Source organism: Streptodolium elevatio (genome assembly GCF_040649515.1).
GTDB classification, from domain to species: domain Bacteria; phylum Actinomycetota; class Actinomycetes; order Streptomycetales; family Streptomycetaceae; genus Yinghuangia; species Yinghuangia elevatio.
This window is the reverse complement of the sequence record NZ_JBEZFP010000069.1, coordinates 1-46,398: the sequence shown is the minus strand read 5'-3', so window position 1 is coordinate 46,398 and position 46,398 is coordinate 1. Positions and strand designations below refer to the sequence as shown.

Here is a 46,398-nt window from a genome sequence, read left to right as displayed (position 1 = left end):
GTGTACGACGACACGTCGTACACCCGCCCCTCGCACGTTCTCCGGGCGTGTTCTCCAGCAGAGCCGACCCGCTGCGGACCGACCGACGAGGGTCGGCCGGACCGGGTCGGCCGCAGGGATCCTTCAGCCCATGCCGGGGGTGGCCGGGGCTATGTACATGTAGCCCTTCTCCTCCACCCGGGACTTGATGCGCCACTTGCCGTCGACGCGCACGAACGTGTCGAGGTACCAGAGTCCGCACAGCATCAGGCTCTGCTGACCGTCCTCGCCCGGCATGACCATCGGGTTGTGGCACATCGTGCGGCCGGTCGCGGTGTCGCCGTCGAGGGTGACCTCCGAGTTGCCGACCATGTGCTGGAACGCGGGGAAGTTCGGCATCACATCGGCGAGGAACTTCTTCGTCGACGCGAGGTCGCCCGTCGAGCCGCCCATCGCCGAGTAGTCGATGTGCGCGTCCGCCGTGAAGACGTCGTCGAGCAGGTCCCACTGGCGGGTGTCGACCGCGTGCGAGTAACGGACCATCAGGTCCTGGATTTCGAACCGGTCCGAGATCTCTTGCAGCGACAGCATGGTGCCTCCGGGTTGCGCTGGTCCATGAGCCCGGCGGGCACGGGACGGCCCGCCGCGACGCAATGTCACCCGGGTTCGGCCCAGGAAGCAAGGGGGGCCTTCGGGCGGGTTGCGCCGGGAGGGTGAATCCTCGGAGTTTTTGATTCCGACATTTCGGGCATTGATGAGCGGATCCGGAGTCGGTCCGGAGCGGGGCCCTGTGGGCCCGGGGTGGATCCGGGCGGAGCCGCCGGGTCGAGGTACGCGAGGGAGTCTGCGGTGTCTGCACGGACTTGGGCGGGACCACTGGGCCGATGCCGCCGCGCGGCCGCGGTGCTGGCCGCCGCGACGGTGCTCGCGGTCGGTGCGGCCGGCTGCTCGGACGACGGCGACGACAAGGGCAATGCCGCTGGGAACACTCCCGCGCAGGCGTCCTCCGAGACGACGCAGAAGGCCGGCCAACCGGCCGCCGAGGGCGGCGCGGACGACCTCCAGAGCGCGTACCGCAAGGTCGTGACCGACGTCCTGTCGTCGGTCGTGCAGATCACCACCCCGGACGGACTGGGCTCGGGCATCGTCTACGACGACAAGGGCAACATCGTCACCAACGCGCATGTCGTCGGCAACGCCACGGCGTTCCAGGTGACCCTGGCCACCGGGGCGCAGCCGCTGACCGCGAAGCTGGTGGCCTCGTACCCGCCCAACGACGTCGCGGTGATCCGCCTCGACAACCCGCCCGGCGACCTCAAGCCCGCCCAGTGGGGCGACTCGTCGAGGATCGACGTGGGCACCATCGTGCTAGCGATGGGCAACCCGCTCGGCCTGTCCGGCAGCGTGAGCCAGGGCATCGTGTCGGCGCTCAACCGCACCCAGAGCGAGGCCGCCGACTCCGGTTCGCCGGGCGCGACGATCCCCAACCTCATCCAGACGACCGCCGCCATCAACCCGGGCAACAGCGGCGGCGCACTGGTCGACCTGGAGGGCAAGGTCGTCGGCATCCCGACCCTGGCAGCGGCCACCGGCGCGGGCAACAGCCTCGCGCCGGGGATCGGGTTCGCGATCCCCTCCAACACCGCGAAGAACCTGGCCGACCAGATGATCAAGGACGGCAAGGTCACCGACTCCGACCGGGCCGCGCTCGGCATCACCGCGACCACCGTCGTGGGACGTGGTGGCGACGCGGCCGGCGTCGGCGTCGTCACCGTCGACCCGAACGGCGCGGCCGGCAGGGCCGGGATCCAGGCCGGCGACGTCATCACCGCGGTCAACGGCACCGATACCGCCAACCAGGCGGCGCTTGCCGAGGTGCTGGCCGGCCTCAAGCCCGGTGACACCGCCAAGGTGAGCCTGGTACGCGCGGGCGGCGGGGACGCGACGGTGGACGTCACACTGGGCGAACTGTCCTGAAAGCCGCGCGGCGTGGCTTGACGCCCCGGGCAACATCGCGGGACCGTCCGGTGCATGACGTTCCCTCAGCAGCCGGGACCGGATCGGGAGCAGTACCCGAACCAGCCTCCGGGGCAGTACCCCGGCTCGTACCCGGGGCAGTACCCGGGGCAGCCGGCCCAGCCGCCCGCGTACCCCGGGCAGCCGCCGGCGTGGGACCCGCAGGGGCCGACCGCGACCGGATGGCAGCCCCCGCCCGGGCAGCCGTACGGTGCGCCGCCCGGCCCGCCGCCCGCCCCCGCGGCGCCCGTCGATCTGCCCCTCGCGTCACGGCTGTTGCGGTTCCTCGCCCGCACAGTCGACTACGCCCTCATGACCGCACTCGTCGCGCCGCTCTGGTTCGTCGCCTACAACTACCTCCAGGGCGAGGCGGCCAACCTCCCCAACACGACGTTCGCGAAGACCTTCCGCGCGCTCCTGCTCGGTGACGCCGACAAGGCACAGCGCGCGCCGCTCGACGTCGTCGACGGGCTGTGGGACAAGACGAAGCTGATACTGCTGCTCCTGGTCCTCGCGCACCTGCTGGTGCCGACGATCTACGACTGGCTGATGCACGCCAGGTTCGGCCGGACCCTGGGCAAGATCGTCTTCGGGATGAAGGTCGTTCCGGCGCAAGGCGGTTCGGGCCGCCTGGGCATCGGGCGCTCGGCCCGCCGCACCTTCGTCGCGGTGCTGCTCCCGTGGGGCGCGCTCATGCTCATGTGGTACCAGATCATCCTGCGCGACTGGCAGTTGGTCACGGTCTTCGGCCTGCTCAGCCTCATCGGGTTCGTCGACCCGCTGGCCGTCCTGGGCCCGCGCCGCCGTACCCTGCACGACCGCTCGGCCGGGACCCTCGTGGTCAACGTCAAAGCGCTGTCCAGGGCCGCGGAGCTCGGCCGCGGCGCCGGAAGCGCGGTGCGGCAGGCGTACCAGGGCTCGGCGATCCCCGGGCAGGCGGCCCGCCTCGGCTCCGGCGCCGCACAGCAGACGCGGGACCTCCGCGACCGGATCCGCCGCCGGCGCGGTTGAGCGCGGTCAGTCCGTGACGGTGATGGCCCGGGTCGGACAGACCCGGGCCGCCTCCTCGACCTGCGCGCGCAGTTCCTCCGGCGGGTTCTCCTGGAGGATGTAGAGGAAGTTGTCCTCGCGCACCTCGAACACCTCGGGTGCCTCGGCCATGCACAGGGCGTTGCTCTTGCACTTGTCGAAGTCGACGTTGATCTTCATGCGGAACTCCGGTCCTCGACGGCGGCCCGTGGTGACGGGCCCATGCACACCTATCACGCACCGCCACCGGTAAGGCCAGACTTCGTCGGCGACCGGGACCGCCCGCGAGGCCCCCGGGTCCTCCGCAGCGCGCGGGGTGGGGACAACCCCACCGAGAACCGGGGCGGTCGCCGGATCGAGACGTGATCACGAACCGGACAGGCTGGTTCCACGGTCGGAAAGCCCGGCCGCGGAACAGGAGGACCCGCCATGGGCAGGCGCGCCACATCCGTCATCGAGGCCCGTGCGGCCGCCGCCACCTCGGCGGTCAGCCTCACCGGAGTCACCAAGGTGTACGGACGCGGTTCCGAGGCGGTGCACGCGCTGCGCGGCGTCGACGCCGACATACGCAGGGGCAGCTTCACCGCCGTCATGGGCCCCTCCGGTTCCGGCAAGAGCACGTTCCTGCACTGCGCCGCCGGCCTGGACCGCCCCACCGACGGCCGCGTCGAACTGGCCGGCACCGACATCGCGACGCTGTCCGAGACCAAGCTGACGAAGCTGCGCCGCACCCGCGTCGGATTCGTCTTCCAGGCGTTCAACCTGGTCGGCTCGCTGACCGCCGAGCAGAACGTCACGCTGCCGCTGCGCCTCGCGGGCGAGCGCCCCGACAAGAAGTGGGTACGCGAAGTCCTGGGCCGCGTGGGCCTCGCGGACCGCGCCAAGCACCGCCCCGCGCAGCTCTCCGGCGGCCAGCAGCAGCGCGTCGCCATCGCCCGCGCCCTGGTCACCCGTCCCGACGTGCTGTTCGCCGACGAGCCGACCGGCGCCCTCGACACCCGCACCGGGCGCGAAGTCCTCGCGCTGCTGCGTCAGGTCGTCGACGGCTACGGGCACACCGTGGTGATGGTCACGCACGACCCGGTCGCCGCGTCGTACGCCGACCGCGTGGTCTTCCTGGCCGACGGCCGCCTCGTCGACACCCTCGACGCGCCGACCGCCGAGGCCGTCGCCGACCGCATGATCCACATGGAGGGCTGACCAGTGCTCCGGCTCGCCCTCGGCACCCTGCGCACCCGACTGGCCGGGTTCACCGGTGCCTTCCTCGCCGTCGCGCTCGCCACGGTCCTGGTGACCGCCGCGGGCGTCATGCTCGAATCCGTCCTGCGCACCGACTCCCCGGTGGAGCGGCTGCGGGGCACCGACCTCGCGGTCGCGGCATCCGACCACCTCGCGCGCACCCAGCAGATGGCCAAGTCCTCGGACGAGTCGGAGACGGACCCGCTGCGCCAGACCTCGCGCATCCCCGCCGGGCTGGCCGGGCAGATCGGTGCCGTGCCGGGCGTACAGGCGGCGGTTGCGGACCGCAGCGTGCCGGTCGGGCTGCCGGGCGGGCTCGGTGCGGACGTCCACGGTTGGAGCAGCGCGCAGTTGACGCCGTACCGGCTCACCGACGGGCACGAGCCGCGCGCCGACGGCGAGGCCGTCGTCGACACCGCGACCGCCGCCGCGCTCGGCCTGCGGCCCGGCGCCCGGCTCGACCTCGGCACGCCGCAGGGGCCGCGTACCGTCACCGTCGCCGGGATCGCCGAAGGACAGGGCGCGCCTTCGGTGTTCCTGTCCGACGCGCAGGCCGCCGGCCTGAGCACGGTGCCCTCGCTCGCCGACTTCATCGGTGTCACGCTCGACCCGGGCGCGGACAAGAAGCAGGTCCGGGCTGTCCTCCGGGACATCGTCGCCGCCGCCGGACCGCAGTTCGGCGACCCCACGCGTGCGCAGCCCGAGGTCAAGGTGCTGAGCGGCGGTTCGCTCGCACGCCTGGAGGCACCCGCCCGGACTTCCATGCAGGAAGCGACACTTCCGGTGGTCAGCGTGTTCGCCGGAAGCGCCGCCTTCGCCGCGGTCTTCGTGATCGCCGGGACGTTCGGCTTCTCGGTACGCCAGCGCATCCGGGAGATCGGCCTGCTGCGCGCGGTCGGTGCGACGCCGGGGCAGATCCGCCGTATGGTCTCGGCCGAGGCGCTGCTCGTCGCGACCGTCGCGGCGCTGCTCGCGGTGCCGCTCGGGTACGCGTTCTCGAACGTGCTCGCCGACCTGTTCGACAGCGCCGACGCCCTGCCCGCCGGCTTCTCGGTGGTGAAGTCGTGGCTGCCGGGCGTCGTCGGACTCGGCAGCGCGGTGCTGGTGACCCAGGTCGCCGCCCTGGCCGCCGCGGGGCGCGCCGCGAAGGTGCGGCCCACCGAGGTCTTCGGCGCGACGGCCAAGCGGCGCATCCTCGTTCCGGTGCTGCGCTACACGCTCGGCGTCGCGGCGCTGGCGGGCGGTGTCGCGCTGGTCATCGTCTCCACGAACCTCGGCGGCGACGAAGGCGCCGGCGCGTCGATCGGGATCGTGTTCACGTTCATGGTGGCGGTGGCGCTCCTCGGACTGCCCATCGCCCGGCTGTCGGTCGCGGTCATCGGGCGGCTCATCGCACCGACCGGCGACGCCGCGGGCCGCCTCGCGCGCGCCAACGGCGCCGCGGAGCCCGGCCGGGTCGCGTCCATCGCGGTGCCCATCGCGCTCACGATCGCCTTCTCGTGCTCGATCCTGTTCATCGGCACGACCGTTGCCGACGAGACGATCTCGCAGAGCAAGGCGCGGACGACCGCGACATTTGTCGTGGACGGTTCCGACCGGGCCGGCATCGCGCAGTCCGCGGTCGACCGCATCCGCACGCTGCCCGGCGTACAGGCCGCCTCCGGCACCGTCGAGACGACCGTCATGGACGGGTCGCTGTCGGACGCCGTGGAGATGGACGCACGCGGGGTCGGGCCGGATACCGCGCAGGTGATGGAACTCGGCGTACGCGAGGGCAACTTGTCCGATCTGCGCGGCGCGGACACCGTTGCGCTCGGTTCCCGGCACGCGGAAGCCAAGGGGAAGCACGTCGGCGACAGCATCAAGTACTGGCTCGGCGACGGAACACCCATGCAGGCGCGCGTCGTCGCCGTCTTCGACAACGCGTTCGGATTCGGCGACTACCTGATGCCGCGCGACGTGGCCGCCGCACACAGCACGGTCGGCACGTTCGACAAGGTGTACGTGACGGCCGCGCCGGGCGCCGACAAGGCGGCACTCGCCGCCGCGCTGGAACGCGAGGGCCACGTCCTGGACCGCGACGCATACCTCGACGAGGTGTCGGACGACGCCAACGAAAGCGCGTGGGCCAACGCCCTGATCCTGGGCGCCATCGCGGTGTTCACCGCCCTCGGCGTGGTCAACACCATCGTCATGGCGACCCGCGCCCGGACCCGCGAACTGGCCGTGCTGCGCCTTGCGGGCACCACCCGCGGCCAGGTGATGGCCATGCTGCGCCGCGAACTCGCGGTCGCCGCAATCGTCGGCGTGGGACTGGGCACGGCCATCGCGTGGATCACACTCGGCGCCTTCGCCAACGGCGTCACCGGGTCGTTCGATCCCTCGATGCCGCCGACCATCTATGTGCCGCTCGTAGCCGTCGCGTTGGTGCTGGTGTTCGGTTCCGGGACGCTGTCCGCGCGGTCCGCGCTGCGCATGGACCCGGTCGACGCGGTCGGGGCCCGGGACTAGAGCCGGACCCGACAGCCGGGAACCGCGGGCGCTCTGACGACGTGTCATCGCCAGTGGGCAGGGTGAGAGGATGCCCCGGACGAGGAGGCGGGCGCTCGGGGCCGCCTCCGGCGAGTGAGTGCGCGGAGGCGGTATGGCAGCCGAAGCCGGTGCGGGGATACGGCCGCTCGGAGAAGCGGATCCGCGGGCGGTCGGGCCGTACCGGCTGATAGGCCGGCTCGGATCGGGTGGCATGGGCTCGGTGTACGCCGGGCTCGACCACTACGAACGGCGCGTCGCCATCAAGATCGTGCACGCGCAGTTCTCCGACGACCGCGAGTTCCGCGCCCGCTTCAGCCGCGAGGTCGCCCTGCTCCGCCGCGTGCAGGGCACCTGCACGACACCGGTGCTCGACGCCGATGTGGACGCCCCGCAACCGTGGTTCGCCTGCGAGTACGTGCCCGGCCCGACCCTCCAGGAACGCGTCGAGCGCCAAGGCCCGATGGCCGGCGACGAACTCTTCGCGCTGGCCGCCGGACTGGCCGAGGCCCTGGTCGCCCTGCACGGCGTCGGCATCGTGCACCGCGACCTCAAGCCGCAGAACGTCGTGTGCTCGCCGGCCGGACCGCGCGTGCTCGACCTGGGCATCGCCCGGTCGATGGAGGACAGCGGGCTCACCCGCACCGGCATGATGATCGGCTCGCCGGCGTGGATGAGCCCGGAGCGGTTCAAGGGACAGAACAGCACGCCGGCGGCCGACGTCTACGCCTGGGCGATGATGGTCGCGTACGCCTCGACCGGCGTCATACCCTTCGGCACCGGCGCCCCCGAAGTGGTCGCGCTGCGCGTGCTCCAGGACGACGCGGACACGGCCGGTGTCCCGAACGCGCTGCGCGGCATCGTGGACTGGAGCGCGGACAAGGACCCGCTGCGCAGGCCGTCCGCCCACCAGGTGCTGGAGACGGTCACCGGCACCTGGCGCGGCGCGCTCGGGGCGGGCGCACCGGCGGCCGACCCGGTCTCGGACGCCACGTCGCTGATCAACCTGCACTGGAAGGCCCCGGCCATCGAGGGGGGTTGGGCCTCCGACGGGGGCCCCGCGGCCCCACCGGCGCCGCCCGGTCCCCCCGCACCCGGCGCCTCCGCATCCGGCATCTCCGCACCTGGTACCGGCAGGCGCCGGGCCGGACGCCATGCGGCCGCTCCCGCACCGGAGCTCGGACAGGACTTTTCCCAAGGGCAGACTCAGGGGCCCGGTTTCGGGCAGCAGCCGGGCGGAATGGCGGACGGGGCCACCGTCCCCGCGCCGCTCCCGGTGCCGCCGCCGGGCGTCCCGCAACCGCGGGGGCCGGTCGGCTCGGTGCCGCCGCTCCCGCCGACTCCGCCGCCGATGCCCCCCGGCCCGGGTACGGCACCCGCCGGGTACGCGCCGTACGGCGACGCCGCCTTCGGCGCCGCTCCCGGGTACGCGTCCGGGACACCGCACAGGCCCGGGACCAACGAAAACGACACGGTCGTCGGCGACTCGCTGGCGGGCCTGTTCGCCGACGGCGGCGGAACCGGCGGAGCGTCCGGTCGGCGTCGCGGGCGTGGCGGCGCCGACGGTGACGGCGGCACGGGTGAGAGTGCGGGCAGCGTCTTCGCCCGGCACCGCAAGCCGCTGATCGCCGCGGCGGCGGTCGTGGCCGCCATCGTCGGCGTGGTCGCGGCGGTCGCCGCGATCGGCGGCGACGAAAAGGACAAGCCGCCCGCGCCGCCGGCGGCGAAACCGGACACCCCGCCGCCGGGCACTCTCGTCGGCCCGGGTGTGTTCGACCTGTCCGGACTCAAACTGACCATCCCCGCCGGATGGGACGCCCGGCCGAACGGCCCCGCCACGGTGTGCGTGGCTCCCTTGGAACTGCCCGTCGAGGTGCGCACCGACTGCCTGCGCGGCGGACTGCGCGTATGGGTCGGCGAGAGCCAGGACCGCAAGGTGGCCCTCGACGACCCGGCGGGCTGGACGCTGGGCGCGCCCGCGGCGTGGTGCCCTTCGCTCGCGCCGGGCGCCACGGGGCCGAAGCCGAAGACCACGGGCCGCAAGTTCCAGAAGCTCGGGGCGCTGACGTACGAGTACGCGCGCTACACCGTCCCTTGCACCGACGGCACGTCGATCGAGCCGCAGGTCTGGTGGCTGCCGCAGTCGAAGATCTCGTTCAGCACCGGCGGGCTGCCGAAGACCTACGACGCGGTCGTCAAGCAGCTGGTCACGACGATGGACAAGAAGAGCTACAAGGCTCCGTAGTCCGCGCAGGCGGCCTTCGGGCCGCGGCGGGCCGCCGGAAACCGGGTCAGGTGCCCCAGGACCGGTCCAGACGGGTCGGTGCCGGGTCAGAACACCGCGACGTCGGTGGTCGCCACGAACGGGTTGTCCGGTCCCGCCGGGAACGAACTCCAGCCCTGCGCCTCGTAGACGTTCATGAGCTCGTGCTCGGACTTCTCCTCGTCGGGCCACTCCGCGCGCACCACGACGTGCACCGACGGGTGCGGGTACTGCTCCCACCACTCCACTATGTGGCCGTCCAGGTCGACCGGCACCGGGTGGTGCTCGACGCGGTGCACGAGCATGTACGGACCGCCTGTCCACGGGCCGACGTACGCGCCGCCCAGCGGTATCGCGGAGATCGAGTCGCCGCCGCGCGGCAGCGCGGGCCCCGCGAAGTCGCCGGACAGCAGCGAACCCACGTACCCCGTCGGGGGCCGGTCCTCCGGGACGTCCTGATAGAAGTCCACCCGGAGTCGGTACCGGATCACGTGCTGCCCCTCTGGTTGCCGAGTCAGGAAGCCGGCACCCATACGGCCGGTTCCATGAGTCTCATACGTATACCAGCCGATAGGGGTTACGCCGAAGGGCTAAGGCATTTCTCCGTTTTCGCCCGCCTTGTTGCCCTCGGGGTCGGTGAACTCCTGCCAGGTTTTCCACAGGCTGGGGACAGTGCCCGAACCGTACGACCGCTCGGGCCAGTTCGCGGGCGGCAGTCCGATCGGGTTCGCCCCGACGTCGGCGCCGTACCAGAGATCGTGGCGGCGGCGCACGAAGTACCAGCGCCCGCCGCGCCGCTCGTACACGTCGCGGTAGAGGATCGCCTGGTGGATCCAGCGCGGACCCTCCTGGATCTCGCCCTTGCAGTAGACGTGGCCGGTCGCGTGGTCCTCGTCCAGCAGGTCGATGACGTGCGTGCCCACGTTGAGGATGGTCACCCCGAGCGGACGCAACTGGTCGGCGAAGGACGCACGCAGGGCCTCCCGCCCGGAAGTGTCGCGCGTGACGCGGACGTCGTCGACGAACAACGCGCACAACCCGTCGAGGTCCCTGCTGTCGACGGCGAGTGCGTAGCGCGCGGCCAACTGGCGGATCTCCTCGTACGCCAGGAGCCTGCCCACGTCCCGCATCGCGCCCTCGTCCATGCCGTCTCCGCTCCGTGTCCCGGTGGGCTGATCTTGATGATCCGTCAGTTCCTTGATACCCGATAAGGGCAAGGAAAGTATCCGCGGGTGTGTGCCGGGGGCATGTGCGGATGTATGCGCGGTCTTACGCGCGGAAGAGGGTGGCGTCGATGAGCGGGAGCCTGGACGGACGGGTCGCGGTGGTGGCCGGCGCGGGCGAGGGGATCGGGCTGTCCACCGCGCTGGCCCTCGCGGGCGAGGGAGCCGACCTCGTGCTCGGCGCGCGACGCGCCGAACCGCTGCGCGAACTCGCCGACCGGGTCGCGGCGCAGACCGGCCGCAAGGTGCTCGCCGTACCGACCGACATCGCCGACCGCGACGCGTGCCACGCGCTCGTCGGCGCGGCCGCGGACGGGCTCGGGCGGGTGGACGTCGTGGTCAACGTCGCCACCTACAACCCGTCCGGCCGCGTGGAGGACCTGGACCGTGACGAGTACCGGCGGGCGTTCGACGTCAACGTGCTGGGCGTTCTGGAGGTGAGCCGGGCCGCGCTGCCGCACATGCGGGCGGTGGGCGGCGGGTCGATCGTGCAGATCAGCACGGAGGCGCCGCGCATGAAGCTGCCGTACATGGCGGCGTACGCGTCGACCAAGATGGCCATGGAGATCGCCTCGGCCACCATGGCGCGCGAAGTGGGCCGCGACAACATCCGGGTCAACGTCGTGGTCGCGGGCTACACCGACAACGCGAAGCTCGCCAAGTACCTGGAGGAGGTCGCGGAACGCCGCGGCCTGACGGCGGACGAGGTCCGCACGGAGTTCGCGTCGAGCGCCGCGCTGCGGCGCATCACGCAGCCGGAGGACATCGCCGAGGCCGTGCTCTTCCTCGCGTCGCCGCGCTCGCGCGGCATGACGGGCACCGTCACGCACGTGACCTCGGGAGTCGTACTGGAGCCGTGAGGCGCCCGCGCGCGTATGGCCGCGCGCTTCCCGGGCATCTACCCCTAAAGGGTGTGGATGCGAAGTGGGAGGGGGCGGCCGGTGGGGCGGAACCGACTCTCGGAACGGGCGGGCGACGCCGCGGCGCTGACCTTCGTGTTCTTCGCGATGACGATAGTCGCCGTGATGGTCGCGGCGTTCGCCGTGATCGCGCATTCGTGGCTGTGGGTCGTCGCGCTGGTGTTCGCCGCGCTCTTCCTGCTCGCCTGCGGCTGGAGCGCGCTGGAGGTCGTCATCGCGCGGCAGATGGACCGTGAGCGGCGCGAACGGGCGCGTGGGGACTACGCGGTACGCCCGATCGACCGGCGCTGACGCAGCCGCGTCGGCGCCGGGCCGGATTCGGGTCCGGGTCGGGTCCGGGTCGGATGTGCTCGGTCGGGGCCGGGCGTCGGCCCCGAGTCAGCGCCGGGTCAGGCCGCGCTCGCGCAGGAAGCCGCCGATCTCGGCGTTCTGCTCGGCGCTGAAGATCCGGTGCGGCACCATGATCGCCTGCGCCGGATTGAACTCGAAGATCCACTGCTCGTCCACCGACCGCAGCTTGCGGAAGGTGCTCCACGGGATCTCCGCGCGATTGGCCCCTATCGCCGACCGGTACACCTCGTCGGTCAACGTCACCTCGCACACGTCGCTGTGCATGTGCCGGTTCTGCCGGGCCGCCTGCAGCGGCGCCCACAGGCGCAGGCCCAGCATCGCCGCACCGAAGGCCAGGAAGATGAAGGGCCAGAAGGCGACCCCGCCGTCCAGCGCGCCCATCAGCAGCACCACCAGACCCGCCGCCAGCAGAATCGCGCCGCCCACGGTCAGACCGCGGAACAGGCCGCGGCGGAACGCGATGACCCCGTCGGCGATGTCGCGCTCGCTCGGGATGTAGTTGACGCTGATGTGCACGGGCATTCTCCAGTCGGGCCCACAGGCGGGCGCGGGCGGGGACCATAGTCCCACGCGCCCGGGTCTGCGGCGGACGGACCCGCGTTTGGTGCCGTGCGCGGTACGCGGGGGCGGTGCGGGCGGCGGTTCAGCCGCCCGTGGGCTCGCTTGCGGGGGCCGCCGAAGGCTTCGGTGGGACCGCGTCCACGGGGTTCGGTGCGGCGGGCTGTGAGTCCGCGGCCAGCGGCGGCCGGACGCTCCAGCCGGGCGGGACGACGGCGTGCGCGGCGCCCGCGTGGGGGACGGCGGCGTACGCGTGGGCGGGGGCGTACAGATGCGCGGCGTAGGGGTGCGCGGTGTAGGGATTTGCCGCGTACAGATGTGCCGGGTACAGCTGTGCCGAATAAGGGTGCGCCGAGTAAGGGTGCGCTGAATACGGATAGGCGCCGCCGTACTGATGCGCCGCGAACGCCGCCGCGGGCGCGGGGGCCGCATACGGGTTCGCCGCGTACGGCGGCCCGGCAGCTTGCGGGACCCCCGCCGGGCCGTACTGCGGCCACGCCGCCGCCTGCGTCCAGCCGTATGTGGGCATCGGCCCCCAGCGCGGCGTCGGCATCGTGCGCTCCGGCACCTCGCCGAGCGCGTGGCGCAGCTCCCACAACCGGTCGAGGAACACCCGTTCCTGCGGGGTGAACTCCTCCGCGGTGACGCCGCCCCGGACCGCGCTCCGCCGCAGCTCGGCCAACGCGGTGGCGTTCCAGTGGTATTGCCGTGCGGCGCGCTCGCCCGGTTTCCCGTACAGCGCGAGGGCGGCGCGGCGCTGGCGGTTGCGGTCGGCGACCGAGCCGAGCACGTACGGCTCGTTCCAGCTGAACCAGCCCGCCCCGACGTAGTGCGGCAGTTGGGTCCGGACCGCGTCCAGTTGCGCGCCGCGCAGCTTGTGGCCGGTCACGAACACGCCTGCGAGCAGCGGTGCCATGACCAGGAAGTAGACGGACAGCATGATCGCGGGCTCGTCGTCGACCGTGGTCTTCCACGCCGAGCCGTTCCACGCGGAGTGCAGGCCGACGGCCACCAGATAGCCGCCGAGGGCCACGAGAACCGCCCGCGAGCGGTTCCGCAGGAGCACCGCGATGCCGAGGGCGAGGCCGGTCGCGGCGGTGAACAGCGGGTGCGCGAACGGCGTGAGGATCGCCCGGCCCAGGAAGATCGCGGCGGTCTGCGCGGCGGCGTCGCCCTCGTCGCTGCCCTCGCCGAAGGCCCGGCCGAAGTACAGGACGTTCTCGGTGAACGCGAACCCCGCGGCCGTGGTGGCGGCGAGGACCAGTCCGTCCAGCGGGCCGCGGAACCACGGGCGGCGGAACAGCAGCAGGAGCAGGACCGCGGCGCCCTTGGCCAGTTCCTCGACGAACGGCGCGACGACGGTGAGCCCGAGCAGTTCGCCCTGGTACTCGCCGGAGCGGTCGACGATCGCGTCGATCGACCACGAGTTGGCGTACAGGGCCGCGAGTGCGCCCGCGCCCGCCCCCCACGACAGCGCGAAGGCCAGGTGCTGCCACGGCTGCGGTCGGGCCCGGGCGAGCAGCAGGAACGCGCCGACCACCAGCGGTACGGGGGCCGCCGCGAGCGGTATGCCGACCGCGAGGCCGTCGAGGCCGGTCACGTCGCTCATCTTGACCGCGGCGGTGATCCAGCATCCGGCGAACAGCAGGCCGAGCACCACGATCCGGTTGCGCGGCTTCGCGAGGAACGCCCGCAGCGCCCGCACCGTACCGCCGCCGGAGGGTCCGGCGGCGGTCAGCGCGTGATCGGGCGTGTCCATATGGTGTGACGATAGCCGGGACCGGCGACCGGTTCGTTTCCTTGGCCCAAAATGCGGCGTCCCGTGTCCGCGGGGCGCCGCGGGCGGTTCAGACGCGGCGGAAGATCAGGTCGGCGACCTCGTGACCCTTGGCGAGGCCCTGGCGCTCGAAGCGCGTCATCGGCCGCCGGTCCGGGCGCGGTACGTACCCGCCGCCCGGCCCCGCCGTGTTGGCGAGCGCGGGCTCGGCCTCGAGGACCTCCAGCATCCACGCCGCGTACGGCGCCCAGTCAGTCGCGCAGTGCAGCGTGCCGCCGGGGGCCAGGCGCGACGCCGCGAGAGCGGCGAAGCCGGGCCGGATCAGGCGGCGCTTGTGATGGCGCGACTTGGGCCACGGGTCCGGGAAGAACACCCGGATCCCGGCCAGCGAGTCCGCCGGGAGCATCTCGGTCAGCAGGACCACGGCGTCGCCCTCGGCGATGCGCACGTTGCCGAGCCCGCGTGCCTCGATCAGGTGCAGCAGATTGCCGATGCCGGGGGTGTGGATGTCGGTGGCGAGGATGTTGACGCCGGGTTCGGCCTCGGCCATCGCCGCCGTGGCCTCGCCCATGCCGAACCCGATCTCCAGGACCACCGGACCGCCGTTGCCGAACAGCGCCGCGGGGTCGCGCGGCTTGCCGTCCACGGGCAGGCCGTACGTCGGCCACAGCCGCTCTATCGCGTCCTGCTGCTGCGGGCTGAGCCGTCCTCGGCGCGGGTGGAACGTGCGGACGACCCCGACCGGCGGCCCGCCGAAGGGGTCGGGCGCCAAGGTGGACTCGGTGCCCGCGGGCGGCGACGCCGGCCGGTGCGCGGACGCGGAGACCGTGGCGGACGTCGTCGACGTGGCGGACGTGTCGGAAGGCGTGGCGGAGGACATGGGGAGAAGGCCGTCGGCTCGGGGGCATGGCACGCGGAGGCCGTGCCGGGAGACTCTTCGATGCTACGGGAGGCGTGGGCCCGATCCGGCCCTGCCCGGGGGCCGGTCAGCCCTGCTCGGACGGTCCCGGGCGCGGTTCGGCGGTGCGGCGCGCGTCTCGGGCGTCCCCGGTGCGTGCCTCGGTCCGTCGCCCGCGGGCCAGATAGTCCAGGGCGATCAGTTGGACGGCGTCCTGCGGGCTCTTGGTGCCGGACATCAGCATGAGTTCGATCGCGAGGTCGGCGTCGAGGGAGATGGTGACCTTGGCCATGGCCGCTCCTCGGGGTGGGCATGTCGGGTGGCGAGTCAGGGTGGCAAGTCAGGGTGGCAAGTCAGGGAGGCGAGTGAGGCGGTTCGGCGGAGGGCTTTGCGGTCCCTGCCGCTGTCCTCAGATGCCCGCGGCGAGGCGTTCCCGGACGCGGTCGGCGATCTCCTCGCCGATCGGCAGAGAGGCGGTGGCCGCCGGCGACGGGGCGTTCAGGACGTTCACGATGCGCTCGCCGCCGGTGAAGAGGAAGTCGTCGACGAGTTCGCCGTCGGGGCGTACCGCCTGCGCGCGCACCCCGGCCGGGGCGCGGACCAGGTCGTCCGCGGTGACGGCCGGCAGCATGCGCTGCACGGCGCGCGTGAAGGCGGGCTTGGCCAGGGAGCGCAGCATCTCGCCCGCGCCGTACCGCCAGTGCCGCCGGGCGATGTGCCACATGCCGGAGTAGCCGAGGGTCGCGGCGAGTTCGCGCGGGTCGGCCTGCGTCCACGCGTACCCCTCGCGGCGCAGCGCGAGCACCGCGTTGGGGCCGACGTGCACGTCTCCGTGGATGCCGCGGGTCAGGTGCACGCCGAGGAAGGGGAACGCCGGGTCGGGGACCGGGTAGACGAGGCCGCGGACCAGGCCGCGGCGGTGCGGTGCCAGCTCGTGGTACTCGCCGCGGAAGGGCACGATGCGGACCGGCGGCGGGGCGCCGCCCTCGGCTCGGGCGGCCATCGCGGCGATGCGGTCGCTGTACAGGCCCGCGCAGTTGACCACGACTCGGCCGCGCACCTCGCCGAGGCGCGTCTGCACGACGACCTCGCCCGGGTGCACCGCGAGCGAGGTGACTCCGGCGCCGGTACGCAGCGACACACCTTCGGCGTGCAGCAGGCCGACGAGTGTGCGGCAGACGTCGGTGTAGTCGACGATGCCGGTGGTCCCGACGTGCAGTCCGGCGATCGCGCGCACGTTCGGCTCGTATTCCCGGATCTGATCGGACGTCAGCTCGCGCACGGGTACACCGTTGGCCTCGCCGCGTTGGAAGAGCGTCTTCATGCGCCCGAGTTCGGACGGGTCGGTGGCGACCACGAGCTTGCCGGTGACCTCGTGCGCGATGCCGTGCTCGGCGCAGAACTCGACCATGCGGCGGGCGCCCTCGACGGCGAACCTGGCCTTGAGGCTGCCGGGCTTGTAGTAGAGCCCGGAGTGGATCACCCCGCTGTTGCGGCCGGTCTGGTGCACGGCCCAGGAGGTCTCCTTCTCCAGGATCGCGACGGTGGTGCCCGGGGCTCGTCGGACGAGGGCGTACGCCGTCGACAGCCCCACGATGCCGCCGCCGATGACGATCACGTCGTACCTGAGCATGCGCCCCTCCGCGTTCCCGGCCCGCCCCCCGGCGGCCTCCGATCGGCCCCCGGCCGACGCCCAGTATCGCGCGGCGCCGGTGCGGCCGGTCGCGGTACGGGCCGTCGCGGTGCGGCCCTTCGCCGTGGGTTCGGTGTCAGGCGGTGATGCCGATGGAGGTGCGCACCTGCTCGGAGAACTCCCGTACGACGGGCTCGCGGGCGTGCGCGGCCTGGAGTCCGGAGACGAGGTCGCGCACATAGGCGGTGTTGCGGGCGGAGTGCACGCGCTGGGCGACCGCGAGTGCGCGCATGCCGCCGCCGCACGCCGCGTCGATGTCCCCGGCGGCGAGGTCGGCATGGGCGCCGACGGCCAGGCGCAGGCCGTGCGAGCGGATGTACGCCTCGCTGCGCCCGGCCAGCGCGGCCGCCGTGAAGCGCCGGGTCTGCTCGGGCAGCCGGAGGTCCCGGTAGCACTCGGCGCCGTCCGCGCAGAGGCGGTCGTACGAGAAGAAGTCGATCCACTCGGGGTCGTCGTCACCGGTCCGGGCGCGTTCGAGGTGCCCCTCGGCGGCGTTGAGCGACCGCGCGCACGCCCCCGGATCGCCCGCGCGCGCGTGCGCCCGGGCCTCGACGAGGTGCAGGAAGCCGGTCACCTTGGCGGTGGCCACCCCGCGGTTGCGCTCCACGGCCGCCTGCGCGAGGTCGACGGCGGTGTGCGGGTGGCCGCGGTAGGTGGCCTGGAGGCTCATCGTGGCCAGGATGTATCCGCCGAGCGGTACGTCGGCCGCGGCGCGGGCGAGCCGCAGCGCCTGGATGTAGTAGCGCTGGGCTATCTCGTGCTGCCCGGTGTCGAACGCCATCCACCCGGCCAGCCGGGACAGTTCGGCGGTCGCGCCGAACAACTGGCGTCCCACCGAGTCCTGGTAGCTGCCGCGCAGCAGCGGCGTGGCCTCGACACGCAGGCATTCGGGCACCATGGACGCGCGCCAGTCCCCGCCGCCGTACTTGCTGTCCCAGCGCCTCGCCTCGGCCGCCGCCTCCCGGAGCTTGGCCACATCCGTCTGGCCGACCTTGCGGTCGGAGCCGCGGTGTTCGGCCAGTGCGTCCGCCGGGGTGATGAGCCAACGCGCGAGGGGGGTCGCGAAGGCGGTGACGGCGAATGTCCCGGTCAGGAATTCGCGGCGGTTCACGTGGTCGTGCCTCCACAGGTCGGTGGCCTTGACGACGGCTTCGGCAAGGTCGCGCGGGAAGGAGAGGCCCAGATCGGGATCGGACGGGCCGCTCTCGTCGAGACCGATCTCCTCCAACGGCACGGGGCGCCCGAGCCGTTCGGCGAGGACCGCCGCGATGAGGTGGGGGACGGGGCCTTGCGGGGTCATGCCCTTGCCGACCCAGCGGGCCACGGAGGTCTTGTCGTAGCGCAGGGTGAGGCCGCTGGCGGCACCTAGGTCGTTGACCCGGCGCGCGAGACCGGCGTTGCTCACGCCGGCGCGTACCAGAAGCGTGCCGAGAAGGTCGTTCGGCCCCCGAGGGGCCTGTTCGCGACCGGCCTGCTCCCGTGTGTTCGGCTCACGCGCGTTCGGCCGGTGCGTGCCCTGCTGGGGTGAGATCGGACCGGTGTCACCGTCCTGTGCCCCGTCGCGGACCGCGGCCGACCGGCTCGAACGCTTGCGCGTCGTGCCTGCGGACGGTGCGGCGGCGGACGGGGCGGCCGTGGCTCGCGCGGCCGGTCCCGTGGCGGACCCGGCGCCGGCGGATGCGGCGGATCGGGTTGCGGCGTCCGGGGGTTCGTGGGCGCGTACCTCGCGCGGACGGGGGAGTGGCCGGGGAAGACGGGAAGCCGTCACCGCGGGTCGGAGGGCGGCTTGCCCTGACCCGTCGCTCTTAGGACCACTGCGCATGGCTTGCCCCCAAAGGCGACTTCCGTCTACCTCAGGGTAACCGGAGGGGGTGGCGCGGGTAAGGGGAATGACGCTTTCGTACGAGCGCCGGTCAACGGGTGTACGAGAGGCGTCAAGACGGTACGCATCAGGTAGCTGATAGGCCGTCAAAATTCGCCACCAAAAGGTGGAAAAACCAACAAAAGAGCGACACTCGGGCGTGATGTTGTGCCGTGCGCCGGTACCGTGTGCCTGTGCGCCTGCCCATGCGCTCTGCACAGGGTTGCCTAACCTTGCTTGACTGTAAGGGCTTTGGTGCCGGCGATGCGTTGGCCGGTGCCGTGGAGGACCGCGGTACAGGGGGATCTGACATGCGCTGGTTCGCTGGGACGAGCGGCAGCCACTCGGCGCCGCGACCCGACCACTCGACGGTCGTCTGGGACGGCCCCGATCCCCTGTGGCTGGTGGGTGACTGGCCGCAGGACGAGGTGCGCACCGTCGCCCGGGGGCGGGACAAGATGGCCGTGCTGGGCGACTGCCGGGCCACCGACGCCGAGTTGGAGGTGGGGCTCGCGGTCGCGCGCGGCGGCGGGCTGCGGCATCTGACGTGCTGGCCGGGCAGCTACCACGTGGTCCTGCGGCTCGGGCGCCGCACGCTGGTGCTCGGCGACCTGGCCGGGTTGCGGCAGGTCTACCACGCGCCGTTCGAGGACGGCGTCGTGTACGCCTCCCTCGCCCTCCCGCTCGCCGACCTCACCAGCGCCCGCCTGGACCGCGACCTGCTCGCGGCGCGCGTGTTGTGCCCGGACGTCCCCGAACTGACCGCCGGCCGCTCGTTGTTCGCCGGCGTGCAGTGCGTCGGGCCGGGCCACACGCTTGAGCTGACCGGCTCCAAGGTCCGGCTGCGCCTGCACGAACAAGGCGCCGCACCCCTCGACTTCCCGGCCGCCGCCGCGGCGCTGCGCGAGGCGCTGACCGCCTCCGTGGACCGCCGTGTCGGGGCCGCCGCGAAGACGGGGACCGACCTGTCGGGCGGGCGCGACTCGACCGTCCTCTCGCTCCTGGCCGCGCGGGCCGCGCAGCACGAAGTCGTGGCCGTGACCTGGGCCGACCCGAGCGCGCGCGACGACGTCGAGTACGCCTCGCAGGTCGCCACCAAGTCGGCGCGCCTGCGGCACCTGCTTGTTCCCGCCGACGCGGACTGCCTGCCGTACACGCGGTTGATCGACGCCTTCGACGCGCCGCCGGTCCCCGACGACCCGGCCTCGTCGCTGGTCACGATCGCCCGCACGCTGCGGCACCTGGAGGCCGCCCGCGAGGCGGGCATCGACGTGCACCTGACCGGCTACGGCGGCGACGCGGTGCTCGGCACGCCGCTCGCTTACCTCGCCGACCTCGCGATGGACCGCCACCCCGTCGCCGCGATGCGGCACGCCCGCGCGTGGGCGCGGGTCGCGGGCGTGCGGCCGGGCGACCTGGCCGCGGCGGCCCGCCGCGTCGGGCGTACCGGCTTCGACCGGGCGCTGGTCGGGCTGGCCGAGGTGCTCGAAGCCGACGAACTCGGGATGTCCGCGGGGGGTATGGACGCCCTCGTCAACTGGGTCGCGCCCGGTCCCACACTTGTGTGGGCCGACCCGGACGCCCGGCGCGGCGTCGCGGCGGCGCTGCGCGCCCACGCCGAGCAGGCCGCCGCGGACACCGCGGAGCGCCGCGCCGACCCGTCCGTGCACCGCAGGCCCGGCGACCGTGCGTCGTGGGTCTCCGTGCGGCGCGCGGCGGACCGGCACCGGGTGATGCAGCAGATCGCGGACGGCAGCGGGGTCCGGATGCGGGCGCCGTACCTGGACAACGCCGTGGTCCGGGCCGGTCTCGCGCTGCCCGCGTGGGCGCGCGGACGCGGCGACGGGCCGCGCACGCTCCTGCACACCGCCGTCGAAGGCCTGGTGCCCCGCTCGGCGCTGTCGCGCACCGGCAAAGGCGACTACACGCGCTCGGAGATCCGGGGCCTGCGGCGCAACGCCGCGGACCTGCGGGACCTGTTCGCCTCGCCGCTGCTGGCCGAAGTCGGCATCCTCGACACCACCGCGGTACGCGCCGCGCTCGATCGGGCGACAAGGCCGGTGCTCGGCAAGGGCGCCGGCGGCGGCGACCCGAGCGAACTGCTGGGCGGATTCGCCGATGTCGTGGGTGCCGAGCTGTGGCTGCGCGGGGTCGCCGCGGGCCGGGCCACGCGTTGGGGCACGGGCACGGCCGCGACGGCGGGCAGCGTCATCGCCGCGGTCGCCTGACCGGCGGGGCGGGCGCGGGCCGTCACGTCCGCAACCGGCTTGCCCGGGACTCCAGGTAGCGCTGTTCGGCGATGCTCGCGGTGGCTTTGGCGGCACGGCGGTAGTGCTCGTACGCGCCTGCCGTGTCACCGGTCTTCTCCAGCAGATGCGCGCGTACGGAGAGCAGCCGGTGGTGGCCGGCCATGCGCGCGTCGTCGTCCAGCGTCGCCAGCAGGGCCAGTGCGGCTTCCGGCCCCTCGGTCTCGGCCAGGGCGATGGCGCGGTTGAGGGTCACCATCGGGTTCGGCGCGATCCGCTCCAGGATCAGGTAAAGGGCGTGCACCTGCCGCCAGTTGGTCTCCTCGGCCTTGGCCGCGTCCGCGTGCGTGGCCGCGATCGCGGCCTGCAGCTGGTACGGCCCGAGCGCCGGCCCGGCCAGCGACGTCCTGACCAACGCCGCGCCCTCGTCCAGCAGTTCGCGGTCCCAACGGGTGCGGTCCTGCTCGTCCAGCGGCACCAGGTCGCCGCCCGCGGTCGTACGCGTGTCCCGGCGGGCGTGCGTGATCAGCATCAGCGCGAGCAGCCCGGCCACCTCGGTGTCCTCGGGCAGTTGCGCGTGCACCATGCGGGTCAGCCGGATCGCCTCGCGCGCGAGGTCCACCCGGTGCAGCTCGTTGCCCGACGACGCGGTGTAGCCCTCGTTGAAGATCAGGTACAGCACGTGCAGGACGACGCGCAGGCGCTCCTCGCGCTCGGCGCCCTGCGGCAGCGCGAACGTGCTGCCCGCCGCCCTGACGCGCTGCTTGGCCCGGCTGATCCGGGCCGCCATCGTGGCCTCCGGCACCAGGAACGCCCGGGCGATCTCGGCCGTGGTCAGGCCGCCGACCGCCCGCAGCGTCAGGGCGGTCTGCGACGCCGCGGTCAGCGTCGGATGGCAGCACAGGAACAGCAGGACAAGCGTGTCGTCGGTGTCCGGGACGCTCCCGGGCACCACCTCGGCGGCCGTCGCCACCTCGCGCTCGCGCCGGGCGTGGTCGCTGCGCATCTGGTCGACGAGCCGCCGGGAGGCGACCGTGACCAGCCAGCCGCGGGGGTTGTCCGGCACGCCGTCGACCGGCCACTGCACCGCGGCGGCCAGGACGGCTTCCTGAGCGGCGTCCTCGCACCCCTCGAATTGGCCGTGCCGGCGTACGAGCAGGCCGAGGACCTGCGGCGTGAGCTCACGCAGCAGGTCCTCGATGTCCGGTTCTGTCACGCCTCCAATTGTCCGTCGGAGAACATGACCTGGCGCACCTCGATCCCCAGCCCCTTGATCGCGGCGTCCGGAATCTGCGCCGCGATCTCGATCGCGCGCGCCTTGTCCTCGACGTCGAGGAGGTAGAAGCCGCCCAGGTACTCCTTGGACTCCAGGAACGGGCCGTCGGTCACCACCGGCTGGCCGTTGCGCACCGACACCACGGCGGCCTGCGAGGGGTCGACGAGCGCCTGCGTGGTGAGCAGCTCGCCGGACTCCTTGAGCGCGGCCAGCAGTCTCCCGTGGCCCTCGCCGATGGCCGCTTTCTCCTCGTCGGTCAGCGCGTCCAACACCGCCGGGTTGATGTGCATGCTGATCAGGAACTGCATCTCACTGCTCCTCGTGGACCGCGGGCCCCCGGCCGGGGCCCTTCGCAAGGTGGTCGGAGCCGGCGCCGCCGTCTTGACATCCCCGGGCCCGCCGATTCCCGGAAGTCTTCCAACTTACGAGTTGGGAATGCGTGCCGCGAGCCCTGCTCGGAGCCGCACGGCTGCTCCCGCCGATCGGCCAGCGGGCCAGTTTGCCGGGAGAGCGCCGGAACTGGGTAGGAGCACGCGTACCGCGGCATTGCTTGTGGCCGGGCACCGTTCCGCGGTCATCTCTTGATCGAGTCTTGCCCCGGATCCGTCGCGCGCCTAGCATCCGACCAGAGAGTCGGAATTCCTACCCATGGGTTGACGATGGCGCCACGCAACAAGCTGATGCGCGACGAGATCCGCGGTACCGCGACGCGGCTGTTCGGCGTGCGCGGCATCGGCGCCGTCACGCTCCAGGAGATCGCGGACGAGCTCGGGGTCTCCAAGGCCGCGCTGTACCACTACTTCCCGAACAAGGAGGCGCTGGTCCGGGCGATCTTCGAGGACTGGGCGCGGGTCGGGTTCGACCGCATCTCGGCCGTCGTGGTGCTCGCCGAGCCGGCGTCCGTACGCCTGCGCCGGATGATCGAGCTCCACGTGCTCGGCCTCACCCGCGACCTCGACCTCTACCGGCTCGGGTTCCGCGACGAGGACCAGCTGCCGGACAGCGCCCGCGAAGTCTTCGACAAGTTCAAGCGCGACATCGACACCGCGGTACGCACCGTCATCCGCGAGGGCGTCGCCGACGGCGAGTTCATGGCGGTCGACCCGAAGATCGCCGGCTTCGCCGCGATCGGCATGTGCAACTGGATGTTCAAGTGGTACCGCCCCGACGGCGAGTACACCGCGGAGGAACTCGCGGCCATGCTCGCCCGGTTCGCCCTGGGCGGGCTGCTGCGCCGCGACCCCGCGCGCGCCGCCGACCAGGGCGGCGCGATCGACCGCGCGGCGCTCATCGCCGAGATGGCCGCCGACCTGCAGCGCGAGGTCGACACGCTGCGCGCGGCGGCGCTTCCGGCGCATGCGCCCCGGTCATCCGGGGCTTCCGAGCCGTGCGAGCCGTCGGCGCCCGACGAGCCGTCCGAGCCCGTCGAGCTGTCCGAGCTGTTTGAGCCGTCCGATTCCTCGGAGTCTTCCGAGTCACCCGAGCCCAGGCAGGGGGATCAGCCATGAGGGACCGTCATCTCGACGCCGAGCACATCGCGTTCCGGGAGAGCGTGCGGGAGTTCGTCCGCCGCGAGATCACGCCGTACCACGAGGAGTGGGAGAAGGCCGGGATCGTCGACCGCGAGCTGTGGCGCAAGGCCGGCAAGCAGGGCCTGCTGGGCATCGACGTGGACGAGGAGTACGGAGGCGGCGGCGTCCGGGACTTCCGCTACCTGGCCGCCATCTCCGAGGAGATCGTGCGCGCCGGGGCCAGCGGCGTCGGCTTCGGCCTGCACAACGAGGTCGTCGCGCCGTACCTGAACGACCTGGCCACCGACGAGCAGAAGGCCCGCTGGATGCCGGGCTTCTGCTCCGGCGAGCTGATCACCGCGATCGCCATGACCGAACCCGGTGCGGGCAGCGACCTGCAAGGCATCCGGACCACCGCGGTGCGCGACGGCGACGACTGGATCCTCAACGGCGCCAAGACGTTCATCACCAACGGCATCAACGCCGACCTGGTGGTCGTGGTCGCCAGGACCGACCCCGAGGCCAAGGCCAGCAAGGGCACCAGCCTGCTGATGGTCGAGCGCGGCATGGCCGGCTTCGAACGCGGCCGCAACCTCGACAAGATCGGCCTCAAGGCCCAGGACACCGCCGAACTCTTCTTCAACGACGTGCGCGTGCCCGGCAACAACCTCCTCGGCGAGGTCGACAAGGGCTTCTACCACCTGATGCACAACCTGCCGCAGGAGCGCCTGGGCATCGCGGTGGCCGCGGTGGCGGGCGCCGAGGCGGTGTTCGAGGGGACCGTGGAGTACTGCAAGACGCGCACCGCGTTCGGGCAGCCCATCGGGGGATTCCAGAACACCCGGTTCGAACTCGCCGAGATGGCCACGGAACTCGACATCGCCCGCACGTACCTCGACGACTGCATCATGCGGCACGTCGACGGCGAACTCGACGCCGTACAGGCCTCCAAGGCCAAGTGGTGGACCACCGACCTGCAGAAGCGCGTCGTCGACCGCTGCCTGCAACTGCACGGCGGCTACGGCTACATGATGGAGTACCCGGTCGCCAAGGCCTTTATCGACAGCCGGGTGCAGGCCATCTACGGCGGCACCAACGAGATCATGAAGGAGATCATCGGGCGCTCGCTCGGCGTGTGAGCCGGACGGTCCGAGTCGAGGGGTGCGGCCGTGGGTCTTCAAGGTTCGGGGCAGGTCGACGACGATGCCTACCGTTGGTTGGCATCCGGCGGCACGAGTACGGCGCGCCGACATCCGCGCCCCGTCCCCGCGGTCTCCGGCCGGGCAGGGAGGTGTCGGCGTGGAGCACGCGCGCAACCTGCTGGCGGCGCTGTGGCGGGCCGCCGACCACTGGCCCGAACGCATGGCCGCACACTGGCAGGACCCCGCAGGGCACGTGGAACGCTCGCTCACCTGGCGGGAGTTGGAGGACCGGGTGGTCGCCGTGGCGGCCGGGCTCATGGCCGGCGGCGTACTGCCGGGGGACCGGATCGGGGTCATGGTCAGACCGTGTGTCGAGTGGACCGTGCTCGACCTCGCGGTACTGGCCGCCGGTGCCGCCACGGTCCCGATGCCGCCCGGCCAGGGCGTCGCGGCGTGCCACCGCGCACTGCGGGGTACGGCACCGCGGATGGTCTTCGTCGAGAGCGGCGGCGACGCGATGACGGTGGCCCGGGCGACCGGTGGTGCGGCGGACCCGCCGCAGGAGATGTTCGTGCTGAGGGAAGGCGGTCTGCAGGTGCTCACCTCGTGGGCGGTGCCGCGCGACCGCGACGCGGTGCGCCCGTACGCCGAGCGCGTCACCACCACCACGGTCGCCCTGTTCGACCGCGGCGCGGCGGCCGAGACCCACGGCCCCGCGCGGCCCATGACGCACGGCGAGGTCGGCCGGGCCGCGGTACGGCTCGGCGCGCTCCTCGGCGTCTCGGGACCGGGGCGCACCCCCGGACCCGCGGTGACGGTCGGCCCGCTGCACCGGCTGCTCCCGCACCTCATGCAGTTCGCCGCGCTGGAGGCGGGCCGTTCGCTGGCCTTCTCCAGACGCGTGGCACGCCCGTACGCCGCGGCCGGCTAGACCGCCGTCCGGCCGCCGCGGGCACTCGACCGACCAGCACCGATCACGCGAGGGGATGGGCACTATGGCCTGGGACTTCTCCACCGAGCCGGAGTTCGAGGAGCAGTTGGAGTGGATGCGCGGATTCGTCCGCGACGAGATCTACCCGCTGGAGACACTCGAATTCGACGACGCCACACTGCGCGCGGTGCTGGCACCGCTGAAGGAGGAGGTCAAGGCCCGCGGCCTGTGGGCCGCCCACCTGCCCCCGGACCTGGGCGGGCAGGGCTTCGGCCAGGTCCGCCTGGGGCTCATGCACGAGATCCTCGGCCGCACGCCCTACGGACCGGTGGTGTTCGGCAACAACGCGCCCGACTCCGGCAACGCCGAACTGCTCGCGCACGGCATCGCCGCCTCGGGACGGGACCGGCACCGCAAGAAGTGGCTGGAACCGCTGCTCGACGGGCACATCCGCAGCGCCTTCTCGATGACCGAACGGGACACCGCGGGCTCCGACCCGACCCTGCTGGCCACCCGCGCGGTGCGGCACGGCGACGAGTGGGTCATCGACGGCCACAAGTGGTTCACGTCGAACGGCTCGGTCGCCGACATCCTGCTCGTCATGGTGGTCACCGACCCCGAGGCCAACCCGCACAGCCGCGCCTCGATGATCGTGGTGCCGGCCGACACCCCCGGCGTCGAGGTCGTGCGCGACGTGGCGACGCTGGAGGACCCGGGCCGGACCGACCGGTTCCACGGCTTCGGCGGCCACGCGGAGATCCGCTACCACTCGGTGCGGGTGCCGTACGAGAACCTCATCGGGAACGAGGGCGACGGCTTCAAGCTCGCCCAACTCCGGCTCGGCCCCGGCCGCATCCACCACTGCATGCGCTGGCTCGGACAGGCCGAGCGGGCCTTGGACATGCTGTGCGAGCGGGCGCTGTCGCGGTACGTGCACGGCTCGCTGCTCGCCGAGAAGCAGACCGTGCAGAACTGGATCGCGGACTCGTACGCGGGCATCCAGGCCGCCCGCCTGATGACCCTGCACGCCGCCTGGCGCATGGACCGCGACGGCGCGCCCGCGGCCCGCACCGACATCTCCGCCATCAAGTTCTTCGGCGCGCAGGTGCTCTACGACGTCATCGACCGCGCCGTCCAGATCCACGGCTCGCTCGGCTTCTCCACCGACCTGCCGCTGGAGCAGATGTACCGGTACGCGCGCGCCGCCCGCATCTACGACGGCCCCGACGAGGTCCACCGCGTCAGCGTCGCCCGGCAGGTGCTGCGCAACTACCGGCCCGCCGAGGTGCCGACCGAGCACGTGCCCACCCGGCGCGAGGAAGCCCGCAAGAAGTTCGCCGCCCTGCTCGACGCACCGGAGGCCCAGGCGTGACCGAACCGAGCACTGCGGCTCCGGCCGGCGTCGCCCCCGGCGAGGTCACCGCGTGGCTGTCCGAACGTGTGCCCTCGCTCGTGCCGCCGCTGGCCTTCACCCCGGTCGTGGGCGGGCACTCCAACCTCACGTACGTCGTCGAGGACCGGGCCGGCACGCGGTGGGTGCTGCGCCGGCCGCCGCTCGGACACGTGTTGGCGACCGCGCACGACATGGGGCGCGAGCACCGCATCCTGGCCGCGCTCGGCGACGGGCGCACACCGGTGCCGGTGCCGCCGGTCGTGGGCCTGAGCCCGGACGACTCGGTCAACGGCGCGCCGTTCTACGTCATGGAGTTCGTGGAAGGCGAGGTGCTGCGCAACGCCGAGGCGGCCACGCGCGCCCTCGACGTCGCCGGGCGGCGCCGCGCGGGCGAGCAGCTCGCGGACACGCTCGCCGCGATCCACGCGGTCGACGTGGACGCGGTCGGCCTCGGCGACCTCGGCCGCCGCGAGGACTACATCGGGCGGCAGTTGCGGCGCTGGCACCGGCAGTGGGACGCGACGCGGCTGGACGGCGTACCGGAGATAGACGAGGTGCACGCGGCCTTGGTGGCCTCGGTGCCCGAGCAGCAGGGCGCCACGATCGTGCACGGCGACTTCCGGCTCGACAACTGCATCATCGGCCCCGACGGCAGCGTGCAGGCGGTCCTGGACTGGGAGTTGTGCACCCTCGGCGACCCGCTCGCCGACGTCGGCACGACCCTCGTCTACTGGGTCGAGCGCGGCGAGACCGGCGACCTGCTGCCGTCCGACGGGACCGCCTCGGAAGGCTTCATCGACCGCGCCGCCTTCTGCGCGCGGTACGCCGAGGCCACCGGCCGGGACCTGGCCGGCATCGCGTGGTACGCCGCCTTCGCTTACTGGCGGCTGGCCTGCATCCTCGCCGGCGTCCTCGACCGGTACACCGCGGGCGCGATGGGCGACCAGGCGGGCGACGGCGGGGCGGCCCGGTTCAGCAGGGAGAAACTCTCCGGTCTCGCGGCCAAGGCCCGGACCGTCCTCGAAGAAGGGAAGTTCGTGGCATGACGGTCGACTTGACGGACCGGCTCGCCGGGAAGGCGGCGCTGGTCACCGGGGCCAGCCGCGGTATCGGGCTCGGCATCGCGGCGGAACTCGCGGCGCGCGGCGCCAAGGTGTGCCTGACCGCGCGCAAAAAGGAGGACCTGGACGCGGCCGTCGAGGAACTCGGCGGGCCGGACGTCGCGATCGCGGTGGCGGGCAAGGCGGACGACCCCGCGCACCGGGAAGAGGCCGTCGCGGCGGTGCTGGAGCGCTTCGGCTCGCTGGACATGCTGGTCAACAACGCGGGGATCAACCCGCACTTCGGGCCGCTGATCGAGGCGGACCTCGGTGCGGTGCGCAAGATCATGGAGGTCAACCTCGTCTCGGCGCTGGGCTGGACGCAGGCGGCGTACGGCGCGTGGATGCGCGAGCACGGCGGCTCGGTGCTCAACGTGGCCTCGGTGGGCGGCATCGTCGCGGGGCCGTTCATCGGCGCGTACAACGTCAGCAAGGCGGCGCTGATCCACATGACGCGCCAGCTGGGGGCCGAACTCGGGCCCGGTGTGCGGGTGAACGCGGTCGCGCCGGCGGTGGTCAAAACGCGGTTCGCCGAGGCGCTGTACGAGGGGCGCGAGGACGAGGCGGCCGCCGCGTACCCGATGAAGCGGCTCGGGGTGCCGGAGGACGTCGCGAAGGCGGCGGCGTACCTGCTCTCGGACGACGCCGGGTGGATCACGGGGGAGACGCTGGTCGTGGACGGCGGGGTCTCCCTCGCGGGCGGCGTCGGCTGACCGAGGCACCTGGGCGCGACCGCGGCGGCCCGGGCCGGCATCTTGCCAACCCGGGCCGCCGCACACGCGTCATGTTGCCGTCATCTGTTCCTAACACCCTGTGGATAGCCTGCGGTTCTCCGTGTCCGGCGGGGAGCGGGAGCACCCGACCGCGGAGCAGAGGCCGGTCGTGGGAAGGTCCGCCGGGGGGCGCCTTCCCATGACCCCTCGGCTGCCTTGCACCTGACCTTTTCACTAGTTGCCTCGCAGTCGCCTCGCAGTGTTTTCGCCTGCCTGCTTCTTCGCCTGCCCGTCCCGGCCGCCCGTCGACGCACGTCCGGGCGGGTGATACCTGTGCCGCAATTCTCAGAAAATGTGATGAATTGTGGGTTTTGCGGTACCAGCCCTTCCAGCCCTTCGGAGCAGCCGAACGGGTTTCTGCGGCACGCACTGGGAGGGCCACCCATGGCAGAGGACGAACCGCGCGGGGTCGTGGTCGGCGTCGACGGGTCGGAACCCGCCCGGCGCGCGCTGGACTGGGCGATGACCGAGGCCCAACTGCGCGGCCTGCCGCTGTACGTGGTCAGCGCCGCGCCCCCGGCCGGCACCTACGCCGCGATGGCCCCCGGCGCGGTCTACGTCGAGGACATGCACGCCGCCCTCGAAGCGGTGCGCGGCGAGACCGACGCCCTCGTGGGCGACGTGAACCGGGCGCGCGACACGCCCTTCGACGGGGACCTGCACGTCCACGTCTTCGCGGGCACCGCCACCGAGGTCCTGCTCGGCATGTCGGAGCGGCACGTGATGGTCGTGGTCGGATCGCGCGGCACGGGCGGCTTCTCGCGGCTGCTGCTCGGCTCGGTCAGCACGGCCGTGGTCCACCACGCCGCGTGTCCCGTGCTGGTGGTGCGCGAGTAGTCGCGCCGCCGGGCTTCACCGGCACAGCGGCGCGTACGCCTGCCGGTCGCCGACGCGCGTGCGGACCGCCAGTTCCCCGTCGGGCGACGCGCTTCGGGCGGGGGTCCGGCGCGCCGGACCCCGCTCGTCGGACGGGTCGTTCACACGAACATGATCATGCCGGGAGCACGGCCGGGGCCGACGGGATCACGCCACCCACAGCCCGCCCCGGCGGCCGGTGCCCTCGGTCGGCAGCGGCTCGACGCGGACCACCGAGGGGCGCAGGGTGGGCAGCGCGCTCCTGCCCGTCGCGGCCAGCACCGGGTCGTAGGGCGCCAGCTCGGCCAGCTGGAGGAGCGAGGGCAGCACGTCGTGGCGCGTCGTGGCCACCGCGAGCCGCCCGTCGCCGAGGAGGTGCGCGGGCGCGCCGAAGATCTCCATGACGTGCTGCGCGACCAGCAGCGTCAGGCGCAGCCGCTCATGCAGGGGGTACGCGCCGATCTGCGGCTCGACCGCGACCACGGCCGGGCGCTCGTGCGGCGTCAGCGAGGTGTCGGCCGCGATCCGCATCAGATGCCGCCGCAGCAGGACCTCGGTCGGCAGTTCGGACACCGGGTCGTAGCCCTCGACGACAGGGCTGCGGGCGTGCCGGGCGGCCGCGTACCCGGACACCACCGAGTCGGACGCGCCGCGGCCCACCGCGGTCAGGAAGAGCAGGTCCAGGTCGGACAGCGCGGTCAGCAGGGGGATGTCCGCGTCGGCCCGGTCGCGGGCCAGCAGCTCGCACGCGCCGCGGATCCTGCCGGGTTGGAAGAACGCCGCCACGGCCGCCTCGGCGCCGGGGGTCAGCCACACGGCGTGTCCCGGCCAACCCGCCGCGTAACTGCGGCGGCGCCACTCGGCAAGCAGCCATGCCAGGTGCCGGTCGGTCGCGGACAGCGGCTCGTCGGCGGAGACGTAGGGGTTCTCGCGGCGGGCGTTCTGAGGGTTCGTCATACCCATGGAGAGTGGGTCGACCGGGAATCGTGACGCGGACATCGCGGTGACTTGATGTGATCTACGTCACTCTCAGCGGGCGTCGGCCGCGTACGAACCAGTCCCGGCACACCGCGGCGAAGGCGGCGGCCCGGCGGGTCGGCCGGATTCCGCGCGCCTGCGCGAGGATCAGCGGCAGCGGCGGCAGGTCGTCGGTGAGCTCCAGGGCGACCACACGGCCGCCGTCGTACGTGGTGTCGGTGGCCGGGCGCTGGTTGAGGATCGCGAAGCCCTGCCCGGCGGCGACGAGCGCGCGCACCAGTTCGGGGCTGCGGCTGCGGAAGCGCACACGGGGGCTGATCCCGGCCCGGCGGGCCAGGACCGCGAAGTAGTCGCGGTTGTGCGGCAGGTCGAGCAGGACCATGGGCTCGCCGGTGAACGCGCGCAGCGACACCGCCTTCTCGCCGGCCAGCGGATGGCCCGGAGGCACGATGACGTGCGGGGGTATGCGGGCGAGCAGTTCGCCGTCCAGCGACTCGCCGCCCCCGTTGCCGTTGACGTTGTTGCCGAGGTCGTACATCAGCGCGAGTTCGCAGCCGCCCTCGAGAAGGGTCTCGCGCAGGCCGTCGTCCTCGCCCTCGGTCATGTGCACCTCGACCTCGGGATGGCGCTCGGCGAACTCGGCGAGCAGCGGAGGCAGGTAGAACGGCGCGACGGTGTCGGCGCAGCCGAGCGTCAGCACCCCGCGCAGGGCCCCGCCGAAGGCCTTGGCGCTGGCGGCCATCTCGTCGGCGTGCCCGAGCAGCCCGCGGGCCTCCGCCAGGAACCGTTCCCCCGACGTGGTCAGGGACAGCCCCTTCGCGTGGTGGCGCACCAGCAGTTGTACGCCGAACTCCCGCTCCAGGTGCGCGATCGCGGCCGAGATGGCGGACTGCGACACCATCAGTTCGCGGGAGGCCCCGGTCATGCTGCGGTGCCTCGCGGCGGCCACGAAGTAGCGCAGTTGGACCAGGGTGAAGTTCATGCGGAAGGCCGCTCTGCGTGGGGCTTCCCGGGTACGGACTCCATGCCGACGATGCTAAGTCGGGGCCGCGCCCACCGCCTGCGGAAGGCGGTGGGCGCGGCCTCTAACCCGGCTGTCCGGGCGTGCAATTCCGGCGCGACTGGTCGGTGCGGATCGGCTCAGGTCGGGCTGGTACAGGAGTGTTCTGAGGTTTTCCGAGTCTTCCGAAGTGCCAGGAGTTTCAGGAGGTGTTCCGTGGGGTCCCGGAGTGGTACGCCGCGGCCCGGTTGCCGGGCCGGGCCGCGCGAGGCGGGGCCGGGTCCCGGCCGGTGCGCCGTAAGACGGGGCGCGGCCGGCGTAGCGTCAGCGCGGACCGCCGCGCAGGAACAAGGTGTCGAGCTCGTCCTGGGTGAAGGGCCTGCCCGGCAGCGGTGACGGCCGGTCCGCGCGCAGGCCGTCCAGGACGACCTCCAGGTAGCGGGCGGCGACCGTGAGCCGCTGCGCCTTGGGCAGCCCGGGCGGCGGCAGGAGGCACGACAGCAGGAGCGAGATGTCGGCGTCCGACACGTCGTCGCGCAGGTAGCCCTCGTCCTTCGCCCGGTCGACCAGGAGGCAGACCGCCTCGTTCAGCGCCGTACGGCCGTCGCGCATCTCTTCGGTCACCGGGACCCGCCCGCTGAGCGCCGGGAAGAGCCGCCCCGCCCCGGAGGCGACCGCGCGCCGCAGGTAGCGGTTGAGGGCGGCCCACGCGTCCGGCTCCTCGGCCAGTGCGGCCACGGCCTCGCCGGTCAGCCGCGCGGTCTCGGTGATCATGATGCGCTGGACCAGCGACTCCTTGCCGGAGAACCGCCGGTAGATGGTGCCGACGCCGACGCCCGCACGGCGGGCTATCTCCTCCATCGGCGCGTCGTAGCCCAGCTCGCCGAACACCTCGCGCGCGGCGCGCAGCACCTGTTCGAGGTTGCGGCGCGCGTCGGTGCGCAACTGTGTGGTGGATTCCGGATCGGCGGTGCCCGGCGGCGCGGCGATCGCGGTGCGCCCGCGCTGCGGCCGTCGGGCCGAGGGGATCACGGCGGCGTGAGCTCCCGCCGACCTCCCCGCGGTGTCCCGATCCCGTGCCAGATCGTTGGTATATGTACGCGAAGCGCCCATTTGCTTCCCCCGAAGGCAAGTGTTCGTGTCCCAGCCCGGACCGCTCAGTCATTGCCAGTTCGCCGAGCGTACCCGACCTCATCTCGGCCCAGAAGCGGAATCCGACGTAACGGTTGTGGAGGAACCGTGTGGTGTTGACGCTGAGTCAGCGATGCCATGCTCTCGGGGTCCCCGCGCGACACTGCGTCGACATGCACCCGTCGGGCCTTGGAGCCGCGCGGGCGCCGTGTGACCGGGGTCACGCACCGGATACGCAGCGGCACTCCGGCCACCGCCGACAATGCGGGCACCGCTCCGGAGAGTCCCCCGAACGGGGGGTCGGGCGCGGCGTCGCGATTCCCCTGTGGCCGAGTTTCGCCCACACTGGTGATGTCACTTGAGGTAAACCTCACGGCACATAGTGTGAATAACTCATCCATCAGGAAGCAGGCGGTTGAACATCACTCGGTGGGGCGCCCGACTGTCCGGTGACCGGCGGCGATCCGTGCCCGCGGCACGGATGCAGGACCGCATCGACACCTTCTCGCTGCGGGAGGTGCTGGCGCACGCGCCCGCGCTCATCGCGGTCACCCGGGGGCCCGCACACGAACTCGCGTACGTCAACGAGGCCTACCGGGAGGTCTTCGGGCCCCGCCGGATCGGCCTCCCCGCGCGCGACATCCTCCCCGAACTCGCCGACCACGGGCTGCTGGCGCTCATGGACCAGGTCTACCGGACGGGACGCGGGCGCACCGTCCGGGCCCGGCGCGTGGACCACCACGCCGCCGCCTACCCCGGCATGCCGGAGAGCGAGCGGCGGCACGGCTACTACACGTTCGTCTGCACCCCGGTGCGCGCGGAGGGCACCCAGAGCGGCGGCCGGTCGGTACGCGGCGTCCTGGTCTTCGCCGTCGACGTGACCGACCAGGTGCAGGCCACCGACCGGCTGCGGGAGAGCGAGCGGCGGCACCGGCAGGCGGCGGTCACGCTGCAACGCAGCTTGCTGCCGCAGCGCCTGGAGAACCCGGACGACCTGCGCGTCGCGGTGCGCTACCTGCCCGGCGGCGCGGACGCGGCGGTCGGCGGGGACTGGTACGACGTCATCACCCTCGGCGCCGGGCGTACCGCGCTCGTGATCGGCGACGTCATGGGCCGCGGCGTGCGCGCGGCCGCGGTCATGGGGCAACTGCGGACCGCGGTACGGGCGTACGCGCGCCTCGACCTGCCGCCGCACGAGGTGCTGCAACTCCTCGACGGCCTCGCGATGGAGATCGACGCGACGCAGATCGCGACCTGCGTCTACGCCGTGCACGACCCCAGCGAAGGGGTGCTCACCTACTCCACCGCGGGCCACCTGCCGCCACTCGTGCGCGACCCCGAAGGACGCGTGCACCGGCTGGACGACGCGCTGGGGCCGCCGCTGGGCACCGGGGGGAGTTGGCCGCACACCTCGGGCAGCGTCCCGCTGGAGCCGGGTTCGACGGTGGTCTTCTACACGGACGGCCTCGTCGAACGCCGGGGCGAGGACATCGACCGGGGGATCGACGACCTCGCGGGCGCGCTGGACGTGGCGACCGGTTCGCCGGAGGCGGTGCGCGACCGCCTGGTGGAGCACATGCGCCTGCCGGTCGAGCACGACGACGACGTGGCCGTGCTGGTGCTGCAACTGCCCAAGCACGAGGGACGCGAGGCGACCCTGTTCCGCACGGCGTCGCTCGACCTCCTGGGCGGGCACGAAGTCGCGGCCCGGGCCCGGGCGTTCACGTCGGGGGTGCTGGCCAGTTGGCAGGTCGGCGAGGAGCTGCGGGAGTCCGGGGTGCTCGCGGTCAGCGAGTTCGTCGCCAACGCGCTGACCCACGGGGCGGCGCCGATGCGGCTGCGGCTGCGCCGCACCGACCGGCGGCTGATCGTCGAGGTGTCGGACGCGGACGACCACGTGCCGCGCCGGCGCCGGGCGGCGGCCGACGACGAGAACGGGCGCGGTGTCGCGATCGTGGCGACCATCGCCAGCTCCTGGGGGTCGCGGCTGACCGCCACCGGCAAGACGGTGTGGTGCGAGTTCCTGCTGTGAGGCGGCGGGAGGCCTGCGCCTCCCGCCGCCTCGGGGATCAGACCGCGGCCGGGACGGGGGCCGCGGCGCGGGCCGGCACCTCGGCCGGTTCGGCCGGGGACTCCGCCGGGCGCCGCACCGGTGCCTGATCCGGGGCCTGGTCCGGGACCTGCACCGGGGCCTGCACTGTGGGCGGCGAGGCCGCTTCGGGCCCGGTATTCACCGGGATCTCGACCGGCACCGACGACGCGACCAGCACGCCGTTCTGCACCGAGCTGAGCTTGCCGCCCATCCGGACGCCGAGGACCGTGACGAGCAGCGAGCAGACCATCAGCGAAGCCACGTACGGCCCGTAGGCCCCCGAGCCGACCATCAGCCCCGCGAACGCCGGGCCGGCCGCCATCGCCAGCTGCTTCACCAGCGACTGCGCCGCGTTGTACTGCCCGAGCAGGTGCGCCGGCGCGAGGTCGGCGACCATCGGGCCGAGGGTCGGCGCGAGCAGGCTCTCGCCGACACCGAGCAGCGCGTACGTCGTGATGATGGTGACCGCCGCGAGCACCGCGTTGCTGTGCACCAGGCCGGACACCGCCGTGACCATCCAGGCGACCAGCCACACCAGGCCGGTCGCCGCGATCACCGTGCTGCGGCGGCGCCGCGAGGTGATCTTCAGGACGGTGAGCTGGCCCAGCACGATGACCGCGGTGTTGGCGGCCAGCGCCACGCCGAGCATGCTCGGCGAGATGTGGCTGACCTCGGTCGCGAACGCGGCCAGGCCGGATTCGAACTGCCCGTAGCACGTGAAGAAGATCAGCGCGCTGACCACGCACAGGCGGACCATCGCCTTGTTGCGCAGCAGGTGCCGCCAGCCCGCGCCGGACCCGGCGGCCGCGTGCGCGCCCTCGAACTTCGGGGCCGCGGGCACCCGAGCGGTGCCGACCACGGCACCGAGCACCAGGAACATCGCGGTCTCCATCGCGAACAGCACGGTGAAGCTCGCCGGGCGCGACGGATCGACGATGAGGCCGCCGATCAGACCGCCGATGCCCAGGCCCAGGTTGTTGAAGGTGAACTGCAGCGCGAACGCGCGGGCGCGCGTCATCGCGGTGGTGCAGCGCACGATCATCGTCGCGAGCGCGGGCTGGATCGCCGCGATGCCGGCCCCGAGCAGGGCGGCGCCGAGCATGACCGTCGTCGCGTCGGTCGCGAGCCCGAGCGTCAGGGAGCCGGCGCCGGCCACGACGGCCCCGGCGACCGCGACCGGGCGCGGTCCGCGCCGGTCGATCGCCGGACCGACGAACGGCAGGGCGACGAGGGCGGCAACCGCGAGGACGCTGAACATGAGCCCGGCCTGACCGGCGGTCATGTCGCGCACCCGCGTCACGTAGACGAAGAGGAAAGGAACGGTGAACCCGCTGCCGAACGCACTGAGCGCGTTCCCCAGCTGGATCCGACGGAGTGCCGTGTTGGTCGCCACCACACACCTCCTGACTGTCGTGTGCGCGGGTACGGCCGTTCCGGACCCGCTCGGGGAAGTCCCGCAGACGCGCGTCCGGGCGCAACCCGACGAAAACCGCCGCACCGGCCGGAAGGGCGGGGCGACGGCTCTTGGGGGTGGTCGGAACTTGAGTCTGAAGACTTCAGAACTAAACTATACGTACCTGAAGTGTTTCTGTCTAACGACTTAAGCCGGTGCGGGTATGCTGCACGCCATGGAGTCGGACACAGAGTCGGGCCAGGACCGGCCGACGACCGCGGAGCCGCCGGGGCCCTCCGAGCAGCCCGAGCGCCCCGAGACGCCCGAACCGTCCGAGCCGCCGGAAACGTCCGAGCCGGTGCTGCCGGAGTCCGACCTCGAAGCCCACCTTGCGGTCTTCCAGCGCGAGTTCCCCGAGGTCGACCCGCAGGTCGAGATCATCGTCGCGGCGCTGTTCCGGCTGCACCGGCGCATGTCGGTCGCGTACAGCCGCCAGCTGACCGCCCTCGGCATCACCAACGCCGAGTGGGAGGTCCTGCGCGCGCTCGTGCTCGTGGGGGCGCCCTACCGGCTCAGCCCCGGCGAGCTGGCCCGGAGCCTCGGGCTCACGCCGGCCGCCATGACGCACCGCATCGACCGCATGGTCACCGACGAGCTGGTGACCCGGACGCGGGACGAGAACAACCGGGTGCGCGTCATCATCGAGCTGACCGACGCCGGCCGGGACATGTGGGTGCGGGTCGTCCGCGAGGCGGCGGGTTTCGAGGCCGCGCTGCTGCAGGACCTCGGCACCAGGCAGCGCGACGCGCTCGCGGAGGGGCTGCGGCGCATGCTGGCCCGCATCGAGGAGACCCAGCCGGACGGAACGGGCCGTACGGACGGCTGAGGCGCGCGACGCGCGGACACCGCGGGGAAGTTGGTGGGTCGAGTCGACCGGCGGGTGACCTTACGGCCACGCGGCGGCCGACTCGGCCACGGTACGTAGAGCGTTCCCCGTCGGAGAACCGACGATTCCGGTTGAGCGGTCCGGTTCACCCGAAGGTGTGCTTTCATCGCGGATTCGGCGTGTCACAAGGCTTTTCCGGGTGGCCCGCCCTCTGCCGGCGGGCGCTTCCCGGAGTCCCGGTGCGCCGCCTGACGCAGCGTCAGGCGCAGCCATATCCACAGCGCGAAGCCCGCGAGGAACAGCACGAACAGGAGCATCGTGCCGAACACGATCCAGAACGTCGACGCGGGCGGCAGCGCCTCCGGCGGCGTGTCCGGCCACGCGGCGGCCACATCGCCCGGCTCCGCGGTCAGTTCGCGGATCGCCGTACCGGAGCGGGAGAACCGGACGTTGTCCGGCCACTCCTGATGCGACACGAGGCCCGCGAGCCCCGTGGACAGCCACGTGGTCGCGGTCGCCCCGACCAGCAGCACCAGCACCCCGATCAGCGCGCCGTCGGGTATGCCCCGCTGCGGCGCCCGCCGCGGCCCCTCCTGCGCCATACGCCTCCCCTGTACGAGCCGGTGCGGCCGGTACGACCCGTGCGACCGGTCCGACCGCCGGCAGGCCTCCGTACGTGCTCGCCCCGCCTACGGGCCGCAGTACCCCCCGGCCCTCAGGCCGCGGGGTCGCCCGCCAGCGCGGCTTCCGCCCGCACCCGTTCCTCGACCGCGTCCTCGGTCATCGCGCGGTCCGTGTAGACCATCGGTCGCTCGGTGTCGGTGATCAGGTGCTTGACCACCTGCACGTTGCCGTTGACGTCCCACACCGCGATGCCCGGCGTCAGCGTCGGGATGATCTCCACTGCCCAGCGCGGCAACCCGAGCACCTTGCCGGTCGCGCGCGCCTCCTCGGCCTTCTGCATGTAGATCGTGCGCGTCGACGCCATCTTCAGGATCGCCGCGGCCTCCTTCGCCGCCGCGCCGTCCACCACGTCGGACAAGTGGTGCACCACCGCGACGAACGAAAGCCCCAGCCGCCGCCCGAACTTCAGCAGCCGCTGGAACAGCTGCGCGACGAACGGGCTGTTGATGATGTGCCACGCCTCCTCCACCAGGAAGATGCGCTTGACCCGGTCCGGCCGGATCCACGTGTGCTCCAGCCACACACCCACGATCGCCATCAGGATCGGCATCGCGATCGAGTTCCGGTCGATGTGCGACAGGTCGAAGATGATGAGCGGCGCGTCGAGGTCGATGCCGGTCGTGGTCGGCCCCTCGAACATGTTCTTCAGGTCGCCGTCCACCAGCCGGTCGAGCACCAGCGCGACGTCCAGGCCCCAGATCCGCACGTCGGCGAGATCCAGGCTCAGCAGGTCCGCCGACTCCTTGGTCGGGTTGCGCAGCGCGTCGACGACGTCGGGGAGTATCGGCTGGCGGTCCTTGACGGTGCGCACGACGTGCACGTGTGCGGCCTTCAGCGCGTATCCGGCCCGCTCCTCCAGCGGGCGGCCCATCGCCACCTCGATGATCGTGCGCAGCAGCGCCAGCTGGCCGGTGGAGGTGATGGCGGGGTCGAGCGGATTGAGGCGTACGCCGTTGCTGCCCAGGTCCGTCGGGTCCAGCCGCACCGGCTGGATGCCCAGTGCCTCCGCGATGTGGTTCCATTCGCCGACGCCGTCCTCGCCCTGGGCGTCCAGGACCACCACCTGGCGGTCGCGGAAGCGCAGCTGGCGCAGCACGTACGTCTTCTCCAGCGCCGACTTGCCGTTGCCCGACTCGCCGAGCACGAGCCAGTGCGGGGCGGGCAGTTGCTGGCCGTACAGCTGGAACGGGTCGTAGACGTAACCCTTGCCGGAGTACACCTCGCGGCCGATGATCACCCCGGAGTCGCCGAGCCCCGGCGCCGCCGTCGGCAGGTACACCGCCTGCGCCTGGCCCGTCGACGTGCGCACGGGAAGCCGCTGCGTCTCGGGCCTGCCGAACAGGAAGCTCGAGAACCCCTCGGTCAGTAGCGACATGATGCCGGTCAAGGCGTCACCTCCTGATGCCGGTCGCGAACGGGAGCGTGTTCACGAACGCCCGGTGCTGCTCGCGGTCGCACCACTCCAGTTTGAGGAAGCACTTGCCCGCCGACGCACGGATCGTCCGCTTGTCACGGGCCAGTTGCTCGGGATCGCGCGAGGACACCGTGATGTAGCCGACCAGGTTCACCCCGGCCGCGCCACCCGCGAGGTCCTCGCCGCGCTGGTCCACCCGGCCGGTGTGGGCCAGGTCGCGCGGGTCGACCGTACGGTTCATCTTGGCCGCACGCGCCGCGTCGGCGTCGTCGTTGGTCTTCTCGGTCAGCATGCGCTCGATCGCGATGTCGGTCGGCTCCAGGTCCATCGTGACCGCGACCGTCCGGATCACGTCCGGCGTGTGCACCAGCAGCGGCGCCAGGAAGTTCACGCCGACCGGGGTCAGCGGCCACTCCTTGACCCACGCGGTCGCGTGGCACCACGGCCGCGAGGTGTCCGACTCGCGGGTCTTGGCCTGGAGGTAGTTGGGGTGCGTCGCGTCGAGTTCGGCGGGCCAGGCATACCGCGCGCGCATGCCGTCGAACTGGTCGATCTGGTGCTCCGGGTCGTACATCGAATGGATCAGCGACGCGAGCCGGGCCTCGTTCATCGGCTGCCGCACCCGGATGTCCGCCTCGGCCAGCCGCGCGCACACGTCCGTCAGTTCCCGGGCCATGACGATGCCGAGGCCCTTGTCGCCCTTGCCCATCACCGACGACTCGGCCGCCAGGTCGCGGTTGTAGTGCATGCAGGCGATCAGGTACGCGCGGTGCTGCTCGCTCGACGTCGACACCATCGACTGGAGCTGGTCGTACGAATCCTTCACCCACCGCGGGGCGTTGTGGTCGCCGCGCCGGGCCACGTCCTTCGCGTGCGCGTCGGGGTCGGCGGGCATCGTCCGCGCCAGGATCTGAAGCCGCGTCACGAAGCCGTCCCCGTTGGCGACATGCTTCAGCAGCGTGCCGAACCGCTCGACCAGCGCCTCCTGGTCCTCCGAGTCGCGCAGGCCCACGCCGGGGCCCTCGATCTCGATGGCAGCGGTGACCGTACGCCGCTCCAGGTGCATCAGCACCGCGAGCTCATCCGGCCCGAACGGCACGCTCGTCCACGTCAGCCGGCCGATGCCGGGCGGCGAACCGACCGCCACCCCGGCGCCGTCCAGGCGCGTGCCGGCCTCCATCACCGCCGAGCGGTAGCGGGCCCCGCGCTTGAGCGTGCGCTTGTAGTTCCGATTGATCTCGAACCACTTGTAGAACGTGCGCTGCTTGTACGGCATGTAGACCGCCGCGAAGGCGATCAGCGGAAAACCGGCGAGGCCGACGATCCGCACCACCAGCACCGGTACGAGCAGGCCCCACAGCAACCCGAGGCCGCCGCCCGCGATGATCAGGAAGATCTCGCCCGGCTCGCGGTTCTTGCCGATGACGGCCGTCGGCTTGGCCTTGCCGATGAGGAACGTGCGGCGTCGGTGGATGGGCTGTGTTGTCATGGTCAAGCCTCGTTCCCGGTCCTGGCATGCGGCGTGTTGCCCGGGCTTGCCGGGGGTGGTGCCGCGGAGGCGGCCCCCGTACCGCCGCCACCGCGCTGGCCGTGCGCCGCGATGCCCGAGGACACCGCGGCTCCCGCCGCGGCCGGAGCCGGTTGGCCCCCGCCGCCTTGACCGCGCCCCGCGTGCGCGCGGATCCCCTGCTTCATGAAGTTCGCGGGTCCGCTCACCATCCCCGCCGCGCCCGAACCGGTCAACGCACGGCGGCTGCTGTGCAACTGCGCCATGTCGTCACCCAGGTTCGGCACGAAACGGTAGATCAACACACTCGCGAAGATCGACAACACCATGATGGCCAGCCCGCTCAACACCGCCGAAAACGCGTCCTGCCGACCACCGTTCGGTCCGCCGTTCGACGATACGGCGGTGGCCAGGCCCAACACGATCACGACGACCGGTTTCGCGAGCAGCACGGCCACCATGATTCCCGCCCAACGCCGGACATGGTGCCACATCGCCTTGTCGACCAAGCCGGAATACACGGCAGTTCCCAGCATCGCGCCCACGTACAGCATCGCCGCGCGGATCAGCAGCTCGATCCACAGCACCGCCGCGGCGGCCATCGACAACATCGACACGAAGATCAGCATCACCGGACCGCCGCCCAAACCGGCGTTCGGATCAAGGGCCTTCGCAAACCCGCCGAGGAACCGGTCGGTGTCCTGCTGCGTACCGGACGCGATCGCGGCCGTCAGCCCGTCGGTCAACGACACCGCCAGATACAGCGTCAGCGGCGTGAACGCCGACGCGGTCACCGCCAGCCACAGATACCCGACCGCCTCGGTGATCGCCGTCGTGATCGACGCCCCGCGCACGGCGCGCTTGGCGACGGCGAGCATCCACAGCAGCAGGGTCAGGAACGTCGACGCCGCGAAGACCACCGCGTACTGCCGCAGGAACCCCGCATTCGTGAAGTCCACCTGCGTCGTGTCGTTCACGGCATGGGCCAGCTGATTGAGGATCCACGTCGCGGCGTCCGCACACCCCTTCGCGATCGCCCCGAGCGGATCCGCGACAAACCCCGCCGTCTGCACCGGATTCCCCGGCACCCCCACGGACGCACCCGCGTCCCCACTCTGGCAGTACGTCTTCGCCGGCCCCGTCAACATGTCGCAGTACGCCTGCGCCTGCCCCCCTTGCGGCGGCCCAGACGACGCCACCGGCGCGGCGGGCACACCAGCCCCCGGAACCGCCGGCGCCGCCGGAGCCCCAGGCGACGGCACAGCCGCCCCCAGCGCCGCCGTCCCCCCACCCACCACCCCCGCAGCCGCCACCCCCACAAGCACCAAACCACGACGCAGGAAGGGAAAAAGAGACCGCCCAGACAACAGGGGAGCGGAGCTTGAACCCTGGTGAGGGCCGCCGGATTGTGACTTCGAACGCCCGTGGGGTGCCTGACGGGCCACGCCGAGTGTGTCCGGCGCGCCGACGGCGCCGGCTTTGTTGGGGCCGCCGGGTCCGCCGGCGGCGCCGAGTACGGTGACGGCGCCAGGTGTGGCGGTGGCCGGGCAGTGGTCCTGTGTTTGCCGCGCACGGCCCGGTCCCGCAGCGCGTGGCAGGTCGTACACGCGGGAGGCTGCCACGTTGCGGGCGGGCGCTCCGTGGATCAGGGACTCGGTGGGGAGTTGACGGCGCGGACTAACGTGCATAGCGAAGTTCCTCGAAGTCCCTGACCGCTTGCGCGATCTCCTCCGCACCCGACGCGCCTTGCAGGCCGCTGACCGGGGTCGGCCCCTCCTTCTGGCTGAAGTCGACGAGCTTCCAGTCGCCGTCCGCCCAGGACAGCCGCATCGTCGTCGTGGTCCACGCTTCGGTGACCGGCTTGGTGGAGCCCGCTCCGGCGAGTCCGATCAGCCCGGCCCCCCATACCTCGACGGTCGCGGAATCGGGTGTGTAAGCCGCCACCTTGGTGCCGACGGGCAGGGCACGGCAGACGAAGGTGAGGCCCTTCGGGGCGTTGCCCTCCGCGTCCAGGCCGAACAGGGTGTTCTGCGCCGCGAAGGCGCCGTCCGCGCGCGTCAGCAGTCCGTCCTTCGCGGTGGGCGCGGCAAGGGCGGAGATCACGGCCCGCCGGGAGGCGGGCTTGAACATCGCGGAAGAGCCGTATGCGGTGGAGTAGTTGGCCGCGGCGGACTGCGCGCCCTCGCGAGTGTGCGCGTACCCGACCGGCACGCCTGACAGGGCTCCGGACGGCGGAGCGCCTGTGGTGGTAGCGCTCTGCGAGCTGCCGGCGTTCTCGGTCCCGGAGGGCGTGTCGCCGCCGCCGCGCCGGCTCGCGTACGCGAGCGTCAGCACGACCACCATGATCACGACGACGACGCCGATCCCGGACAGCACGGGATTGCGCCGCCGCGCGGGGACGCCGACGGCGTCAGGGCGCGGCGGCAGCAGGGTCCGAGTCCGCGGCAACTCGTCACTCATGCGCGGACCCCTCCCCGCGCGGCGGCGGAATCCGCAGGTAATTCACTCCGGTCTGACGAGAAAGATCCGGTCTTCCCGATTTCCACCGAAAGGGAATGCGATCTTCGGGCATACGTCGCACTTTGGGAGTTATGCGGGCAGGCGTACGCCACGTGAGCCACCTCGAGTCGGCAAATTCGGGAGGGCCCGGTCCTAGATCGCCATCCCGTAGATGATCGTGAAGAGGGTGCCCAGTGATCCGATGATGAACACGCCGGTGAGTCCGGCGATGATCAGTCCCTTGCCCTGCTCGGCACTGAACGTGTCGCGCAAGGCCGTTGCCCCTATCCGCTGCTTCGCCGCGCCCCAGATGGCGATGGCGAGGCAGAGGAGGATCGCGATCGCCATCACGACCTGAACCATCGTGCGGGCCTCTTCGCCCAATGATGCGAAGGGTCCCCAATCAGGCGCGATACCGCCGATGATCGTATTGATGTCGCCATTGCCTGCCGCTTGGTACATGCCGTTCACCGCCCCCGACTGGGCTTCTCGAATTACCCCCGCCTGGGTGAAGGGGGGGTTGTGCGTCACTCGATTATTCTGTCCTGACGACACCGTTCGGGCCACCACCCCCGAGAGACGGCTCGCTCACTGTGTGTATCACGGGTGATTGCGCAGAGCAATCATGGCGCGCACAATGACGGGAGCACGACGCGTGCGCGGTCCCTGCCCGTCGCCGCACCCCCGCAGGTTCCCGCCGGAGTAGCGGCTGGTCCCATGTTGTCCCGGATGGTGTCCCGTTTCCATGAGGTCCTTCCCCGCGCGGCCCCCGACCGCGCATGCGTAAGGCACGGATTGCCGTCGGGATCGCCGTCGCGGTCCCGTTCGGCTTCGTCGGCCTGCTCGCCGCCGCGGTAGGCGGGATGTCCGGAACTCCCGCCCCCGCAGGTGGTTCCGGGCAGGTGGCGCTCGCGCCCGGGACGGTGCCCGCCGCGTACCAGGGTGCCATCGAACAGTGGGGCCGGCTCTGCCCGGAGATCTCCCCGGCGCTGCTCGCCGCGCAGCTCTACCAGGAGAGCGGGTTCGACCCGAAGGTGGTCAGCCCGGTCGGTGCGCAGGGCATCGCGCAGTTTATGCCCGGGACTTGGCCCCAGTGGTCGACGGACGGCGACGGCGACGGCCGGCGCGACCCTTTCGACGCCGACGACGCGATCCCCTCGGCCGCGAAGTACGACTGCGCGCTGTCGAAGTCGATCGCCTCCGTGCCGGGGGACCGGACGAACAACATGCTCGCCGCGTACAACGCCGGCGCGTACCGCGTCATCCAGTACAAGGGGATCCCGCCGTACAAGGAGACGCGCAACTACGTCAAGAACATCCGCTCCCTGGAGCAGAGCTTCGGTGCGGTGAAGGCCCCGCTGCCGCCGTCGGTTATCGCGGTCGGGGCCATCGAGTTCGCGCAGTCGAAGCTCGGTACGCCCTACCTCTGGGGCGGCGAGGGCACGGCCGCCCACCGGGGCCGGTTCGACTGCTCGGGCCTCACCCAGGCGGCGTACCAGAAGGTCGGCATCAAGCTCCCGCGCGTCGCGAACGACCAGTGGAACGCGGGCCGGCACCCCGCCAGGGCCGAACTGCTGCCCGGGGACCTGGTGTTCTTCGCGTACGACCTCAAGGATCCGCGCAGCATCCACCACGTGGGGATCTACGTCGGCGGCGGCACGATGATCCACGCGCCCTACACGGGCGAGGTCATCCGCTTCGGCAAGATCGACAAGCCCGACTACATCGGTGCCACACGGGTGACCCCCGAGGGGGCGGAGGCCCTGCCGGTACGCGGCGGCCCGGTCGTCGCCAACGTCGCCGGAACGGCGGGGGCGGGCGCACCCCGTACGTCCTTCACCGACACGACCCCCGCGCCGCCCACCCCCACCCTCACCCCCGCACCGGCAACCCCCTCGCCGACGGCCCCCGCACCGAACCAACCACCGGCGCAGGCGCCCCCGCGACCCGGTGTGCCGACGACCAGCCGCCCGGCCCCCGGCAAGCAGCCTCCGCCCTCCCGGCCCACCACGTCCCCAGCGCCCACCCGTGCCCCCGCCGCGGCCCCTGTGCGCCCGTAGCGGCTCCCGGCGACCCCGTCCCCCACACACAGGCCGCCACCCGCCCGAAAACGCCGCAGGCCCCGGACCGTGGGGTCCGGGGCCTGCGGCGTGGTGCCTCTACCGCGTCACTGCGATGTCAGTTCAACCGATCGCGAGGATCAGTGGATCAGACGTTGACGCCGTGGGCGCGGAGGTAGGTGATCGGGTTGATGTCCGAGCCGTAGTTCGGGCCGGTGCGCACCTCGAAGTGCAGGTGCGGGCCGGTCGAGTTGCCGGTCGAGCCGACGAGGCCGACCTGCTGGCCGGTCGAGACCTTCTGGCCGACCGAGACGGAGATCTTCGACATGTGGCCGTACTGCGTGTAGCGGCCGTCGGCGTGCTTGATGACGACCTCGTTGCCGTACGCGCCGCCCCAGCCCGCGGAGACCACGGTGCCGGAGGTGACGGCGCTGACCTTGGTGCCGGCCGACGCGCGGAAGTCCTCACCGGTGTGGCCGTTCGACCACATGGAGCCCGAGCGGCCGTACGAGCCGCTCGCCGCACCCGGAACGGGGCGGACGTAGCCGGACGACGACGCCTCGGTCGACGACGAGTTGCCGGTCGACGGCTTGGCGGCGCTCGAGTTCGTGTTGGAGCTCGTGCTCGGCTTGGTGGTCTCGCTCTTGGCGGGGGCCTTGTCCTCGGTCAGCTTCGCGCCCGAGGGCTTCGTGGACGAGGAGGACGCCGACGGGGCCGGAGCCGGCTTCGCCGGGGTGTCCTCGGTCAGCTTCGCCGGGGCCGGGGCCGCGGTGGACTGGCCGCCCAGGGCCAGCTTCTGGCCCGGGAAGATCAGGTTCGGGTTGCCGCCGACGACGCCGCGGTTGAGGTCGTACAGCTTCTGCCAGCCGCCGGTGACGTCGTGCGCCCGGGCGATCTTGAACAGGGTGTCGCCGACGACGACCGTGTAGTCGGCCTTGGCGGTGCTCGCGGACGGCGCGGGGGTCGCCGGCTTGGCCGGGGCCTGCTGCGTCTTCGCCTCGGGCTGCGCGGCCGGCTTGGGGGCGGCGGCCTTGGTGTCCTCGGTGAGCTTCGCACCCGAGGGCTGCTGCGCGGCGGGCTTCGGCGCGGTCTGCGTCGAGGACTTGCCCTGGGTCTGCGAGGACCCGTTGGACGAGCCGGTGTCGATCGAGGGGGTGCCGCTGTTCTTGGTCAGGCCCGCCTTGACGGAGC

At 72.4% G+C, this 46,398-nt stretch carries 41 protein-coding genes and 1 pseudogene; 18 read left to right on the top strand and 24 right to left on the bottom strand.

Translation table 11 applies throughout. The features are described from left to right. Positions 1–123 precede the first annotated feature (123 nt). On the bottom strand, positions 124–570 hold the full coding sequence (locus AB0C36_RS24795) for a nuclear transport factor 2 family protein (RefSeq protein ID WP_358357561.1): 447 nt from the start codon (positions 568–570) through the stop codon (positions 124–126). 258 nt (positions 571–828) lie between these two features. On the opposite strand from AB0C36_RS24795, the gene AB0C36_RS24790 reads away from it, so the two are divergent. Further along, the gene (locus AB0C36_RS24790) at positions 829–1,956 is read left to right on the top strand and encodes a S1C family serine protease (RefSeq protein WP_358357559.1); all 1,128 of its coding nucleotides are present in this window, start codon (positions 829–831) and stop codon (positions 1,954–1,956) included. A gap of 54 nt (positions 1,957–2,010) precedes the next feature. After that, positions 2,011–3,006: an RDD family protein gene (locus tag AB0C36_RS24785; protein ID WP_358357558.1), complete on the top strand. Its 996-nt coding sequence runs from the start codon at positions 2,011–2,013 to the stop codon at positions 3,004–3,006. A gap of 6 nt (positions 3,007–3,012) precedes the next feature. Here the strand turns inward: AB0C36_RS24785 and AB0C36_RS24780 are convergent, their stop codons facing one another. Continuing rightward, positions 3,013–3,204 carry a ferredoxin gene (locus AB0C36_RS24780; RefSeq protein ID WP_358357557.1) on the bottom strand — a complete coding sequence of 64 codons (192 nt, stop codon included), beginning with the start codon at positions 3,202–3,204 and terminating at the stop codon, positions 3,013–3,015. Between the two features lie 249 nt (positions 3,205–3,453). Here AB0C36_RS24780 and AB0C36_RS24775 point away from each other — a divergent pair, with 249 nt between their 5' ends. The 3 genes from AB0C36_RS24775 (at position 3,454) to AB0C36_RS24765 (ending at position 9,037) form a co-directional block, all read left to right on the top strand. Then, positions 3,454–4,224, top strand: coding sequence for an ABC transporter ATP-binding protein (locus tag AB0C36_RS24775; protein ID WP_358357555.1), 771 nt, complete (start codon positions 3,454–3,456; stop codon positions 4,222–4,224). Positions 4,225–4,227: 3 nt separating this feature from the next. After that, entirely contained in the window at positions 4,228–6,774 is a 2,547-nt protein-coding gene (locus tag AB0C36_RS24770; RefSeq protein ID WP_358357553.1) for an FtsX-like permease family protein, read from the top strand. Between the two features lie 133 nt (positions 6,775–6,907). Further along, positions 6,908–9,037 carry a serine/threonine-protein kinase gene (locus AB0C36_RS24765; RefSeq protein WP_358357550.1) on the top strand — a complete coding sequence of 710 codons (2,130 nt, stop codon included), beginning with the start codon at positions 6,908–6,910 and terminating at the stop codon, positions 9,035–9,037. 86 nt (positions 9,038–9,123) lie between these two features. Here the strand turns inward: AB0C36_RS24765 and AB0C36_RS24760 are convergent, their stop codons facing one another. Together AB0C36_RS24760 and AB0C36_RS24755 are read right to left on the bottom strand one after the other, a co-directional pair. Next, complete coding sequence (locus AB0C36_RS24760; RefSeq protein ID WP_358357548.1) at positions 9,124–9,546, bottom strand: hypothetical protein; 423 nt, start codon at positions 9,544–9,546, stop codon at positions 9,124–9,126. Between the two features lie 99 nt (positions 9,547–9,645). Next, positions 9,646–10,200 carry a nuclear transport factor 2 family protein gene (locus tag AB0C36_RS24755; RefSeq protein ID WP_358357547.1) on the bottom strand — a complete coding sequence of 185 codons (555 nt, stop codon included), beginning with the start codon at positions 10,198–10,200 and terminating at the stop codon, positions 9,646–9,648. Between the two features lie 149 nt (positions 10,201–10,349). Here AB0C36_RS24755 and AB0C36_RS24750 point away from each other — a divergent pair, with 149 nt between their 5' ends. Together AB0C36_RS24750 and AB0C36_RS24745 are read left to right on the top strand one after the other, a co-directional pair. After that, on the top strand, positions 10,350–11,138 hold the full coding sequence (locus tag AB0C36_RS24750; RefSeq protein WP_358357546.1) for an SDR family NAD(P)-dependent oxidoreductase: 789 nt from the start codon (positions 10,350–10,352) through the stop codon (positions 11,136–11,138). Positions 11,139–11,219: 81 nt separating this feature from the next. Further along, on the top strand, positions 11,220–11,489 hold the full coding sequence (locus AB0C36_RS24745; protein WP_358357543.1) for a hypothetical protein: 270 nt from the start codon (positions 11,220–11,222) through the stop codon (positions 11,487–11,489). An 87-nt stretch (positions 11,490–11,576) separates the two neighbouring features. On the opposite strand, the gene AB0C36_RS24740 is transcribed toward AB0C36_RS24745, so the two are convergent. From AB0C36_RS24740 to AB0C36_RS24715, 6 genes are all read right to left on the bottom strand, one after another. Beyond that, positions 11,577–12,065, bottom strand: coding sequence for a YcxB family protein (locus tag AB0C36_RS24740; protein WP_358357541.1), 489 nt, complete (start codon positions 12,063–12,065; stop codon positions 11,577–11,579). A 127-nt stretch (positions 12,066–12,192) separates the two neighbouring features. Further along, a complete protein-coding gene (locus AB0C36_RS24735) occupies positions 12,193–13,866 on the bottom strand; it encodes a PrsW family intramembrane metalloprotease (protein WP_358357539.1) in 1,674 nt (557 codons plus the stop codon). Between the two features lie 88 nt (positions 13,867–13,954). Further along, entirely contained in the window at positions 13,955–14,764 is an 810-nt protein-coding gene (gene trmB / locus AB0C36_RS24730; protein WP_358357536.1) for a tRNA (guanosine(46)-N7)-methyltransferase TrmB, read from the bottom strand. Between the two features lie 106 nt (positions 14,765–14,870). Then, a complete protein-coding gene (locus tag AB0C36_RS24725) occupies positions 14,871–15,074 on the bottom strand; it encodes a hypothetical protein (protein WP_358357533.1) in 204 nt (67 codons plus the stop codon). A 117-nt stretch (positions 15,075–15,191) separates the two neighbouring features. Then, positions 15,192–16,415 (bottom strand): L-2-hydroxyglutarate oxidase, encoded by a 1,224-nt coding sequence (gene lhgO / locus AB0C36_RS24720; RefSeq protein ID WP_358357529.1) that lies wholly within the window; start codon positions 16,413–16,415, stop codon positions 15,192–15,194. A gap of 136 nt (positions 16,416–16,551) precedes the next feature. Then, the gene (locus tag AB0C36_RS24715; RefSeq protein WP_494410258.1) at positions 16,552–17,895 is read right to left on the bottom strand and encodes an NsdA family TPR-like regulatory protein; all 1,344 of its coding nucleotides are present in this window, start codon (positions 17,893–17,895) and stop codon (positions 16,552–16,554) included. Between the two features lie 752 nt (positions 17,896–18,647). On the opposite strand from AB0C36_RS24715, the gene AB0C36_RS24710 reads away from it, so the two are divergent. Continuing rightward, complete coding sequence (locus AB0C36_RS24710; RefSeq protein ID WP_358357525.1) at positions 18,648–20,564, top strand: albusnodin/ikarugamycin family macrolactam cyclase; 1,917 nt, start codon at positions 18,648–18,650, stop codon at positions 20,562–20,564. 22 nt (positions 20,565–20,586) lie between these two features. Here the strand turns inward: AB0C36_RS24710 and AB0C36_RS24705 are convergent, their stop codons facing one another. Beyond that, the gene (locus tag AB0C36_RS24705; RefSeq protein WP_358357523.1) at positions 20,587–21,798 is read right to left on the bottom strand and encodes an RNA polymerase sigma factor; all 1,212 of its coding nucleotides are present in this window, start codon (positions 21,796–21,798) and stop codon (positions 20,587–20,589) included. Continuing rightward, entirely contained in the window at positions 21,795–22,166 is a 372-nt protein-coding gene (locus tag AB0C36_RS24700) for a YciI family protein (protein ID WP_358357520.1), read from the bottom strand. Before AB0C36_RS24700 ends, AB0C36_RS24705 begins: the two co-directional genes overlap by 4 nt. 351 nt (positions 22,167–22,517) lie before the next feature. Between AB0C36_RS24700 and AB0C36_RS24695 the strand changes: the two genes are divergently transcribed. From AB0C36_RS24695 to AB0C36_RS24665, 7 genes are all read left to right on the top strand, one after another. Continuing rightward, positions 22,518–23,366, top strand: coding sequence for a TetR/AcrR family transcriptional regulator (locus AB0C36_RS24695; RefSeq protein ID WP_358357518.1), 849 nt, complete (start codon positions 22,518–22,520; stop codon positions 23,364–23,366). Beyond that, entirely contained in the window at positions 23,363–24,508 is a 1,146-nt protein-coding gene (locus AB0C36_RS24690; protein ID WP_358357516.1) for an acyl-CoA dehydrogenase family protein, read from the top strand. The genes AB0C36_RS24695 and AB0C36_RS24690 overlap by 4 nt, the downstream gene beginning before the upstream one ends. 160 nt (positions 24,509–24,668) lie before the next feature. Continuing rightward, complete coding sequence (locus tag AB0C36_RS24685) at positions 24,669–25,442, top strand: AMP-binding protein (RefSeq protein WP_358357513.1); 774 nt, start codon at positions 24,669–24,671, stop codon at positions 25,440–25,442. Between the two features lie 64 nt (positions 25,443–25,506). After that, complete coding sequence (locus tag AB0C36_RS24680; protein ID WP_358357511.1) at positions 25,507–26,814, top strand: acyl-CoA dehydrogenase family protein; 1,308 nt, start codon at positions 25,507–25,509, stop codon at positions 26,812–26,814. Continuing rightward, entirely contained in the window at positions 26,811–27,881 is a 1,071-nt protein-coding gene (locus AB0C36_RS24675) for a phosphotransferase family protein (protein ID WP_358357508.1), read from the top strand. The genes AB0C36_RS24680 and AB0C36_RS24675 overlap by 4 nt, the downstream gene beginning before the upstream one ends. Then, positions 27,878–28,648, top strand: a complete 771-nt coding sequence (locus AB0C36_RS24670) for an SDR family oxidoreductase (protein ID WP_358357506.1) — start codon at positions 27,878–27,880, stop codon at positions 28,646–28,648. The genes AB0C36_RS24675 and AB0C36_RS24670 overlap by 4 nt, the downstream gene beginning before the upstream one ends. A 444-nt stretch (positions 28,649–29,092) precedes the next feature. Beyond that, positions 29,093–29,545 carry a universal stress protein gene (locus AB0C36_RS24665; RefSeq protein ID WP_358357504.1) on the top strand — a complete coding sequence of 151 codons (453 nt, stop codon included), beginning with the start codon at positions 29,093–29,095 and terminating at the stop codon, positions 29,543–29,545. A 15-nt stretch (positions 29,546–29,560) separates the two neighbouring features. Here AB0C36_RS24665 and AB0C36_RS24660 read toward each other — a convergent pair whose 3' ends face one another. The 4 genes from AB0C36_RS24660 to AB0C36_RS24645 form a co-directional block, all read right to left on the bottom strand. After that, positions 29,561–29,689 (bottom strand): hypothetical protein, encoded by a 129-nt coding sequence (locus AB0C36_RS24660; protein WP_358357502.1) that lies wholly within the window; start codon positions 29,687–29,689, stop codon positions 29,561–29,563. A 42-nt stretch (positions 29,690–29,731) separates the two neighbouring features. Next, positions 29,732–30,520, bottom strand: coding sequence for a hypothetical protein (locus AB0C36_RS24655; RefSeq protein WP_358357500.1), 789 nt, complete (start codon positions 30,518–30,520; stop codon positions 29,732–29,734). 61 nt (positions 30,521–30,581) lie between these two features. Continuing rightward, positions 30,582–31,523, bottom strand: coding sequence for a LysR substrate-binding domain-containing protein (locus AB0C36_RS24650; RefSeq protein ID WP_358357498.1), 942 nt, complete (start codon positions 31,521–31,523; stop codon positions 30,582–30,584). A 342-nt stretch (positions 31,524–31,865) separates the two neighbouring features. Then, positions 31,866–32,573, bottom strand: a complete 708-nt coding sequence (locus tag AB0C36_RS24645; RefSeq protein WP_358357495.1) for a TetR/AcrR family transcriptional regulator — start codon at positions 32,571–32,573, stop codon at positions 31,866–31,868. Positions 32,574–33,087: 514 nt separating this feature from the next. Between AB0C36_RS24645 and AB0C36_RS24640 the strand changes: the two genes are divergently transcribed. Next, the gene (locus AB0C36_RS24640) at positions 33,088–34,704 is read left to right on the top strand and encodes a SpoIIE family protein phosphatase (protein WP_358357493.1); all 1,617 of its coding nucleotides are present in this window, start codon (positions 33,088–33,090) and stop codon (positions 34,702–34,704) included. Between the two features lie 37 nt (positions 34,705–34,741). Here AB0C36_RS24640 and AB0C36_RS24635 read toward each other — a convergent pair whose 3' ends face one another. Further along, entirely contained in the window at positions 34,742–36,160 is a 1,419-nt protein-coding gene (locus tag AB0C36_RS24635) for an MFS transporter (RefSeq protein WP_358357490.1), read from the bottom strand. Positions 36,161–36,392: 232 nt separating this feature from the next. Between AB0C36_RS24635 and AB0C36_RS24630 the strand changes: the two genes are divergently transcribed. Continuing rightward, the gene (locus AB0C36_RS24630; protein WP_358357488.1) at positions 36,393–37,043 is read left to right on the top strand and encodes a MarR family winged helix-turn-helix transcriptional regulator; all 651 of its coding nucleotides are present in this window, start codon (positions 36,393–36,395) and stop codon (positions 37,041–37,043) included. Positions 37,044–37,225: 182 nt separating this feature from the next. Here the strand turns inward: AB0C36_RS24630 and AB0C36_RS24625 are convergent, their stop codons facing one another. From AB0C36_RS24625 to AB0C36_RS24600, 6 genes are all read right to left on the bottom strand, one after another. Continuing rightward, complete coding sequence (locus tag AB0C36_RS24625) at positions 37,226–37,645, bottom strand: hypothetical protein (RefSeq protein WP_358357486.1); 420 nt, start codon at positions 37,643–37,645, stop codon at positions 37,226–37,228. Positions 37,646–37,758: 113 nt separating this feature from the next. Next, positions 37,759–39,102, bottom strand: coding sequence for an ATP-binding protein (locus AB0C36_RS24620; RefSeq protein WP_435839108.1), 1,344 nt, complete (start codon positions 39,100–39,102; stop codon positions 37,759–37,761). Positions 39,103–39,118: 16 nt separating this feature from the next. After that, on the bottom strand, positions 39,119–40,630 hold the full coding sequence (locus AB0C36_RS24615; RefSeq protein WP_358357482.1) for an SCO6880 family protein: 1,512 nt from the start codon (positions 40,628–40,630) through the stop codon (positions 39,119–39,121). Between the two features lie 2 nt (positions 40,631–40,632). After that, positions 40,633–41,526, bottom strand: a complete 894-nt coding sequence (locus tag AB0C36_RS24610) for a hypothetical protein (protein ID WP_358357479.1) — start codon at positions 41,524–41,526, stop codon at positions 40,633–40,635. Positions 41,527–42,325: 799 nt separating this feature from the next. Next, a complete protein-coding gene (locus tag AB0C36_RS24605; protein ID WP_358357476.1) occupies positions 42,326–43,108 on the bottom strand; it encodes a DUF8175 domain-containg protein in 783 nt (260 codons plus the stop codon). 192 nt (positions 43,109–43,300) lie between these two features. Continuing rightward, a complete protein-coding gene (locus tag AB0C36_RS24600; protein ID WP_358357563.1) occupies positions 43,301–43,609 on the bottom strand; it encodes a DUF8827 family protein in 309 nt (102 codons plus the stop codon). A 317-nt stretch (positions 43,610–43,926) separates the two neighbouring features. Here AB0C36_RS24600 and AB0C36_RS24595 point away from each other — a divergent pair. Further along, a pseudogene (locus AB0C36_RS24595) lies at positions 43,927–44,916 on the top strand (C40 family peptidase); the annotation flags it as partial. Between the two features lie 439 nt (positions 44,917–45,355). Here the strand turns inward: AB0C36_RS24595 and AB0C36_RS24590 are convergent. Next, positions 45,356–46,398, bottom strand: a 1,043-nt coding sequence (locus tag AB0C36_RS24590; RefSeq protein WP_358357474.1) for a peptidoglycan DD-metalloendopeptidase family protein, incomplete at its 5' end; no start/stop codon positions are given.

Excerpts from the sequence above, each read along its gene's own strand:
- AB0C36_RS24610 (WP_358357479.1), bottom strand. The coding sequence starts at position 41,526 with ATGCTCGCCGTCGCCAAGCGCGCCGTGCGCGGGGCGTCGATCACGACG.
- AB0C36_RS24615 (WP_358357482.1), bottom strand. The coding sequence starts at position 40,630 with ATGACAACACAGCCCATCCACCGACGCCGCACGTTCCTCATCGGCAAG.
- AB0C36_RS24710 (WP_358357525.1), top strand. The coding sequence starts at position 18,648 with ATGCGCTGGTTCGCTGGGACGAGCGGCAGCCACTCGGCGCCGCGACCC.
- AB0C36_RS24625 (WP_358357486.1), bottom strand. The coding sequence starts at position 37,645 with ATGGCGCAGGAGGGGCCGCGGCGGGCGCCGCAGCGGGGCATACCCGAC.
- lhgO (WP_358357529.1), bottom strand. The coding sequence starts at position 16,415 with ATGCTCAGGTACGACGTGATCGTCATCGGCGGCGGCATCGTGGGGCTG.
- AB0C36_RS24725 (WP_358357533.1), bottom strand. The coding sequence starts at position 15,074 with ATGGCCAAGGTCACCATCTCCCTCGACGCCGACCTCGCGATCGAACTC.
- AB0C36_RS24680 (WP_358357511.1), top strand. The coding sequence starts at position 25,507 with ATGGCCTGGGACTTCTCCACCGAGCCGGAGTTCGAGGAGCAGTTGGAG.
- AB0C36_RS24735 (WP_358357539.1), bottom strand. The coding sequence starts at position 13,866 with ATGGACACGCCCGATCACGCGCTGACCGCCGCCGGACCCTCCGGCGGC.
- AB0C36_RS24775 (WP_358357555.1), top strand. The coding sequence starts at position 3,454 with ATGGGCAGGCGCGCCACATCCGTCATCGAGGCCCGTGCGGCCGCCGCC.
- AB0C36_RS24630 (WP_358357488.1), top strand. The coding sequence starts at position 36,393 with ATGGAGTCGGACACAGAGTCGGGCCAGGACCGGCCGACGACCGCGGAG.
- AB0C36_RS24755 (WP_358357547.1), bottom strand. The coding sequence starts at position 10,200 with ATGGACGAGGGCGCGATGCGGGACGTGGGCAGGCTCCTGGCGTACGAG.
- AB0C36_RS24750 (WP_358357546.1), top strand. The coding sequence starts at position 10,350 with ATGAGCGGGAGCCTGGACGGACGGGTCGCGGTGGTGGCCGGCGCGGGC.
- AB0C36_RS24765 (WP_358357550.1), top strand. The coding sequence starts at position 6,908 with ATGGCAGCCGAAGCCGGTGCGGGGATACGGCCGCTCGGAGAAGCGGAT.
- AB0C36_RS24785 (WP_358357558.1), top strand. The coding sequence starts at position 2,011 with ATGACGTTCCCTCAGCAGCCGGGACCGGATCGGGAGCAGTACCCGAAC.
- AB0C36_RS24600 (WP_358357563.1), bottom strand. The coding sequence starts at position 43,609 with ATGTACCAAGCGGCAGGCAATGGCGACATCAATACGATCATCGGCGGT.
- AB0C36_RS24655 (WP_358357500.1), bottom strand. The coding sequence starts at position 30,520 with ATGACGAACCCTCAGAACGCCCGCCGCGAGAACCCCTACGTCTCCGCC.
- AB0C36_RS24700 (WP_358357520.1), bottom strand. The coding sequence starts at position 22,166 with ATGCAGTTCCTGATCAGCATGCACATCAACCCGGCGGTGTTGGACGCG.
- AB0C36_RS24670 (WP_358357506.1), top strand. The coding sequence starts at position 27,878 with ATGACGGTCGACTTGACGGACCGGCTCGCCGGGAAGGCGGCGCTGGTC.
- AB0C36_RS24690 (WP_358357516.1), top strand. The coding sequence starts at position 23,363 with ATGAGGGACCGTCATCTCGACGCCGAGCACATCGCGTTCCGGGAGAGC.
- AB0C36_RS24620 (WP_435839108.1), bottom strand. The coding sequence starts at position 39,102 with ATGTCGCTACTGACCGAGGGGTTCTCGAGCTTCCTGTTCGGCAGGCCC.
- AB0C36_RS24650 (WP_358357498.1), bottom strand. The coding sequence starts at position 31,523 with ATGAACTTCACCCTGGTCCAACTGCGCTACTTCGTGGCCGCCGCGAGG.
- AB0C36_RS24695 (WP_358357518.1), top strand. The coding sequence starts at position 22,518 with ATGGCGCCACGCAACAAGCTGATGCGCGACGAGATCCGCGGTACCGCG.
- trmB (WP_358357536.1), bottom strand. The coding sequence starts at position 14,764 with ATGTCCTCCGCCACGCCTTCCGACACGTCCGCCACGTCGACGACGTCC.
- AB0C36_RS24665 (WP_358357504.1), top strand. The coding sequence starts at position 29,093 with ATGGCAGAGGACGAACCGCGCGGGGTCGTGGTCGGCGTCGACGGGTCG.
- AB0C36_RS24795 (WP_358357561.1), bottom strand. The coding sequence starts at position 570 with ATGCTGTCGCTGCAAGAGATCTCGGACCGGTTCGAAATCCAGGACCTG.
- AB0C36_RS24780 (WP_358357557.1), bottom strand. The coding sequence starts at position 3,204 with ATGAAGATCAACGTCGACTTCGACAAGTGCAAGAGCAACGCCCTGTGC.
- AB0C36_RS24605 (WP_358357476.1), bottom strand. The coding sequence starts at position 43,108 with ATGAGTGACGAGTTGCCGCGGACTCGGACCCTGCTGCCGCCGCGCCCT.